General features: G+C 69.5%; 52 protein-coding genes (2 of these 52 running past the window's edge). 24 read left to right on the top strand and 28 right to left on the bottom strand.

Translation table 11 applies throughout. The annotated features are described in order from the left end of the window. The 3 genes in view from ABD893_RS11845 to ABD893_RS11835 are tightly spaced (at most 55 nt apart) and all read right to left on the bottom strand, a layout consistent with a single transcriptional unit that may run on beyond the window. Nucleotides 1-453, bottom strand: the 5' portion of a protein-coding gene (locus ABD893_RS11845; RefSeq protein WP_345080193.1) for a TIGR03085 family metal-binding protein. The gene continues 186 nt to the left of window position 1, outside the view; only the first 453 of its 639 coding nucleotides appear in the window; it begins with the start codon at nt 451-453; the stop codon falls past the left edge of the window. A 1-nt stretch (nt 454) separates the two neighbouring features. Continuing rightward, on the bottom strand, nt 455-1,456 hold the full coding sequence (locus ABD893_RS11840; protein WP_345080190.1) for a sugar phosphate isomerase/epimerase family protein: 1,002 nt from the start codon (nt 1,454-1,456) through the stop codon (nt 455-457). A gap of 55 nt (nt 1,457-1,511) precedes the next feature. Next, the gene (locus ABD893_RS11835) at nt 1,512-2,261 is read right to left on the bottom strand and encodes a sugar phosphate isomerase/epimerase family protein (RefSeq protein WP_345080187.1); all 750 of its coding nucleotides are present in this window, start codon (nt 2,259-2,261) and stop codon (nt 1,512-1,514) included. Nucleotides 2,262-2,383: 122 nt separating this feature from the next. Between ABD893_RS11835 and ABD893_RS11830 the strand changes: the two genes are divergently transcribed. Continuing rightward, nucleotides 2,384-3,199, top strand: a complete 816-nt coding sequence (locus ABD893_RS11830; protein ID WP_345080184.1) for a transglutaminase-like domain-containing protein — start codon at nt 2,384-2,386, stop codon at nt 3,197-3,199. 40 nt (nt 3,200-3,239) lie between these two features. On the opposite strand, the gene ABD893_RS11825 is transcribed toward ABD893_RS11830, so the two are convergent. Together ABD893_RS11825 and ABD893_RS11820 are read right to left on the bottom strand one after the other, a co-directional pair. Next, nucleotides 3,240-4,274, bottom strand: a complete 1,035-nt coding sequence (locus ABD893_RS11825) for a PAC2 family protein (protein ID WP_345080181.1) — start codon at nt 4,272-4,274, stop codon at nt 3,240-3,242. A 97-nt stretch (nt 4,275-4,371) separates the two neighbouring features. Next, on the bottom strand, nt 4,372-5,175 hold the full coding sequence (locus tag ABD893_RS11820; RefSeq protein WP_345080178.1) for a TSUP family transporter: 804 nt from the start codon (nt 5,173-5,175) through the stop codon (nt 4,372-4,374). A 65-nt stretch (nt 5,176-5,240) separates the two neighbouring features. On the opposite strand from ABD893_RS11820, the gene ABD893_RS11815 reads away from it, so the two are divergent. Next, nucleotides 5,241-5,858 (top strand): HAD-IA family hydrolase, encoded by a 618-nt coding sequence (locus tag ABD893_RS11815; protein WP_345080175.1) that lies wholly within the window; start codon nt 5,241-5,243, stop codon nt 5,856-5,858. Nucleotides 5,859-5,905: 47 nt separating this feature from the next. Here the strand turns inward: ABD893_RS11815 and ABD893_RS11810 are convergent, their stop codons facing one another. Beyond that, nucleotides 5,906-6,676: a hypothetical protein gene (locus ABD893_RS11810; protein WP_345080172.1), complete on the bottom strand. Its 771-nt coding sequence runs from the start codon at nt 6,674-6,676 to the stop codon at nt 5,906-5,908. 96 nt (nt 6,677-6,772) lie between these two features. On the opposite strand from ABD893_RS11810, the gene ABD893_RS11805 reads away from it, so the two are divergent. The 4 genes from ABD893_RS11805 (at nt 6,773) to ABD893_RS11790 (ending at nt 10,018) form a co-directional block, all read left to right on the top strand. Next, nucleotides 6,773-7,342, top strand: coding sequence for a maltokinase N-terminal cap-like domain-containing protein (locus ABD893_RS11805; RefSeq protein ID WP_345080169.1), 570 nt, complete (start codon nt 6,773-6,775; stop codon nt 7,340-7,342). Nucleotides 7,343-7,386: 44 nt separating this feature from the next. Further along, entirely contained in the window at nt 7,387-8,088 is a 702-nt protein-coding gene (locus ABD893_RS11800) for a 4a-hydroxytetrahydrobiopterin dehydratase (protein ID WP_345080164.1), read from the top strand. Then, on the top strand, nt 8,081-8,680 hold the full coding sequence (locus ABD893_RS11795) for a GNAT family N-acetyltransferase (RefSeq protein WP_345080162.1): 600 nt from the start codon (nt 8,081-8,083) through the stop codon (nt 8,678-8,680). Before ABD893_RS11800 ends, ABD893_RS11795 begins: the two co-directional genes overlap by 8 nt. Nucleotides 8,681-9,244: 564 nt before the next feature. Next, on the top strand, nt 9,245-10,018 hold the full coding sequence (locus tag ABD893_RS11790) for a DinB family protein (protein ID WP_345080160.1): 774 nt from the start codon (nt 9,245-9,247) through the stop codon (nt 10,016-10,018). Between the two features lie 16 nt (nt 10,019-10,034). Here ABD893_RS11790 and ABD893_RS11785 read toward each other — a convergent pair whose 3' ends face one another. The 5 genes from ABD893_RS11785 to ABD893_RS11765 all read right to left on the bottom strand — a co-directional run bounded on the left by ABD893_RS11785 (nt 10,035) and on the right by ABD893_RS11765 (nt 14,604). After that, on the bottom strand, nt 10,035-10,538 hold the full coding sequence (locus ABD893_RS11785) for a putative immunity protein (RefSeq protein WP_345080157.1): 504 nt from the start codon (nt 10,536-10,538) through the stop codon (nt 10,035-10,037). Nucleotides 10,539-10,565: 27 nt separating this feature from the next. Further along, on the bottom strand, nt 10,566-11,978 hold the full coding sequence (locus tag ABD893_RS11780) for a multidrug effflux MFS transporter (RefSeq protein ID WP_345080154.1): 1,413 nt from the start codon (nt 11,976-11,978) through the stop codon (nt 10,566-10,568). Nucleotides 11,979-12,086: 108 nt separating this feature from the next. Continuing rightward, nucleotides 12,087-12,854 carry a queuosine precursor transporter gene (locus ABD893_RS11775; RefSeq protein ID WP_345080151.1) on the bottom strand — a complete coding sequence of 256 codons (768 nt, stop codon included), beginning with the start codon at nt 12,852-12,854 and terminating at the stop codon, nt 12,087-12,089. A gap of 103 nt (nt 12,855-12,957) precedes the next feature. After that, nucleotides 12,958-13,758 (bottom strand): GH25 family lysozyme, encoded by an 801-nt coding sequence (locus ABD893_RS11770; protein ID WP_345080148.1) that lies wholly within the window; start codon nt 13,756-13,758, stop codon nt 12,958-12,960. 180 nt (nt 13,759-13,938) lie between these two features. Then, entirely contained in the window at nt 13,939-14,604 is a 666-nt protein-coding gene (locus ABD893_RS11765) for a TetR/AcrR family transcriptional regulator (RefSeq protein WP_345080145.1), read from the bottom strand. 187 nt (nt 14,605-14,791) lie between these two features. Here ABD893_RS11765 and ABD893_RS11760 point away from each other — a divergent pair, with 187 nt between their 5' ends. Further along, entirely contained in the window at nt 14,792-17,611 is a 2,820-nt protein-coding gene (locus ABD893_RS11760) for an MMPL family transporter (RefSeq protein WP_345080142.1), read from the top strand. Then, nucleotides 17,608-20,319 carry a YhgE/Pip family protein gene (locus ABD893_RS11755; RefSeq protein ID WP_345080139.1) on the top strand — a complete coding sequence of 904 codons (2,712 nt, stop codon included), beginning with the start codon at nt 17,608-17,610 and terminating at the stop codon, nt 20,317-20,319. Before ABD893_RS11760 ends, ABD893_RS11755 begins: the two co-directional genes overlap by 4 nt. A gap of 26 nt (nt 20,320-20,345) precedes the next feature. On the opposite strand, the gene ABD893_RS11750 is transcribed toward ABD893_RS11755, so the two are convergent. Genes ABD893_RS11750 through ABD893_RS11740 form a run of 3 tightly spaced genes read right to left on the bottom strand, consistent with a single transcriptional unit; the run spans nt 20,346 to nt 26,389 of the window. Continuing rightward, the gene (locus ABD893_RS11750) at nt 20,346-23,771 is read right to left on the bottom strand and encodes an error-prone DNA polymerase (RefSeq protein WP_345080136.1); all 3,426 of its coding nucleotides are present in this window, start codon (nt 23,769-23,771) and stop codon (nt 20,346-20,348) included. A gap of 12 nt (nt 23,772-23,783) precedes the next feature. Beyond that, on the bottom strand, nt 23,784-25,562 hold the full coding sequence (locus ABD893_RS11745; RefSeq protein WP_345080133.1) for a DNA polymerase Y family protein: 1,779 nt from the start codon (nt 25,560-25,562) through the stop codon (nt 23,784-23,786). Next, entirely contained in the window at nt 25,562-26,389 is an 828-nt protein-coding gene (locus tag ABD893_RS11740) for a serine/threonine-protein kinase (RefSeq protein ID WP_345080130.1), read from the bottom strand. The genes ABD893_RS11745 and ABD893_RS11740 overlap by 1 nt, the downstream gene beginning before the upstream one ends. Nucleotides 26,390-26,620: 231 nt before the next feature. Here ABD893_RS11740 and ABD893_RS11735 point away from each other — a divergent pair, with 231 nt between their 5' ends. The 3 genes from ABD893_RS11735 to ABD893_RS11725 all read left to right on the top strand — a co-directional run bounded on the left by ABD893_RS11735 (nt 26,621) and on the right by ABD893_RS11725 (nt 28,822). After that, nucleotides 26,621-27,580, top strand: coding sequence for a GNAT family N-acetyltransferase (locus ABD893_RS11735; protein ID WP_345080127.1), 960 nt, complete (start codon nt 26,621-26,623; stop codon nt 27,578-27,580). A gap of 45 nt (nt 27,581-27,625) precedes the next feature. Next, nucleotides 27,626-28,183: a GNAT family N-acetyltransferase gene (locus tag ABD893_RS11730; RefSeq protein WP_345080124.1), complete on the top strand. Its 558-nt coding sequence runs from the start codon at nt 27,626-27,628 to the stop codon at nt 28,181-28,183. 159 nt (nt 28,184-28,342) lie between these two features. Continuing rightward, nucleotides 28,343-28,822, top strand: a complete 480-nt coding sequence (locus ABD893_RS11725; protein ID WP_345080121.1) for a hypothetical protein — start codon at nt 28,343-28,345, stop codon at nt 28,820-28,822. A 7-nt stretch (nt 28,823-28,829) separates the two neighbouring features. On the opposite strand, the gene ABD893_RS11720 is transcribed toward ABD893_RS11725, so the two are convergent. Further along, the gene (locus ABD893_RS11720; RefSeq protein WP_345080119.1) at nt 28,830-30,278 is read right to left on the bottom strand and encodes an HNH endonuclease signature motif containing protein; all 1,449 of its coding nucleotides are present in this window, start codon (nt 30,276-30,278) and stop codon (nt 28,830-28,832) included. Nucleotides 30,279-30,801: 523 nt separating this feature from the next. Between ABD893_RS11720 and ABD893_RS11715 the strand changes: the two genes are divergently transcribed. Continuing rightward, nucleotides 30,802-32,034, top strand: a complete 1,233-nt coding sequence (locus ABD893_RS11715) for an MFS transporter (RefSeq protein ID WP_345080116.1) — start codon at nt 30,802-30,804, stop codon at nt 32,032-32,034. Between the two features lie 22 nt (nt 32,035-32,056). Here ABD893_RS11715 and ABD893_RS11710 read toward each other — a convergent pair whose 3' ends face one another. The 3 genes from ABD893_RS11710 to ABD893_RS11700 all read right to left on the bottom strand — a co-directional run bounded on the left by ABD893_RS11710 (nt 32,057) and on the right by ABD893_RS11700 (nt 34,062). After that, nucleotides 32,057-32,248 (bottom strand): hypothetical protein, encoded by a 192-nt coding sequence (locus ABD893_RS11710; protein WP_345080113.1) that lies wholly within the window; start codon nt 32,246-32,248, stop codon nt 32,057-32,059. A 39-nt stretch (nt 32,249-32,287) separates the two neighbouring features. Further along, on the bottom strand, nt 32,288-33,718 hold the full coding sequence (locus ABD893_RS11705) for an MBL fold metallo-hydrolase (protein WP_345080110.1): 1,431 nt from the start codon (nt 33,716-33,718) through the stop codon (nt 32,288-32,290). A gap of 86 nt (nt 33,719-33,804) precedes the next feature. Then, nucleotides 33,805-34,062, bottom strand: a complete 258-nt coding sequence (locus ABD893_RS11700; RefSeq protein WP_345080107.1) for a metal-sensitive transcriptional regulator — start codon at nt 34,060-34,062, stop codon at nt 33,805-33,807. A gap of 199 nt (nt 34,063-34,261) precedes the next feature. Between ABD893_RS11700 and ABD893_RS11695 the strand changes: the two genes are divergently transcribed. The 3 genes from ABD893_RS11695 to ABD893_RS11685 all read left to right on the top strand — a co-directional run bounded on the left by ABD893_RS11695 (nt 34,262) and on the right by ABD893_RS11685 (nt 36,586). Beyond that, nucleotides 34,262-35,293, top strand: coding sequence for an NAD(P)-dependent alcohol dehydrogenase (locus ABD893_RS11695; protein ID WP_345080104.1), 1,032 nt, complete (start codon nt 34,262-34,264; stop codon nt 35,291-35,293). Continuing rightward, complete coding sequence (locus ABD893_RS11690) at nt 35,293-35,418, top strand: hypothetical protein (RefSeq protein ID WP_345080101.1); 126 nt, start codon at nt 35,293-35,295, stop codon at nt 35,416-35,418. The genes ABD893_RS11695 and ABD893_RS11690 overlap by 1 nt, the downstream gene beginning before the upstream one ends. 139 nt (nt 35,419-35,557) lie before the next feature. Next, nucleotides 35,558-36,586 carry an ATP-grasp domain-containing protein gene (locus tag ABD893_RS11685; protein ID WP_345080098.1) on the top strand — a complete coding sequence of 343 codons (1,029 nt, stop codon included), beginning with the start codon at nt 35,558-35,560 and terminating at the stop codon, nt 36,584-36,586. Nucleotides 36,587-36,735: 149 nt separating this feature from the next. Here the strand turns inward: ABD893_RS11685 and ABD893_RS11680 are convergent, their stop codons facing one another. Together ABD893_RS11680 and ABD893_RS11675 are read right to left on the bottom strand one after the other, a co-directional pair. Next, a complete protein-coding gene (locus ABD893_RS11680; RefSeq protein ID WP_425548378.1) occupies nt 36,736-37,515 on the bottom strand; it encodes a TrmH family RNA methyltransferase in 780 nt (259 codons plus the stop codon). Nucleotides 37,516-37,588: 73 nt separating this feature from the next. Further along, a complete protein-coding gene (locus ABD893_RS11675; RefSeq protein WP_345080092.1) occupies nt 37,589-38,383 on the bottom strand; it encodes an ABC transporter ATP-binding protein in 795 nt (264 codons plus the stop codon). Between the two features lie 108 nt (nt 38,384-38,491). On the opposite strand from ABD893_RS11675, the gene ABD893_RS11670 reads away from it, so the two are divergent. Continuing rightward, nucleotides 38,492-40,093, top strand: coding sequence for an RNB domain-containing ribonuclease (locus tag ABD893_RS11670; protein WP_345080089.1), 1,602 nt, complete (start codon nt 38,492-38,494; stop codon nt 40,091-40,093). Beyond that, entirely contained in the window at nt 40,090-40,875 is a 786-nt protein-coding gene (locus ABD893_RS11665) for a hypothetical protein (RefSeq protein WP_345080087.1), read from the top strand. Before ABD893_RS11670 ends, ABD893_RS11665 begins: the two co-directional genes overlap by 4 nt. A 56-nt stretch (nt 40,876-40,931) precedes the next feature. Here the strand turns inward: ABD893_RS11665 and glgA are convergent, their stop codons facing one another. Continuing rightward, nucleotides 40,932-42,125 (bottom strand): glycogen synthase, encoded by a 1,194-nt coding sequence (gene glgA, locus ABD893_RS11660; protein WP_345080084.1) that lies wholly within the window; start codon nt 42,123-42,125, stop codon nt 40,932-40,934. A 133-nt stretch (nt 42,126-42,258) separates the two neighbouring features. Here glgA and glgC point away from each other — a divergent pair, with 133 nt between their 5' ends. Beyond that, nucleotides 42,259-43,500 (top strand): glucose-1-phosphate adenylyltransferase, encoded by a 1,242-nt coding sequence (glgC, locus tag ABD893_RS11655; protein WP_345080082.1) that lies wholly within the window; start codon nt 42,259-42,261, stop codon nt 43,498-43,500. Next, the gene (gene serB, locus ABD893_RS11650) at nt 43,497-44,189 is read left to right on the top strand and encodes a phosphoserine phosphatase SerB (RefSeq protein WP_345080079.1); all 693 of its coding nucleotides are present in this window, start codon (nt 43,497-43,499) and stop codon (nt 44,187-44,189) included. Before glgC ends, serB begins: the two co-directional genes overlap by 4 nt. Nucleotides 44,190-44,268: 79 nt before the next feature. On the opposite strand, the gene ABD893_RS11645 is transcribed toward serB, so the two are convergent. Both ABD893_RS11645 and ABD893_RS11640 read right to left on the bottom strand, forming a co-directional pair. After that, nucleotides 44,269-44,796, bottom strand: coding sequence for a SixA phosphatase family protein (locus ABD893_RS11645; protein WP_345080076.1), 528 nt, complete (start codon nt 44,794-44,796; stop codon nt 44,269-44,271). Nucleotides 44,797-44,841: 45 nt separating this feature from the next. Further along, nucleotides 44,842-45,567, bottom strand: a complete 726-nt coding sequence (locus tag ABD893_RS11640) for a beta-ketoacyl-ACP reductase (protein WP_345080073.1) — start codon at nt 45,565-45,567, stop codon at nt 44,842-44,844. A gap of 172 nt (nt 45,568-45,739) precedes the next feature. Between ABD893_RS11640 and ABD893_RS11635 the strand changes: the two genes are divergently transcribed. From ABD893_RS11635 to ABD893_RS11615, 5 genes are all read left to right on the top strand, one after another. Then, entirely contained in the window at nt 45,740-47,755 is a 2,016-nt protein-coding gene (locus ABD893_RS11635) for a hypothetical protein (protein WP_345080070.1), read from the top strand. Further along, on the top strand, nt 47,752-48,270 hold the full coding sequence (locus ABD893_RS11630; protein ID WP_345080067.1) for a hypothetical protein: 519 nt from the start codon (nt 47,752-47,754) through the stop codon (nt 48,268-48,270). The genes ABD893_RS11635 and ABD893_RS11630 overlap by 4 nt, the downstream gene beginning before the upstream one ends. Beyond that, nucleotides 48,267-49,259: an SURF1 family cytochrome oxidase biogenesis protein gene (locus tag ABD893_RS11625; RefSeq protein WP_345080064.1), complete on the top strand. Its 993-nt coding sequence runs from the start codon at nt 48,267-48,269 to the stop codon at nt 49,257-49,259. Before ABD893_RS11630 ends, ABD893_RS11625 begins: the two co-directional genes overlap by 4 nt. Next, a complete protein-coding gene (locus ABD893_RS11620) occupies nt 49,231-50,055 on the top strand; it encodes a glycerophosphodiester phosphodiesterase family protein (protein WP_345080061.1) in 825 nt (274 codons plus the stop codon). The genes ABD893_RS11625 and ABD893_RS11620 overlap by 29 nt, the downstream gene beginning before the upstream one ends. Before the next feature lie 133 nt (nt 50,056-50,188). Continuing rightward, nucleotides 50,189-50,539, top strand: a complete 351-nt coding sequence (locus ABD893_RS11615; protein WP_345080058.1) for an RNA polymerase-binding protein RbpA — start codon at nt 50,189-50,191, stop codon at nt 50,537-50,539. A 318-nt stretch (nt 50,540-50,857) separates the two neighbouring features. Here the strand turns inward: ABD893_RS11615 and ABD893_RS11610 are convergent, their stop codons facing one another. The 5 genes in view from ABD893_RS11610 to ABD893_RS11590 are tightly spaced (at most 45 nt apart) and all read right to left on the bottom strand, a layout consistent with a single transcriptional unit that may run on beyond the window. Beyond that, nucleotides 50,858-51,490 carry an FxsA family protein gene (locus tag ABD893_RS11610; RefSeq protein WP_345080055.1) on the bottom strand — a complete coding sequence of 211 codons (633 nt, stop codon included), beginning with the start codon at nt 51,488-51,490 and terminating at the stop codon, nt 50,858-50,860. A gap of 45 nt (nt 51,491-51,535) precedes the next feature. Next, nucleotides 51,536-52,291, bottom strand: coding sequence for a polyprenol monophosphomannose synthase (locus ABD893_RS11605; protein WP_345080052.1), 756 nt, complete (start codon nt 52,289-52,291; stop codon nt 51,536-51,538). Between the two features lie 2 nt (nt 52,292-52,293). Continuing rightward, a complete protein-coding gene (gene lnt / locus ABD893_RS11600; protein ID WP_345080049.1) occupies nt 52,294-53,982 on the bottom strand; it encodes an apolipoprotein N-acyltransferase in 1,689 nt (562 codons plus the stop codon). Beyond that, nucleotides 53,979-54,794, bottom strand: a complete 816-nt coding sequence (locus ABD893_RS11595) for a hypothetical protein (RefSeq protein ID WP_345080047.1) — start codon at nt 54,792-54,794, stop codon at nt 53,979-53,981. The genes lnt and ABD893_RS11595 overlap by 4 nt, the downstream gene beginning before the upstream one ends. Next, a protein-coding gene (locus tag ABD893_RS11590; RefSeq protein WP_345080045.1) for a DEAD/DEAH box helicase crosses the window boundary here: on the bottom strand, nt 54,791-56,122 show its final stretch. 1,770 nt of this gene lie beyond the right edge of the window; 1,332 of the gene's 3,102 nt are visible here — the last part of the coding sequence; its start codon lies beyond the right edge, outside the window; the stop codon is at nt 54,791-54,793. The genes ABD893_RS11595 and ABD893_RS11590 overlap by 4 nt, the downstream gene beginning before the upstream one ends.

Here is a 56,122-nt window from a genome sequence, read left to right as displayed (position 1 = left end):
GACATCGGCGCGCACCGACATCGCGAGCGGTGCCATCAGGCCGACAGCGCGCCACGCATCCTCGGCCTGCGCGGCAGGAATACGACGGGGCTCCCAGCCGTCCTGCGCGCGGCGCAGGTCCTCGTGATGGATCAGCAGCTCCGCCTGACCGCTCAGCGCATCGAGCCTGCCGATGAGGGAGAGGGGACCGGGTGCGGTACGGAAGTCCGCCACCCGCTGCTCCCAGGGAGTCATGCGGTAGCGCTCGAGCGCTGCCCGGGCGCGGTCGGCCAGCGGGCCCGGCAAGCGGTGCGCGAGCATCAGCTGGGGAGCCCGCTCCCGCAGGTGCAGGTGCTCCAGGAGCGCCGCGGCATCCCAGCCGGGGAGGATCGTCGGCGCCGTGGGACCGAGGGCGAGGAAGGTCCCAGCGAACCCCTCGCGCTCGGTCCCGTGGCTCCTTCCGCTGCTGGCCATCTCAGCTGTCCTGGGAGAAGGCGGCGTCGAAGGAGAACTCGGAGGTCGGGTAGTCCAGGTTGCGGAGCAGCTCGATGGCCTCCTTCGCGCCGTGGAGGCGGTCCATCCCGGCGTCCTCCCACTCGATCGAGAGCGGTCCGTCGTAACCGATCGAGCGGAGCGCACGGAATGCGGCATCCCAGGGTACATCTCCCCGGCCGAAGGAGACGAAGTCCCAGCCGCGGCGCGGATCGCCCCAGGGCAGATGCGAGCCCAGGCGCGTGTTCCGCCCGGTGGTGCGGACCCGGACGTCCTTGCAGTCGACGTGGTAGATCCGGTCGGCGAAGTCGGTGATGAAGGAGACCGGGTCGATCTCCTGCCACATGAAGTGCGAGGGATCCCAGTTCAGGCCGAAGGCCTCGCGATGGCCGATCGCCTCGAGGGTGCGCTGGGTGGTCCAGTAGTCGTAGGCGATCTCCGAGGGGTGGACCTCGTGGGCGAAACGCACCCCGCACTCGTCGAAGACATCCAGGATCGGGTTCCAGCGGTCGGCGAAATCCTGATAGCCCTCATCGATGACGTCCTGGGAGACGGGCGGGAACATCGCCACGTACTTCCAGATCTTCGAGCCGGTGAAGCCGATGACGGTCTTCACCCCGAGCTTCTGCGCGAGCCGGGCGGTGTTCTTCATGTCTTCGGCAGCGCGCTGGCGCACTCCCTCGGGGTCCCCGTCGCCCCAGACATCCGCGCCGACGATCCCCTGGTGGCGGAAGTCGATCGGGTCATCACAGATCGCCTGACCCTTGAAGTGGTTGGAGATCGCCCAGCACTTCAGACCGTGCTTCTCCAGGACCCCCAGTCGTTCGGCGACGTACTCCTCGTCATCCCAGCGCGAGGCGTCCAGATGCTCGCCGGAGACGGAGATCTCGAGACCGTCGTATCCCCAGCCGGCCGCGAGCTCGGCGACCTCGTCGAGGGTGAGGTCGGCCCACTGGCCGGTGAACAGGGTGTGCGGATGGGACATGTGGATGATGCTCCTTCTCAGGGGTGGTGAATCGGGGAGGGTGCGGGGGCGCGGCTCATGCCTGCACCTCGCGCAGATAGTGGGTCAGCACGGCGTACGAACGGGAGACGGCCTCGAAGATGTCCCCGTCGTGGCCGTCGAACTCGATCACCCCGAGCGTGAGCCACGGGGCGGCTGCGAGGATCGAGGGAACGTCCATCTCGCCCTCACCGAGGCTGAGCTGATCGCGCACCTCGCCGTGGAGCGGACCGTCCTTGAGATGGACGAGCTGGATGCGCTGGCCGAGCCGTTCCAACAGTGCGGCCGGGTCGGTCCCGCCGACGGCGGACCAGAAGGTATCCAGCTCGAGCACCACTCGCGGGTCGAGATGATCGGCCAGGACCTCCAGACCGCAGCGTCCCTCGAACGTCGGGCGGGCCTCGAAGTCATGATTGTGATAGCCGACGCGCACCCCGTTCTGGGAGGCGATCCCGGCGAGCTCTCCCAGACGCTCCGCGGTGGCTCTGATGTCGTCCTCGTGCGTCCAGTGCTCACGGTTCCAGTGCGGTTCGATCACCGTCCGCACGCCGAGCGCGGCGGCGGTCGCGAAGACCTCGGCGGGATCCTCGGCGCCGAGCAACGAGACGTGGGCAGAAGGAGCGGTCAGCCCATACTGCGGGAGCAGCTCCCGCAGTGCGTCCGCATGCTCCATCAGCCCATAGGGCTCGACCGTGGTGAATCCGATCTCGGCAAGTCTGCGGAGGGTGTCGGCAGGGTCGGCGGTGAATGCCTCACGCACGCTGTAGAGCTGGACGGAGATCTGCACTGCTGCTCCTAGAACCGGATCTGAACGACTGGGCAGATCGAGGGTGACGGCTGGGTCACAACTCTATGTCGGAGATCACGCGGCGGCAAAGTCGGGCGGCGGCGGATGCCCTCGGCTCTCAGATGCTGGACACTGGAGAGGTGAAAAGACATGTGCGCGCGTGGATGAGGGCCGAGGTGGCCGCCGGGACCGATATCGCGCTGCTGGTGGCGGTCTCCGACGCCCCCGTGGCGGAGGAGTCGCTGCAGGTTCTTGCCGACGGGGTCGAGCACGCCGTCACCGAGACCCGTGACCGCTTCGGCAGCCGATTGCATCTGCTGCACGGCCTTCCCGAGGGGGCAGTGGAGATCGTCTACGAGGCGACCGGGGTGGGTGCGGCTTCCGTGCCGCCCAGCGACGACGCGGATGCCGTGCTGCATCTGCGTCCCTCGCGCTACTGCGAAGTCGACGAGTTCGATCGCATCGCGGCGGAGATCGTCGGCGAGGCCACCGGAGCAGTCGCCGTGCAAGCGGTGGTCGACTGGGTCCACGACCATCTGGACTATGTGCCCGGCTCGAGCACCATCACCGATTCCGCCCGGTCGACGTATCTGGCACGTCAGGGAGTGTGCCGCGATTACGCCCATCTCACCGCGACGCTGCTGCGCGCGAGCGGGATCCCTGCCCGGTGCTCGTCCGTCTACGCGCCGGGGCTCAGCCCGATGGACTTCCACCTGGTGGTCGAGGCACTGGTCGAGGACGAATGGCTGGTGGTCGATGCGACGCATCTGGCACCCCGCGCCTCGATGGTGCGGATCGCGACCGGGCAGGACGCCGCCGACACCGCGTTCATGACCACCCTGGCCGGGAACGTGACCCTCACCGGCATCCAGATCACCGCGGTGGTCGATCCGGAGCTGCCGCGCGAGACGCCGGGGGAGCAGCTCCCCCTGCGCTGAGAGGGGCTGCGCTGGCGGGACCTGCTCCGAGTCCCGCCGCTCAGGCGTCCGGGGAGTGCGTGCTCGCAGGACCGTCCGATGAGTCCGGTCCGGTCGGCGTCTCCGGATCGCTCGGCGTCTCGGGATCACTGGACGGTCTGGACCCGCTGGGAGACTCCGGACCGTCGGGGTCCGAGGTGTTCTTGCCGTCCTCACCCTCCGCCTCGAAGCTCGCGAGGTACTCCTCCACCTCGGCGGCGATCGCCTCCGCGGTGGGGACCTCCGCGCTGGCACCGGAGGTGATCATGCGATCGAACCGCTTCTCGAGACCTTCGACCATCTCCTGCAGCTGGGGCTGGGCGTCGATCTGAGCCGCCACCGCCTCGCGCACCGGCACCGCCTGGGACTCGAGCGAGCCCAGGGGAAGCTCCGGTCCCTGCTCCTCAGTGATCGCGCCGAGCAGGGCGATCGCCGCATCCGGGTAGGTCATCTCGTGCAGGTACTGGGGCACGTGCACCGTCAGCCCGACCACCTCATGACCGCCTTCGGCAAGCCGCATCGTCAGCAACGCGGTGAAGGGGGCGCGCAACCGGAAGCTGCCCGGCATGGTGCGACGCACGGTGATGGAGTCCGGATCGCCGGCGAAACGGGTCACCGGCAGCTCACGGGTGTGGGGGACCGGCGCCGGGAACCCTTGCAGGAGCAGGGTCCGCTCGATGCCGAGCTGCTCGACCACGATCCGCAGCGCGCCAGCGACGCGCTCCCATTGGAAGGACGGCTCCGGTCCAGTGAGCAGGAAGAAGGTCTCGCCGTCGAGCGCGGTCACTTCATGCAGGAGGATCTCCGGCTTCTGATACTCGGTGAAGTGGTCCAGCTGGAGGGTCACCTCGGGGCGGCGGCCCGCGTAGTCGAACACCTGGTCCATATCGAGCCGGCCCACGACGCGGCTGGAGAGAGTGTTGAGCAGCTGATCGTCGACCAGCTGCTGGGCATCGCCCGCATCGCTGTAGGCGCCGAGGGTGACGAGCAGGGTCCGGCCGCGCAGGGCGCGCGAGTCGACGTGACGCTCGTAGGTGAACAGAGTCGTCGGATCCATCATGACCTCCAGGGCGACGGGCCGCGAAGTAGCGGCGCGGGGTGACATCTCCTGCAACGAGGTCCAGGGCGGAGCTATTCCATCCTGAGCGGACAGATCACGTGAGCAGCGCCACCGAGTCGATCGCCAGGCGTATCGCGAGTGCGCCGGTGACCACCAGGAATACCACCCGCACGAACTTCGATCCGAGCTTGAGGGCGAGTCGCGCCCCCAGGTAGCCGCCGGCCAGGTTCGCGAGCGCCATCACTGCGCCGAGGATCCACCACACCTCACCCTGCAGCCCGAAGACCAGCAGTGCGCCGAGGTTGGTGGTGAGGTTCGCGAGCTTCGCGTGGACACTCGCCTCGAGGAAGCCGTATCCCAGCAGCGCGACCATCGCGATGATGAAGAAGGTCCCGGTGCCGGGGCCCAGGACCCCGTCGTACACGCCCACGGCGCCGCCGATCCCACCTGAGCGCAGGATATGGGCACGGCCGCTGTGCCGGGGTTCGTGCACGAGCCCCATCGCGGGTCGCAGCAGTGTGTAGGTGCCCACGGCGAGCAGTGCGACCAGCACGATGGGGGAGAGCCAGGGTCGCGGCAGGTAGGAGGCGAGGCCCGCGCCGAGGGCGCTCCCGGCGAGTGCGCACAGCACCAGGGGCACTGCGGTCGCGGCAACAGGCATGATCCGTCGGACGTACGTCCAGGAGGAGATGGCCGTGCCCGCCGCGGAGGCGACCTTGTTCGTGCCCAGCACCGCTCCGGTGGAGGCGTCGGCCGGCAGAGCCGTCAGCAGTGCGGGCAGCTGGATCAGCCCGCCCCCGCCGACCACCGCATCCACCCAGCCCGCCACGAAGGCGGCGCCGATCAGCAGCACGAGCGTGAGGGCGGAGAGCTGGAGCAGCTGATCGAGCAGGGACACCCGTTCAGTGAACACCCAGCTCCGCGCTAGGGACGAATCGGTCCGCTTCCTGACAGACTGGTGGGATGCGAGCAGTGATCTGGGACCTCGGCGGCACTCTGGTGGATACCTATCCCGATGTGGACCGCGCCCTCGCCTCGGCGCTCGATCCGCAGCCGGGAGCGGAGCTGCTGGGTGAGGTCGCGCAGCTGACGCGGATCTCGAGCTCTCATGCGATCAGCACCCTCGCCGCCCGTCATCAGGTCGCCGAGCGCCGGCTGCGCACCGCCTATGAGGCGACGAAGCTGCACTGGCAGGAGCATCCCCCGCCGGTGAGGGAGGGAGCGTGGGAAGTGCTCGCGGCCGTGCACGAGACCGGCGGCCTGAACCTGGTCGCCACCCATCGCGAGCGGGGGAGCGCCGCTGCGCTCATCGAGGCGCTCGAGCTGCCGATCGACGACCTGGTCTGCGCCCCCGACGGCTTCGCGCGCAAGCCCGATCCGGCGATGGTGCTCGCTCTCCTCGAGCGGCACGCGCTCGCGCCCACGGACTGCCTCGCGGTGGGGGACCGGCCTGCCGACGTCGCCGCCGCCCGTACCGCCGGGGTGCGCGGGGTGCTGCTGGAGACCGTCGGCATCGAGCTGGACGCCGGGGACGCCGAACGGGTGTCGTCGCTGCACGCCCTCGGAGCGCTGCTCGAGTGACGAGACTGGTGATGCGGGGGAGCACCCGCGCTCTCCGGGGCGTCGGATCAGCGGGGAGCTGACGCTCGCTCCTGCAGCCTGAGCGGCGGCAGCACCGTCGGGTCCAGGCGCAGCGTTCCGTTGCGGGCGTCATGCTGGAAGAGGCTGAGCAGGGAGGCGAAGGCGACGGCGACACCGCTCATCTCCAGCAGCTCCTCGACCATCGTGCCGTAGATGAAGGCGTTGTCCACGATGTGATCGTTGCCCGCGAGGATCATCCCGTTCACGCTCTCGACCCCGATCGCGCCGAGCAGGAACAGCGCCCCGCCGAGGATCAGCCCGTTGCGGGCCCGCGCCGGCAGCGCGAGGACCAGTCGGAGCAGCAGCAGTCCGATCACCAGGGCGATCGGTGCTCCGAGCAGCACCCACGAGAAGCCGAGGTCGAAGGGCAGGCGCTCGAACAGGCGGTCCGCCGGGAGGTCCAGGCGCTCATGCACTTCGAGGTACTCATCCACCGAGGCGAACAGGGCGACCGCGGTGAGCAGCCACCAGGAGCGGCGATGCGTCGAGCGGGCGACCGCGATCGCTGCGGACAGCGCCCCCATCAGCAGCCACAGCCCGGAGTTGTACCAGGTGGCCATGTTGTATTCGCGGCCCACGTCGAAATACCAGAACACGGTGTGCAGGTTCTGCGAGAGCACTCCGGTGGTGCGCTGATGCGCGAGCAGGAACACCAGGGCGATCACGACGATCACGACGGCGACGGCGATCAGCCACAGCGCCACCTTATGGAGCGTCAAGGGGCGGAAGTGGTGCGTTTCAGGCGAACTGGTCGTCATACGGGGAGTCTATGAAGTGTCGATGAGGTCTCGATGATCCTCGGAGGAGGGAGCTCTCCTGCGTGTCGCGGGGGAGCGGGGCACTACCGTGGAGCCATGGCGATCATCTACCGGGCCGAGCTCAGCCCCAACAAGACCGAGATCCTCCACGATTTCCTGTCCCAGCGCTCCTGGGGCGAGGCTGGCGAGCTCGAGCTCCTCGGTGCCTACCGCTTCGATGACCCCGAGGGGGAGGTCGGCGTGGAGTGCCATCTGGTGCGCGTGGGGGAGACGACCTACCACCTGCCGCTCACCTACCGACCCACCCGGGTCGACGGCGCCGATGAGCATCTGCTGGCCACCATGCAGCACTCGGTGCTCGGTGAGCGCTTCGTGTACGACGGCTTGGCCGACGAGACCGCACTGGACTGCTTCCGCCGCGCGATCTGCGGTGAGCAGCAGCAGGCGGTGTTCGAGATCCATGACGAGGACGGCACGCTGAGCGAGACCCTGCCGCAGAGCGTGACGCTCAGCCTCGAGGTCGATGAGGGCGAACAGCCGCCGACAGGCGATGAGCTGCTGGACGGTGCTCCGTTCACCATCGCGCGCACCGTCGGCGATCTGGACGGCACCGTGCGCCTGCTCGCGACGTGGGCTGATGGCCAGGGAGTCGTTGCCGCCTTCTGAGAGGGGGCTGGTGACTGGTTGGTGGCGGGTCTACTCTCAAGCGCATGGACATGCTCGGAGGGACGCAGATCGCCGCAGCTCGACTCACGCAATGGTGCCAGCTCGCCCAGGGCCTGCACGCCCGGTACCTGATCGATGACTTCGCCGCAGGTGGGCGGTTCCTTGTCGACATCGGTGAGGCAGGTGCCGCGCTCGGTCACCAGCCGACCGTGTCGATGGGCGCGGGATTCGTCGATCTGAAGCTGGTCAGCGACGACGCGATCTATCGGGAGGGGGAGACCGAGCACGTCCTCCAGTGGGTCACGCAGAAGGACCTGGATCTGGCGGCTCGGATCACCGAGATCGCCGCTCGCCACGGACTGACCGGCGATCTCGACGCGGTCAGCCACGTCGAGCTGGGACTGGACACATCGCAGTCCGCGGACGTCGCCCCGGTATGGGCGGCGCTGCTGACGGGGGATCCAGACGCCCAGGGCCGCGGTACGCCGAGCGACGAGGTGCGGGACGCCACGGGACGAGTCCCGAATCTCTGGTTCGGCGACGCGCAGCAGCCCGGCGGACAGCGATTCCACCTCGAGGTGTACGTGACCCCGGAGGTGTCGAAACAGCGGATTGCCGCTGCTGTGGCCGCCGGTGGGACGGTTGTCGATGACAGTGAGGCACCTTCGCTGGTGGTGATCGCCGACCAGGACGGCAACAGGGGAGTCGTCTGCGCCCCGGCGTCGGCGACGAGCACCGATGACTGAGGCACCCGCAGTCTCGTCGTACCGCATCGAGCCGCTGAACGCCGCCACCTGGCCCGCGTTCGCAGCTCTGGTGGAGCGGCACAACGGGATCTTCGGCGGCTGCTGGTGCCTGTACTTCCATCCAGACTGCGAAGAGCGTGGCCAGAGCTTCGGGGGCAATCGCCTGCTGAAGAAGGCCCATGTCGAGCAGGGGACAGCGCACGCGGCGCTGGTCATGGACAGAGACGAGGCCATCGCCTGGGCCGAGTACGGCACCCCGGAGGAGCTGCCGACCATCCATCACCGCAAGCAGTACGACGCCACCAGCACGAGAACACCGGACTTTCGGATCACCTGTGTCTTCGTCGACAAGCGCCACCGACGCCAGGGAGTGACCGAACTGGCGATCAACGGCGCACTGAAGCACATCGCAGCGGCCGGCGGTGGGACAGTCGAGAGCTATCCGCACGACCTGACGCACCAGACCAAGAAGATGTCGTCGTCCTTCTTATACAACGGCACCCGCCGTCTCTATGAGCGGCTCGGCTTCACCTACGACCGCCCCAAGGGTCTGAAGAACTGCGTCATGAGCACGACCGTGGAGCCCGCGTGAGCCGAACGGGGCAGGGTCAGAGGGTGACGGAGAGATCCAGGGGACCGCTCTCCACGCGTACCCTCATTACCACTTTACATAACGTACATTATCGGCGTGGCGCCGAGAGGGCCAGTCGGGCGCGACTCGGCCTCGATTCGCGCCAGGCCCCGACATCCCGAAGCGGCTGTGCATCGACGACGGCATGCCGTTGAGCCATCGAGTAGTCGTCTCTCCGCAGACGAGTCGCCAATCGCCACGCAAAAAAGACCCCTGGAGCTGTTGGCACATGCCGTCGGACGCACCGACGCCCGAGCTGAGGTGGTCGCTGCACCCGACCGCATCGCAACGAGGCGAATGCCGGAAACAACCGCCAATCGCTGAGTCCAGCAATACGGATGATAAACATTGTGAATAACCAGTCGCGGTGAACCTCTACGTCACGCCCTAGATACCTCTCCACTACCACTCCCCTGCAATATGCGTCTGACCTGCAGGTTTGCGTCATCACTCCAGGTCACGGCGTACCACCCGGCCTTGTCGAGAGCCTTTCGTCCGTCGGTCGTATGCCGCAGACTGCTCCGCATGGACGACGGCGACTCCCCCGGCAAGCTTCTCGACGGCGCCGTGCTGCGCGGCGCCCGGATCACCGGCGGTGACCTGCGGGAGCTCGAGATCCGCGACAGCCAGGTCGACGGGCTGCGGATCCTGGACAGCATCGGCGCCACGGTGAGCGTCAGCGGTGCCCTGGAGAAGGTCCTGGTCGACGACGTCGACGTCACTGCGTATGTGCGGGATGTGCTCGATGCACGCCATCCCGGCCGCCGCGAAACGCGCGAGGCCGTCAGCCCGGAGGATTTCCGCGCGGCCTGGCAGATCGTGCAGGCCCGGTGGGACGAGCTGTTCTGCGCGCTGCGGGAGGCTCCGCCCACCCGCGCGCACGCCTCGGTGGACGGCGAATGGTCGCTCGTCCAGACGCTGCGGCACCTCCGCTTCGCAGCAGACGCCTGGATCGGGACCGCCATGTATGCCGAGCCCGTGCCGCATCATCCGTGGGGCCTTCCGGCAGCAGGCACCCCGCAGGAGATCGTCGACGAGCTCGGCCTGGACCTCGCGGCGGAACCGGACCTTCCACAGGTCCTCGAGGTGCGCACAGCGCGTCGGAACGACCTGGAGCATCTGCTCGAGCACCTCACGGAGGAGGAGCTGAACCGGGTATGCAGCAGCACTCCCGGGCCCGGCTATCCCGAGGGTGAGTATGTCGTGCGCCGCTGTCTGCGGGTGGTGCTCACCGAGGAGGTCGAGCACCTGCGCTACGCCCTGAGGGACCTCGCCAAGCTCGCGCATAGCGAGGCCTGAGAGCGGCAGATCCGGCTCACAGCGAGAAGACGGACCAGCAGATCGCGTCGCGACTCCCCTGGTCCTCGAGCACCAGCTCCCGGATCTCTGCAGGCAGCTGGTCTCGTTGCCAGTCCCGTTCGGCCCGCAGTGCGGCGTCCCCTCGTGCGGCGCGCACTGCCTTGAGCGCATATGCAGCCGCCCCGAGATCGTGTTCGGCGACATGGCCGACGCAGGCGGCCTGACCGGCGGCGTAGGCCGCGCACCGGGCTGCTCCCCGCAGCGGCCGGGCCGCACCCATCGCGTGACCGCCGAGGGCTCTGGCCCCCATCATCGGGAGCTCGCCCCTCGCCCAGGCCCGCGCCGCGCTGATCGCCTGCCGAGGGCGGGAGTTCTTGGCGCACTCGGCCTCGAACAGCTCCAGCACGTGCTCTGCGCAGTCAGCCGCCCAGAGCGCCAGCAGCTGATGGTCCTCGTCGCGCAGCGTGCCGCCGCGACGGATCGTCACCATCCGCGGGTCGCGCACCTCCGGCAGGATCATCGGGCCATCATTCCTCTGGAAGCAGTCTCAGACCGTTCCCGGAAGCTGGCCGGTGGCGCCGCTCCCCCGGCCTGCGAGCACGAAGAAGGTCCCCGAGATCATGCATCCCACGACCATGACGATCGCCATCGGGAGCGAGGAATGCGTTCCCGCGATGCCCACCAGCGGCGCAGCGATGGAGGCCGAGAACGAGAAGCCGAGGCCCAGCATCGCCGAGCCGGTGCCCGCGAACTCACGTGCCTGGTCCGAGGCGAGCGCACCGCCGTTGCCGAAGATCATGCCCTGGGGTGCGACGGTGAAGAAGAACGCCGGCAGCACGATCCATGCCGGGGTATCCAGGAACAGGCTTCCGATCAGCAGCGCGAAACTGGCCAGCGAGACGACGATCAGGCCCACCCTGATGAGCTTGCGCGGATGGATGGTGCGGGTGAGCCGAGCCGAGAGCAGCGAGAGCGCCATCATCCCCATCGAGTTGATCGCGAAGCTCACCGAATATTCGGTCGAGGTGAAGCCGAGCATCTCCTGCACCACGAAGGACGACGCCGATACGTAGGCCATCAGCGCGAAGGCCGAGAACGCGTTGACCAGCATGTAGGCGACGAAGATCCGCCGACGGAGCAGAGTCCGGACATTCCTCAGGAACGTGCGGAAACCACCCGAATGGCGGCGGGAGACCGGGAGCGACTCCGGGATCAGGAAGATCACCCCGATCAGCGAGATCAGCGACATGGCGGCGATGACCAGGAAGATCTCGCGCCACTGGCCGACGACGAGGATGAGGCCGCCCAGCAGCGGCGCGACGATCGGAGCGACGCCGCCCACGCCCTGCATGATGTTCATGATGCGGAACAGCTCGGGCCCGTCGGTCATGTCGATCAGCACGGCGCGGCCGAGCACCATGCCGAAGCCGCCACCGATCCCCTGCAGCACCCGCAGCACCAGCAGGAGCTCGACGGTGTCCGCATAGGCGCAGCCGATCGAGGCGACCAGGCACAGGATGATGCCGATCAGCAGCGGAATGCGTCGGCCCATCCGGTCCGAGAGCGGTCCGGCCACCACCTGACCGGTCGCGGTGCCGAGGAAGAAGGCGGTGATGGTCAGCTGCATCCGGGAGGCGGTGGTCGAGAGCTCGTCTGCGACGTCCGGGAAGGCGGGGATGTACATATCGGTCGCGAGGGGACCGATGGCGCTGAGCGTGGTGAGGACCACGATCACTATCGCGGTGACCTTGCTGCGGGTGCGGCTGAGCTCCTCCTCGCTGGGGAGCTGGGCGAGGTCGTGGTCGGCCGTGTCCTCGAGGACGGGGATCGCGCCGGTGATGGTGGGGATCGCCCCGGTGATCGTCGGAAGGGAACCGGTCTGGGTGGGGAGGGAGCCGGTGGAGGTGGTCGGCTCTTCGCGAGCGTCCTCGCGGGGGATGTCGTCAGCGGCGGAAGCCACGGGGTGTTCCTTTCAGGCGGGCAGACGTCGAGCCAGGAGGATCACAGGGATCCCGCCCGGCTCGATCCGCCCATCCTATGCAAGCGCTTGCTCTGCGTACAGCCCCGGTCAGGCGGCGGGCTCCCGCAGCTCGGCCAGCTGGCGCTGGTAGCTCCTGTCGGTGCGCTTCATCCAGCGGATCACGGCGGAGGTCACCGGGATCATCGCGTACTGGACCGCGACCTTGTAGACGAAGCCCAGAATCGTGTACTCGGCCCACTGCTCGACCGTGGTGATGCCGATGGCCACCGAGGCGATCGAGCAGAAGATTATCGTGTCCACCAGCTCGCCGAGGCCGCTGGAGGTGAACAGCCGGGCGATCAGGCCTCGCTCCCCCATCCGCTGCTTCATGCGGGTGACCACGAAGGAGTTCAGGCTCTGCCCGGCGAGGAAGCCTGCGAGTCCGGCGAGGACCACGATCCAGACCGGACCGAGGGCGAGCTCGAGGGCTGCCTGCTTGGCCAGACCGTATTCGTCGGGGAAGGGAGGTAGCGCGATGATCACCTGATAGCTGATCGAGGCCAGGATGCTCACGGCGAAGGACGTGATGATCGCGCGGCGGGCACTGCGGGCGCCGTACAGCTCGGTGATGATGTCGCCGAGCACATAGGCGAGCGGGAAGAGGAAGAAGCCACCATCGGTGATGATCTCGAAGCCGGTGCCGGGGAAGTGTCCGAAGCTGACGCCTTTGGCAGCACCGATCCCTGAGAGCACGACCACGGTGACCATGGCGGCGAGGAGTATGTCGAAGTGAGAGCTGCCCCGGTCGGCGTAGACGGCGCCGGCCGGGCTTCCAGGCTGGGGGGCGGTGGGTGTGGGGTGCTGTTCAGTGTTCACCGGGGCAGGTTACACAGCGGGCCGGGCCTGGACCATGAGGTCAGGGCCCGGCCCGGCCGGTGCGACGTATCGCTCAGTTGCCGTCGGCTCAGTTGCCGTCGGCTCAGATGCCGTCGGCGCCGTAGTCGTACTCGCCCACGAAGCGCCCGAACTGCTCCTCGCTGCCATGCCAGAGATTCGAGTCTCCGGCGAAGGGGCCGGAGTCCGAGTACTGCCACATCTCCCAACCCCACCAGCGGCCCGGGAGAGTGCTCGGGCGCGAGGAACTGTAGGAGGCGAGGAACAGCGGCGAGTTCTTCGGGGTCCAGTCCCCCACCACGTCGTTCCACCAGTGCAGGTTCGTGTACAGCGCCGGGCGGCGTCCCGTCTGCTCGCGGTAGTGGTTCGAGAAGCCCGCGATCCACTCGCGCATCTCCTGCGGGGAGAGCCCGTAGTCACGGGGCAGGCCGTGATAGGCCTCGAAGTCGACCATGCCCGGCAGGGTGATGCCGTCTCCGCTCCAGCCGCCGCCGTTGTTGAGGAAGAAGTCCGCCTGCTCCTCCGGGCCTCCAGAGTCGGGGCGTGCGAAGTGATAGCCGCCGCGCACGAGTCCTGCGTTTCCGGCGCCGGTGTACTGGTGGTTGAAGGCCGGACTGCGGTAGCTGCGTCCCTCGGTCGCTTTCACATAGGCGAAGCGGGAGCCGAGCTCGGCCTGCGCGGCCCAGTCGACCTCCCCCTGCCAGCCGGAGACGTCCTGGCCGTAGATGCCTGCCGCATTCGCTGCCGGGGCCGCCAGCGCGGCCGCTCCGGTGCTGAGGGCGGCGGCGCCGAGGACTCCCCCGCGCAGAACAGATCGGCGCGAGGTGCCGACGGGCTCGGTGGGCACGGGCGGAGAGGTGAGATGGCGGGGTCGATAGGACGACATGGCGTCTCCTGGGGAAGCGGGGAAGCTTGGGGAAGCAGGAAAGGTCGGTGCGACGACCGTCACACCGCTGTCACCGTACGCGGAACCGCTCGCTCACGGAACTCGCACCAGCTGAAACCGGCGTGTCACGGCGAATCGGGCAGATCCCTGTGAAAAGGGTGTCTCGCCCGCGCGCGGCGCTCAGTCCGCGCGCGGCGCTATGAAGGCCTGCAGCGTGCCCAGAATGGTGGTGGCGGCGAGCTCGGTGACGTCCCGCTGCTCCAGGTGCTCACGCAGCATGAGGTCGATGAAGATGCCGATCAGCAGCTGAGCAAGATCTTCCGGCGCCAGCAGGGCGCGGGCCTCGGAAGCTTCCAGCCGCACCGTGAGCATGGTCCCGATCTCATCCCGCAGCCGTTCGAGCTGCACAGCGAGGGCGACCCGCATCTGCTCGTCACGCAGAGAGCGCGCGATCGCATCGGAGTAGAGCAGATACCACTGGCGACCGAAGGGCCGGATCCCCTCGAACACTGCGAGCATCACGCCGGCGTCGTCGAGATCGGGGACCGTCCCAGCTCCGTGAGGCACGCCCTGCATGACCGCGGCCTCCACCGCGCTGTGCGCGATGCCGATGAGCTCTGCGGTCACCTCGTCGAACAGTCCGGTGAAGACCTCCTCCTTGGTGGAGAAGTTCGAGTAGAAGGCTCCCCGTGTGAACCCGGCTGCCTTGGCGAGATCATCGACTGTCGCGCCATCGACGCCCTTCTCGACGAAGACCTCGAGCGAAGCCCGCACGAGTTTGGCGCGGGTGTTCTCGCGGCGCCGAGTGCCGGCCGATTCGGGCAGCGGCTCGAACAGATCGCTCATGGCTCCTCAGGGGATGCGGTAGGTCAGGCGGGTGGGATGACTCTCACTCCATCGATGCTCAGGGGCGTTGATGTCGGTGAAGGCCAGCCGATAGTATCGCACCGATACGTTCGTGTATCGAATGCGTGGGCGTCTCCAGTGGAGCGATCCGACGTCTCCCTCTCCTCGTGCCCGTCCTGGAGGTCGCGTGTCCTCGTCCCTGTACCGCCTCGGTCGTCTGATGGCCTCCCTGCGCTGGAAGATCGTCGGTGCCTGGATCGCGCTGCTGCTCATCGTGGGTGGCCTCGCCGTGGGTCTCGGCGGCACCTTCGCCACCGACATCGAGATCCCCGGCACCGAGGGCCAGCGCGGCATCGATGCACTCGCTCAGCGGTTCCCGGAGCTGGGCGGCACCGCCGGCCAGGTGGTGCTCGTGACCCCGGACGGCGTCCCGGTCGATGAGCATCAGGACGAGATCGAAGCGCTGATGGGAGAGATCGCCGATGTCGATGGCGTCGCGGCCGCCCCCTCCCCCTTCGACGACCTCTCCCCCGGCACCCGCACCGACGACGATTCGGCGATCATCGCGCAGTTCCAGATGGCGCCGTACGACGGGGAGTACCCGGCAGATTCCATCGCCGAGATCACGCAGCTGGTGGATGAGGCGCAGACCCCCTCGCTCCAGACCCATATCGGCGGGCAGGTGCTCCAGAGCGCGGAGATCCCCTTCGGCGCCGGAGAGGTGATCGGCGTGCTCGTCGCACTGCTGATCCTCGCGATCGTCTTCCGCTCCCTGATCCCTGCAGTGATCCCGATCATCACCGCGATCGTCGGCGTCGGCGTCTCGATGCTCGCCCTGGTCGCGCTCTCGGCCGGGGTCGAGATCCCCTCGGTGACCACCGCGCTCGGCGCGATGCTCGGGCTCGCCGTCGGCATCGACTACGCCCTGTTCATCCTCTCGCGCCACCGTGACCAGCTCAGCCAGGGCGACGACGTCCACGAGTCGATCGGCAAGTCGCTGGCCACCTCGGGAAGTGCCGTGATCTTCGCCGGCATGACCGTGATCATCGCGCTGGTGGGTCTGTTCATCACCGGCATCCCCTTCCTCACGGTGATGGGTGTCGCCGCAGCGGCGACCGTCGCCCTGTCCGTGGTCGTCGCGCTGACCATGCTCCCGGCGATGATGGGGATCCTCGGCGAACGGCTGCGTCCTCGGAAGATCCGCCGGATGATGGCCGAGCATGGAGGCACGCTGCCGGCCCCGGACCCCGTAGCCCGCCCCCGCCGCAGCCTCAGCCGCACCTGGGTGCGCCTGGTGACCAAGGTGCCCGCGCTCACGATCCTGGTGGTGATCATCGGCGTCGGCGCCCTCGCGATCCCGATCAAGGACCTCGAGCTGGCGCTGCCGGATCTCGGCACCGAGCCGCAGGGCACCTCCGCCCGCGACACCTACGACCTGGTCGCCGAGGAGTTCGGCCCCGGCTACAACGGTCCCCTGCTGGTCACCGCCGACATCATCAACACCACCGATCCCCTCGGTGTGGTCGACGAGCTCGAGAGCGACATCGCCTCCCTCGACCACGTCAAGGAGATCCAGATGGCGACCCCCAACCAGGGCGCCGACATGGCCGTGGTGATCGTGGTCCCCGAAGGCGGGCCCACCGACCAGTCCACCAAGGACCTGGTCGCCGAGCTGCGCGGCAGCGCCGACGGCTGGGAGGACGAGCTGTCGATCTCCGACGTCACCGTCACCGGCGCGACCGCCGTGGGCATCGACGTCACCGACAAGCTCTCCGACGCTCTGCTGCCCTTCGCCCTGTTCGTCGTCGGCCTCTCCCTGATCCTGCTGGGCATGGTGTTCCGCTCGATCTGGGTGCCCCTCAAAGCCTCCGTCGGCTACCTGTTCTCGGTCGCCGCGGCCTTCGGCGTGACCTCGATGGTGTTCGAGTACGGCTGGTTCAACGAACCGCTCTTCGTGCACGTCAACGGCCCTGTCGTCTCCTTCATGCCGATCATGGTGATGGGGGTGCTGTTCGGCCTGGCCATGGACTACGAGGTGTTCCTGGTCTCCCGCATGCGCGAGGAGTTCGTGCACACCGGCGACGCCCGCGGCGCGATCGAACGCGGCTTCACCGCCAACGCCCCGGTGGTCACCGCCGCGGCGCTGATCATGGTCGCCGTGTTCGCCGGCTTCGTGACCTCCGGCTGGTTCATGCTGCAGCCGATCGCCGTCGCGCTCGCCGTGGGTGTGCTGGTCGACGCCTTCGTGGTGCGGATGACCTTCGTGCCCGCGGTGCTCGCGCTGCTGGGCAAGCACGCCTGGTGGCTGCCCGGCTGGCTGTCCCGGGCGCTGCCCACCGTCGATGTGGAGGGTGAGGGGCTCGCTGCGGTGCTCGAGCATCGCCGCTGGACCGAGGAGCACGGCGAGCACGCGCTGCGTCTGGATCAGGTCGTCGCCCCGCTGCTCGGTGCCTCCGGCACCGTGGGGCCGCTCACCGGCTCCACCGCCCCGGGCACCCTGCTGGTGGTGCGTGCTCCCGACGATGCCGCCCGCGCGACCTTCCTCGCGCTCGCCGCAGGTCGCCACACCCCCACCTCCGGCATCCTCGCCGTCCACGACCGCCTGGCCCCCGATGACCTCGCGGCGATCCAGGGCCGTACCCACTGGATCGGCGCCGGCGCACCGGTCGCGTCCCGGCTGGCCGAGATCGACAGCCACGGCATCGCCCGAGCGGTGATCGTCATCGAGCAGATCGAGGACCTCGCCCATGCCGCGAGCGTCAGCGACGACACCCTCATCGAGCGCCTCGATGCGCTGCTGGAGAAGGGCGCCACGGTGATCGTCGGCTCTCGCACCGATCACCCCGTCGACGCCGAACGCCATCTGCTGGGGAGTCTGCGTGACCCCCGCCGGCTGCTCGCCCTGTCCGTCCAACGCTCCACCGCATCGTCCCTGGACACCGCATCGTCCCCGGACACCGCATCGTCCCCGGACACCGCTTCCTCTCCCGAAGGAGCCCTCGCATGAACCGCCTGACGCATCCCCGCACCCTGATCGTCGTCCTGGTGCTGCCGCTGCTGGTGGCGGCGCTGGGCATGTGGGCGCTCAGCGGGCGGGTGGACCGCCTGGACACGGTGCCGGCCGCGGTCGTGAACCTCGATGCGGGCGCCGAGATCCAGGACGCCGACGGCGAGGTCCAGACCGTCCCCTTCGGCCGGCTGCTGACCGGCGCGCTGACCCAGCCCGGCACCGTCGAGGGGCAGGACACCCCGGACACCACCGGCTTCGACTGGCAGCTCACCACGCAGGAAGACGCTGAGCAGGGCCTGCAGGACGGCACCTACTCGGCCGTGGTCGTGATCCCGAAGAACTTCTCCCAGGATCTGGCGACGATCGGCACCCCCGAGGCCACCCAGGCGATCCTCGAGGTCACGACCAACGATGCCAGCGGCCAGATCAATGCCCTGGTGGGCACGGCGGTCGCCGAGGCCTCCGCCTCCACCATGGGCGGGCAGATGGCGCGGCAGTATCTCGACGGCCTCTACCTCGGCTTCAACGACCTCGGCAGGGGCTTCGGCGACGCGGCCGACGGTGCGGAAGAGCTCTCCGAGGGCACGAACGGTCTGGACGACGGCACCCAGGAGCTCGCCGAGGGCACCCGCACCCTCGCCGACGGCAGCGAGAAGGCGGCCGAGGGCGCACACGAGTTCTCCGGCGGAGTATGGACCTTCGCCGACGGCACCTGGCAGGCGGCCGACGGGACACGCACGCTCGCCGATGGACTCGATGAGCTGGCCACCGGCAGCGAGGAGCTCTCCAACGGTGTCCTCGGACTGCAGAACGGCATGAACGGCACCGACGGCCAGCCGGGCCTGCTCGATGGTGCCTCCCTGCTCGCCGCTGGCGTGGAGGGCGATGGCACCGCCGAGAACCCGGGACTCGAGGCGGGCGCGGACCAGCTCGCCACCGGCCTCGAGCAGTTCGCAGGCGGAGTCTCCCAGACCGGCACCGCGATCTCGGGCGACGGCACCGCCGAGAACCCCGGCCTGGTCCCCACCGCGCAGGGTGTCGCGGAGGGCACCGCGCAGCTCGGCGAGGGCGCCCAGCAGGCGGCCGACGGACTCGCCGGCACCCCCGAGCAGCCCGGCCTCGCCCAGGGAGCCCAGGGCGTGGTCGCCTACGCCGACTCCGCAGGAGAGGTCGCCGGTGGACTCACCGGGCTCGTGGACGGTGACGGCACCGCCGAGAATCCGGGCATGACTGCGCTGTCCGGCTCCCTGCAGGAGTCCGCGTGCACCCTCGCCGAGCGCTATCCCGATGACCCTGAGGCCCAGGGCCTGTGCCAGCAGGCGGGCGGCATGACCGGCTATGTCACCGGAGTGGGCGAGGCCGCCGGCGGCCTCGACACCATCGTCAGCGGCGACGGCACCGCCGAGAACCCCGGCCTGACCGCCACCGCGCAGGGCGTGGGCGATGGCGCGACGGCCGCTGTGGACCCCGTCCAGCAGATCGCCGACGGCATCAACGGCACGGAGGAGCAGCCGGGCCTGGTCCAGGGCACCGAGGGTGTGCTGACCTACGCCCAGGGCATCGGGAGTGCGTTCGACGGGGACGGCACCGCCCAGAACCCCGGCCTCACCGCCTCCGCCCAGCAGCTCGCCACCGGCGCGCGTACCAGTGCCGACGGCTCGGGCGAACTGGTCAGCGGAGTCAGCGGCCTGCATGACGGACTGGTCCAGTACGCCGACGGCGTCGACCAGCTCGCCGAGGGCGCCTCACAGCTCGCCACCGGCGCTCGCGCCAGCGCCGACGGCGCCGGGACCCTCGCCGAGGGCACCGATCAGCTGGCCGAGGGTGCGACCGCCCTCGGCACCGGAGCGCAGCAGCTGGCGCAGGGCAATCAGGAACTGGCGGACGGCACCGGGGAGCTCGCCGAGGGCACCGAGGAGCTGGCCGAGGGCACCACCGGTCTCGCCGAAGGCACCGAGGAGCTGGCCGGCGGTCTGCGAGAGGGCGCCGACGCGGTGCCGTCCTACTCCGAGACCGAGCGCACCCGGATGGGTGAGATGGCCGCCGCTCCCGTCGGCACCGAGGTGGAGCGGCAGAACGAGGCGAACGGGGCGGATACCGCCACCTTCCCCTTCGTCACTGCGCTCGCCCTGTGGCTGGGCGCCTTCGGCACCTTCCTGCTGCTGCCCGCTCTGCGGCGCAGCCTGCTGGACCGGGCGCTGCCGATGCGGCGGGTGGTGCTGCGTTCGCTGGCACCGGCACTGCTGATCGCGGTGGTGCAGACCATCGCGGTGCTCGCGGTCCTCACCGCCATCGGCATCTCCCCGGTGTCCCCGCTGTCGGTGGGCCTGGTGGCCTTCGCCGGGGCGGTCATGTTCGCGGCGCTGCACCAGATGCTGCTGACGCTGCTGGGCGACCGCATCGGCCGGATCTCCTCGATCGTGCTGATGGTGCTGCAGGTGGTGACGCTGGTGGGGATCGTGCCGGTGCAGACCGCGCCGGAGCTGCTGCAGTCGATCGGCTCGCTGATGCCGCTGTCGATCGTCACCCAGGGCCTGGTCCATGCGGCGCTCGGCGGGTCGCTGGTGAGCACCTCGAGCACGCTGCTCGCGATCCTCGCCTGGGCGGCGGTCTCATTGCTGCTGACCCTGGTGGCCTCGCGCCGGGCCCGCTTCGCCCGCCGCTCCGTGCGGGTGGGCGGCAGGGCGGTCCCGGCGGCGGCCTGACGAGGGCTGTCACTGGAAGTCCCTGCTCACTGGAAGTCCCTGGACCTGCCCGCCGCGGCCAGGTCCAGGGGCGCCACGTCGTCGGCGACGAGGTTCACCGCGCCGGTGCGGTTCTCCACGATGCCGCGCAGCGTGATCGCGCGGGCGGTGCGCAGCACGGCCCGGTGCCGCACCCAGAACCCCTGGGAGCAGACCACGTTGAGGATCCCGGTCTCGTCCTCGAGGCTGAGGAAGGTGACGTTCCCGGCGGTGGCGGGGCGCTGGCGGTGGGTGATCACCCCGGCGACCCGGATCCGGGTGGAGTCCTCCACCTCGCCCAGGCCGGCGATCGACAGCACCCCGTCGGCCGTCAGCTCCTCCCGCAGCAGCGCCATCGGGTGATCATCCAGGGTGATGCCGGTGGCCCAGGCGTCGGCGGTGGCGAGCTCGGCATCGCTCATCCCCGGCAGCATCGGTGCCTGCGCACCGATGGCGAGATGCGGCAGGGTGCCCGGGGACTCCTGGGCGGCGGCGCCCGCGGCCCACAGCGCCTGCCGGCGCGAGCTCGCCAGCGCGTCCAGCGCCCCGGCGGTGGCCAGCGCTTCGAGCTGCCGGGCGGTCAGCCGCACCCGGCGGGCCAGATCCGGGACCGAGACGAAGGCCCCGCCGCGTTCCCGCTCCCCCGTGATCGCCTCCGCAGTCTCGGTGCTGATCCCGCGCACCTGATCCAGGCCCAGCCGGATCGCCGGACCGGCCGCTGCGCTCTCTCCCTGGACCTGCTCCCGCGGCGGATCCACCCGGTAGCTGTGGTGCTCCTCGTCGGTCTCCAGATCCGTGCGGGCGCGGCTTCGCAGCACATCGGGCCCTCGGGTGAGCACGCCGTGGCGGCGGGCGTCCGCGACCAGCGACTGCGGGGAGTAGAAGCCCATCGGCTGGGAGCGCAGCAGCGCCGCGGTGAACGCGGCCGGGTAGTGGCACTTCAGGTACGAGCTCGCGTAGACGAGATAGGCGAAGGAGTAGGCGTGGGACTCGGGGAAGCCGTAGTTCGCGAAGGCGAGCAGCTTGCGGTGGACTCCGTCGGCCTCCTCCCCCACGATGCCGTGCTTCGCCATCCCCTCGAACAGTGCGTCGGAGAGCTCGAGCATCTTCTGGGTGGAGCGTTTGGAGCCCATCGCCCGGCGCAGCTGATCGGCCTGGGCGGGGCTGAAGTCCGCGACGTCGACCACCATCTGCATCAGCTGCTCCTGGAACAGCGGGATTCCGAGCGTGCGGCCCAGGGACTTCTCCAGCCGCGGGTGGAGGAAGGTGACCTCCTCCTCCTTGTTCCGGCGCCGGATATAGGGGTGCACGGAGCCGCCCTGGATGGGGCCGGGCCGGATCAGCGCGACCTCCACCACCAGGTCATAGAACACCCGCGGCTTCAGCCGCGGCAGGGTGGAGATCTGGGCGCGGGACTCCACCTGGAACACTCCCACGCTGTCCCCCTCGCACAGCATGTCGTAGACCGCCTCGTCCTCCTGGGGCAGGGTGCGCAGCTCGAAATGCTGGCCGTGGTGCTCGGCGACGATCTGCAGCGCATGATCCAGCGCGGTGAGCATCCCCAGGCCCAGCAGGTCGAACTTGACCAGGCCCGCGTCGGCGCAGTCCTCCTTGTCCCACTGCAGCACGGAGCGGTTCTCCATCGCGGCCCACTGCACCGGGCACACCTCGATCACCGGCCGGTCCGCGAGCACCATCCCGCCGGAGTGGATGCCCAGGTGCCGCGGGGCGTCGCGCAGCTGGTGGGCGAGCTCGATGACGTCGGCGGGGATGTCGGCATCGGCCAGCGAGGAGAAGGAGCGCTCGATCCGCTTGGCGAAGGCGTCCTGCGCGCCGGGGTCGTAGCCGAGCGCCCGGGCGGCGTCCCGCACCGCGAGCCGGGCCCGGTAGGTGATGACGTTGGCGACCTGCGCGGCGTTCTCCCGGCCGTAGCGGTCGTAGACGTGCTGGATCACCTCCTCCCGGCGATCGGAGGCGATGTCGATGTCGATGTCCGGCGGGCCGTCCCGCTCCGGCGCCAGGAAGCGTTCGAACAGCAGGTGGTGGCCGACGGGTTCGACCGCGGTGATCCCCAGCGCGTAGCAGACCGCGCTGTTGGCGGCAGAGCCGCGCCCCTGGGCGAGGATCCCCTCCCCGGCGCAGAAGTCCACGATCTCGTGGACGATCAGGAAGTAGCCGGGGAAGTGCAGGTCGATGATGACCTTCAGCTCATGGTCGATCTGCGCCCACGCCCCCGGGATCTGCTCGGGACGCTCCGCCGTCGGCCGGGGGCCGTAGCGCTCCTGCCCCTCGATCTCCACCAGCTCCACCAGCCAGCTGGCCTCGTCATGCCCCGACGGCACCGGGAAGGGCGGCAGGTCCGGGGCCAGCAGCCGCAGGTCCAGGGCGCAGTCCCGGCCCAGCCGCGCGGCCTGCGCGATCGCCCCGGGATAGCGGGGCAGCAGCTGGGCCATCTCCTCACCGCTGCGCAGGTGCGCCGGGCGGGAGGAGAGGTAGGGATCGGCCTGGGCGAGCGGCACCCCGGCGCGGAGGGCGGCGTGGGTGTCCGCCAGGCGTTTGTCCGCCGGGCGGGCGTAGTGGGCGTTGGTGGTCGCGACCAGCGGCAGGGAGACCTCATCCAGCCCGTGGCTCTCACGCACCAGGCGTGCACCCTGGGCGAGGGCATCGTGCAGCTCGTCGGCCTCTCCCCCGCCGCCGGCGATCAGCTCGACGGCGACGTTGCCGGGGCCGAACAGCTCCACCAGGCGCGTGATCGCGTCGGCCGCGGCGTGGGCTGCCGCCTCGAGGTCGCCGCTCTCCAGATGCGGGGCCGCGGCGCGGGTCACGGAGCCTTTGCGGCAGCCGGTGAGGATCTGCCAGTGCCCCTCGTGGGCGAGCCGGGACAGCTCCGCGAGCCGGTAGCGGGGGGCGGCCTTCTGCCCGCTGTCGAGGTGGGCGTGGGCGATCGCGGCGGAGAGCTGCCGGTAGCCGTCCGTGTCGCGCACCAGCACCAGCAGGTGCTCGCCCTCCGGGTCCGGGACACCGGTGCGGGGCGCGGAGATGACCGGGGTGGCGCTCGCGGCCTCCGCCCCGGGTTCGAGGCCCAGGGTCAGCTCGGCCCCGAAGACGGTGGCGATCCCCGCCTCCGCGGCGGCTTTGGCGAAGCGCACCGCACCGGGCAGCCCGTCATGGTCGACCAGGGTGAGCGCGCCGAGCCCGAGCCGGGCGGCCTGCGCGGCCATGTCTGCGGGGCTCGATGCGCCGTCGAGGAAGCTGAAGTGGGAGTGGGCATGCAGCTCCGCGTAGTCGACGGTGCGCGCGGGCCGATACGCGTCATCGGAGACCTTCCCGGTGTGCTCGATGACGACCGGCGGGGAGACCAGCTCCGCCGGACGGTCCGAGAGGACCGCCTCGAGGTCCTTCCACGCGGGCGGGCCCAGGAACCAGCGGGCCATCAGCGATTCTCCCTAGTCATACAACCCCTCCAGCATCCACTCCCCCGTGCGGGACAGCGCCAGCACGGCGGTCTCCTCGGCGCTTGCGCCGCGAACCACCAGCTGCAGGCGGGCGGCGCGATGGCCGTCCTGCGCCCACCAGCGCTCGTCGATCACGGTGGGGGCACCGTGGCCGAGCACCGGATAGCCGGAGCCGGCGCGCAGCCCCGCCCGCTGCAGGGCCGGGGCACCGGGCGCGGTGACCAGCAGCTGGGCAGGTGGGGCGCTCAGCAGTCCGCGGGCGGTGACCACGACGGGTCGACCCGAGGCGTCCTCGAGGCGCACCGAGGGCGGTTGGCGGAACACGGTGGCGGGCACCGGGCGTGGCAAGGAGCCCGGCCAGGGGCCGTCGCGGCGGGTGGGCTTCTCGCTGCGCCAGGGCACCAGCGTCACCTCCTCGGCGAGCAGCCGCCCGCCGGCGAGGGCGGGGACCTGCACCGCGTCCTCCCCCGCCAGGCCCTGGGCGCGGGCGAGGGCGCGGGAGGCTCGCTGGGCCGCTTCCCCGGCGCTGCCCCACAGGGCGGGAGCGTTCTCCCCGGCCGGGGCGAGCTGCAGCGGATGCAGGCCGATCCGGGTGATCGCGCCGGTCGCGGGGCCGCCCAGCCGGGCGCGGGTGATCCAGCCGTCGCACTGCCATCGGATGCGGTCCACGACATCGGCGACGGTCAGCGCCCCGTCGTGCCGCCAGGTGCGCTCCATCTCCTCTCCGCCCTCGGTGCGGGCCACGATCCGCAGCCGGGTGCACACCAGGCCGTTCGCGACCAGCATCGCGTGCAGCTGCTCGGCCAGCGGGCGGGCGATGAAGGCCGCCTGGTCGGTGCGCACCAGCGGGGTCTCCAGCGTGGTCTCGGCGAGGATCGGCTGGGTGGGATGATGCGCCGCGGGCGGGGTGGGCTCCTCGCCGCGGGCCAGCAGGTGCAGGGTCGCGACGTCGGGCCCGAAGCGGTCGGCGACGGCGGCCGACGGGAGCGCGGCGAGATCCCCAAGAGTGGTGATGCCGAGCCGCTGCAGCAGGTCGACGGTCTCGGCGAGGTCCAGCCTGCGTTCCGGGCGGGTGGCCGAGGGCTGACCGCGATGTCCCCAGCCGGGGCCGACGGGCGCGCTGCCGAGGGCCTGGATCGGATGCGGGGCGAGATAGTCGGCACTGCGACCCTCGCGCACGATCCGCCCCCGCGGGGAGGCGAGCAGCGCAGCGAACGGGCCGTCGGCGATCCCGACGGTGCAGTCCCATCCGGTGAGCTCGGCGACCGCGTCGAGGATCTGCTCCGCGAGGGGCCCTTCGCCGCCCCGGTGGCGGGCGGGGCCGCGGGCGGACATCAGCAGCACCCCGGGACGCAGCACGTCGACCCCGGCGGCGATCGTGTCCACCGCGGCGGCGACCAGCTCGAACAGGGCGGATTCGTGCTCCCTGTCGGCCTCCAGCACGAGCGCCTCGGGGCAGGCGGCGCGGGCGGCGCGACGCTTCATGCCGGGCATGACTCCGGCCGCCTGGGCTGCGGCCCCGGCGTGGGTGACGCGGTGCTGGTCCAGCAGGATCACCGGGGCGGTGGCGAGGTCGAGCGACGGCGGGGTCTGCCCCGCCACTGTCTCTTTCCCTGCCGCTTCCGCAGCCTCTACCTCGTTCTCGCTGCGGCGCTGGTGGCGGTCCAGCGCCGCCAGCAGCGGCCAGTCCGGGACGGTGACAGCGACGGTGCGGGTCGCGGCGGGCGATCCCGAGGTGGGGAGCTTGGCAGGCGTATCCGTCGCGCTCATCAGCTGGCCCTCCGCACCGGTCGCAGCAGGCGCATCGGCTCTCGGACCTCTCGAACCTGCGGGGCGTCGGCGATCATGCCTCGCACCTGGGGCAGCAGCACCTCGGTGGTGCGGTGCCCGGCGATCCCGCGCCCATCGGCGGTGATCTCGAGGCGGCGCCTGCGCAGCCGGCCCGAGCCGGTCCCGAGCCCTGCCCAGCCCTGGGTGACGGCGCGGAGGGTGAGGTCGGCGCGGCCGGGCGGGGTGGCGGCGAGGACCAGGGTGTCGGCGGTGCGGGCCCGGTTCAGCAGGCTGCGCCAGAGCCCGGGGGCGAGGTCCAGGTCAGGCCCCAGCACCAGCACGCCCACGCCGTCGGCCAGGGCGGAGAGCACCTGGGGGCGCTGGTCCCCGTCGGCCGGGGCGAGCGCGAGGCGGCAAGGATCCAGGCCGGCGTCCAGAGCGGAGCGCAGGCCCAGGTCGGACATGCCGGCGATCGCGCACCAGGAGTCCTCCCCCGCCGCAGCGACCGCGAGGGACAGCAGCAGCGAGGTGGTCGCGGCGCCCTGGATCGCCACGGAGCTGCCGGCGCGCAGACTGCCGCGCGGGAACAGCGTGGCGAGCGGTCCGGGGACCGGCAGGCGGGCGCCGAGGCCGTCATCGGCGGACTCTGCGCCTGGTCCTGCGACAGGTCCCGCGCCGGGGTCTGACACGGAGGGCGCCGACGACTGCAGAGCGGTCCGATCGATCCTCCCGCCCCAGCGCGCGGCAGAGCGCTCAGCCGCACCCAACGCGGCCCGAGCCCGAGACAGGCGCTGCTCGCGATCTTCTACCTGGAGGGCTGTGCCCATCGTGATTCCTCCTTCCGCCTCTCGCCATTCCGCTCACACACATGTTCGAACAGGGGTTCGAACTGTACGCCCAGAAGGGGTAGTGCTCAAGGCGTCCAGGTCGTGACTTCGAACGTACATGCGAAGCCTCTGGGAGGGGTGTGACAGACGGCGGCGGGGCGGCTCCGAGCCACAGGAGGCAGGAGGTGGGGACTGGGTCGATCAGCACCAGGGCTGGTATACATGCCGGTCATGAGCATCACAATCCGTCGGGCCGTCGTTGAGGATCTCGACGCCGTGCGCTTCATCGGCTTCTCGACATGGCCTCCTACCTACGGGCCGCTCAAGGGTGCCCGCTATGTCCTCGACGCGTTGGATAGCTATTGGAGCGCCGATGCCCTCCGTACCGCCATCGAGGCCGGAGGCATCGACGTTGCCGAGACCGCGCAGGGGGTCGTGGGCATGGCTGAGGTCGCGGAGCTCGGTGACGACCTGGTCCTGTGGAAGCTCTACGTCCTGCCCTCGCAGCAGCGCTCAGGAATCGGGCACGAGCTGATCTCCGCCGCGAAGGATCGTGCCCGGGCACGGCGCCGCGGTCTGCTCACCGAGTACGTCTCGGAGAACTCGGATGCCGGCCGCTTCTACGAGCGGGAAGGGTTCGTGCCGACCGCCGCCCCGTGGCCCGGAACGGCTGCTGCGTGGGTGCGCTGGCAGGACGATCCAGGCCGGATCTTCACTCTCCGTCCCGCCACGACAGAGGATGCCCATGGCTGCGCGGCAGTGCATCACGCCTCGTGGGTTGAGACCTACTCCGAGCTGCTTCCGGCGTCGCACTGGGAGACCGACACTCTTGAGCAGCGCGCTGCGACCTGGCAGCGATGGCTCGACGGCGGAGTTGCCGTGACCGTCGCGGAATCCGCTGGTCAGATCATCGGCCTCGCCATCGCGCATACGGGACGACAGATCGGCCCTCATGCGCCGGTGCGCGACCGGGAGCTGTATTCGCTCTATGTGCTCTCCGCGCATCACGGCAGCGGGGCCGGCCAGGCCCTGCTCGAGGCGGTGCTCCCTGCGGACGTCCCCGCCCAGCTCTGGGTCGCCGCGGAGAACCCCCGCGCGCGCCGGTTCTATGAGCGCAACGGCTTCACTCCTGATGGTGCCCGTCACGTCGACGAGACGCTCGACCTCGCCGAGGTCCGGCTCGTCCGCTGACGCTCCGCCACGCTTCCCGACCGACCTTCAGAAGGACTTCCCCGCATGGATCTGAGCCTCCGACGCGCGGAGCGGCACGACGTCCCTGCCGCGCAGGCGGCCTATCGGGCGATCATCGATCACCTCGCGGCGACCGTCGACTTCCCGCACTGGCACACCGAGAACCATCCGACCCCGGACGAGGTCGCGGCCTGGATCGAGGCAGGAGAGCTCTACCTCGCCATCACCCGCGCTGGCGCCGACAGGACGGACACGCAGCCGGAGACGATCGCCGGGGTCGCCGTGCTGAACTACGACGCGGCGGAGCAGTACGCCGACGCGACCTGGGCCATCGATGCGACGCCGGACGAGGTGCTGGTGGTGCATGCTCTGGGCGTCGTTCCCGCTTTTCTCGGCCGAGGGGTCGCCCGCCATCTGGTCGAGTCCTCGCTCCAGCTCGCCCGGGACTGGAAGCTCCGCACGGTCAGGCTGGACACCTACGTCGAGAACATTCCGGCGCGGCGGCTCTACGCTCGCTGCGGATTCCACGACCTGGGATGCCACACGGTGCGCTACGAGGGCACCGATCTCAGCCAGTTCCACCTCTTCGAGTACGTCCTGTGAGGCGATGGCCGCTCGATCTTTGCGGTCAGCGGGTTGTCCACACCCGGAATTGCCCCCTTCCCCCGCCTCTTCACAGAACCCCCGTCATCACTCCCTCCCATTCACGCCTCGCTGCAGTAGCGTTCGCCAGATCGGAAAATCCTGGCACAAGGGGGAACCGTGGAGAAGACGGTCGACAGATTCCAGGTACTGCTTGCCATTTTTGCCGTCGCGTTGATCATTGGACTGCCGATAGGTCTTTACTTCCTTGCGGTCCATACATTCACTGTTGCGACCGACACCTTCGATGCGGAGTGGGCTCTCGAAGAGAACTGGAATGTACTCCCAGCTGGGGGCGCCGAGCTCATTGACGCGATCGAAGACAAGGATGGATTCCATGGAGATGGATCTGCGGTGTACGTCTATGGCACCGCCGACTCTCCACCCTGGATCCTTCCTGATCAGGCGAGCGGCACCGACCACATTGCTCTACTCACGGCCCACGGCATCACGGAACAGCTGGCAGAAGTGCACGACGTCTCCGCGGTCCCCGAGTTGACGGCCTGTCGGTCGATATCCGTGCAAGCTGACGGCAGCGAATTGATCGAATGTCGCACCGCAGACCCAAATATCTTCGTTCTTGCCGAAAGTATGATGTAGAGCCCGGTCAGTACGGCGGGAGCGGCGGGTTCTTCAGCCGCTCGAGCGCTCGGCGCTTCGCATCGAGCCCTGCCTGGTGACGTGTCCAGGAGTCCATGAGCTCACGCGTCATATAGGGGCTCGCGAGATCCTCGTTGTCGCGGACGATCACGTGCACTCGATCCTGGATCGACCAGGCGGTCCGTCCCGGCAGGCCGGGGGTGCACGGTAATCGGGTCGGGTCGATCAGCCCCGCGGTCTTCGCGCGGTGATGCTGCCAGCACAGGAGATGCAGGTTCTCGATCTCGGTGAGGCCGCCGCGCTCCGGATCTCCGTGGTTGTACTCCTCGATGTGGTCCGCCTCGGAGGCCCAGGAGGTAGGGCGCGTGCATCCGGGAACAGCACAGGTGGTGTTGCGCAGCCGCAGATGTTCGAGCATGGCACGGGTCGGCGTGTAGACCTCCGCAGGCAGCGGTAGGAATGCTCCGCTGCACGGATCGGTGAGCACCCGGTACCAGGTGTCGCTCTGACCGGCCAGCTCGCGAGCCATCGCCGCGGGGATCGGGATCGTCCCCTCCAGCAGGCCGGGCTCCTGAGAGCCGCCGAGCATGGTCATGACGGGCACGGTGACGTTGAGGCGGAAACGGGGCTTCGACACCTGGACCCCGTCGGTATCGAAGGCGGCGCCGCCCAGCAGGTCGTACTGGATCAGGGCGAGGGAAGCGGTCATCGCCGTCTCGGCGACCGTCCCGCGCGGGTCCACCGGCGGGGCCTCCCCCGCTTCCAGGGCGTGGCGCTGAGCGGCTTGGACGGCGCGAGCGGCGGCATCGAGCCGCTGAGCGAGGGCAAGGATCTCCGGGGCGGGGCCGATCACTCTCAGGCATCCGATCCCGTCGTCCCGGGTGGGCAGCAGTTCCACCCGGCGCCGACCCTCGGGAGTGAGGTGCGCCGGGGTCTCCTGCTGGGATTCCAGCCGGCTGAGCAACCGGGAGAGCCGCTGATGGAACTGCTCGGTGGTGAGGGTGGCGGACCAGAGCGAAGTGGCGCTGTCCACCTGCCCCATCTGGCGTGGGGTGAGATGGCGGGTGCGGCGCAGGATGCGATCGAACCAGGCCGCGGGATACTCCCCACTTCCCAGACGGATCAGCGTGCGCGGGAGCTGGGTGACTGCGATGTGGGAGTCGTGAACGATGCGGCCCGCGACGGTCCGGGTGCAGCGCAGAGCCAGAGCGACGGAGAGGAGCTCGGCTTCTGCGACGTCTTCGTCGTAGCCCTCGCACTCGGTGTCGTGGAACGACGGCGCGAGTGCGGTGAACCGTGCGGCCAGCCGGTGGCTCTCCTCGATCGAGGCCGCGTGGACGGGCCGCAGATGCTCCGGGAGGACGGGGGCGGCCGGAGTGGGGGCCGGCCGTGCGGGAGTCCCGTCAGCCCCGCTCTCATCGAACGGCACATTCGCGCTCTCATAGAGATCACCCATCGCACACACCTCCCCCTCGGGATCCACTGCGGAATGCTCACCAGGGGAAGACCCGTGAACGGCCGACAAATCAACACATCGTCATCTCATTATTTTATCAACATCCGATGTCAGCACAAGCCCCCGGGTCGAATCTGTGGATATTGTGGATAAGTAGGTGGTGGGGAGGAAAGGTGCCGCTGGGTTCTGTGGATAAGCCACCACTGTGGAGGAATCGTCACGCCATGCACGGTGGTCACAGGTCACTGTCGACGAATGGCTCGAGGCGAGGGTGGGCTCTGCGGCGGTCCTGCAGGATTTCAGGAATGACCAATCTACGCACCAAATAGGCGCCGTCTAGGAATCTCGACAGAATCCCTCTTGCGCCGCAAGGAGTGATTCCACCCTGGACGGAAACGTCCGGACGGTAACACAGGTCAGCGCGCAATCTCGTCAGAAAAGAAATTCGCATATTCGATGCGTGCAGCACTATTCTCGGCGCATGAGAAATGTCCACGATCGAAGCCTCCCTTCTCTCAGGGCAATGCTCATCGCCCCTTACGTCACCGCGGCCGCGACGCTGAGGGCCTCGCGCGCGATGCGCACGCTCGCACTGCTGACTGGAGTCAATGCGCTGGGCAATGGGCTCTTCGCGACGATCAGCATCCTCTTCTACACCCAGCACCTCGGCTTCTCGGTCGGCGTCGTCTCCGTCGCCCTGGTGCTCGCCACCGTGCTCGCGATCGGGGGTGATCTGGTCAGCGGGAGGTTCTCCGATGCCTCGAGCCCGAAGCCGGTGCTTCTGGCCGGGCTCGCGCTCTCCGCTCTTTCCACCGCCCTCTTGCTGGCGGTCTGGGATGAGGCGAGCTTCGTAGTCGCGCTGTGCCTGATCAGCCTCGGGCAGGGGCTGTGCATGTCCTCGAACACCACTCTGATCCGGCGCCTCGCACACGAGAATCCGGCGCTCGCCCGAGCCTCGCTCAGGTCCCTGCTCACCCTCGGCGTCTCTGCCGGTGCCCTGCTGGCCGGGCTGGTCCTGGCCAGCGGCGAGCTGGCGGCGTTCCGGATCGCGATCCTCGGCAATGCTCTCACCTTCGTCATCGCCGCCATGCTGCTGCTGGGCATCACGGTTCCGCCTGCCCCGCCCGGGGCTCCAGGGCGACCGCGCCCGGTGCTCCCCGATCGGCGATTCGCCGTGTTCTCGCTCGCCAACGGTGCGATCGGGATCTACTTGCACGTACTGTCCTTCGCACTCCCCCTGTGGGCGGTGATCCATCATCCGGAGCTGATCTGGGTCGTCGGCCTTCTGGTCGCGCTGAACGCCCTGTTCACCGCCACCTTCCAGGTGCCAGCGAGCGCGGGAATCGAGAGTGTCGCAGCGGCGAGCAGGCGGCTGGTCGTCGGCGCCCTCCGCCTCGCGCTCTCCTACCTGTTCTTCCTCTCCGGCTGGTCGTCCTCACCGGGCGTGCTGGTGCTCGTGCTGATCGTCTTCCTCGCAGCACACACGGCGGGAGAGGTGCTGTACAGCGCCGGGACGATGGAGCTGCTGTTCCGGCTGGCGCCTGCGCAGCAGCAGGGTCAGTACGGCGCCTTCTATGGGATCAGCAACGGGCTGATGTCCTCCGTGGCGCCCGCACTTCTCGGCGCCGCGATCGCCCTGAACGGTGGATGGGGATGGTGGCTGCTCGCCGGGGCGACGATCCTGCTGGCGCTTCTCATCTGCGCTGTGAGCAGAGGCGCCGGACCACAGGACGCCCTCGACACGATCACTGCGTGACCCGCCCCGCGTCTCCCGAGGCTCAGCGACCGAACAGTCGAGCGAAGAATCCGCTGGACTGACCGGCGCGCCCGGACCCCGCGGCGGCGGGGGCATCCTCATGCCCGCGGCAGCGGTCGGCGGCGGCCACCCCGGCCATGACTTGATCGATGTGCTGGCCGCATCCGGCCCAGGTGGTCTTGCCGCAGGTGCGGCAGGTGACGGCTCGACACATGGCGAGTCCTTTCCAAGAATCTGGTGAGGGATCTACTCTTCAGGAGACGAGCTGATCAGGGGCGTTCTGAGCCGCCCAGGAGGCCCAACCCGCGTAGCTGCCCTCGAGCTCGACCACCTCGAAGCCGGCCCGGCGCAGCGCGGCCGCCGCCACGGCGTTACGCACGCCCGACTGGCAGTAGGTCACCAGCGGGCCGGCCTCTGGGGCGGGCAGAGCGTCCTGGTGGAAGAGGACCTTGCCTGCGTTGAGCTGCTGTGATCCGGGGAGGTGGCCGTCGGCGTGCTCGGTGCGGTTGCGCACATCAAGCAGATGGGCGCCCTCGTGCTGGGACAGGAAGCCTTCCAAGTCCGCCGGCGCGATCGTTTCCGGGACGGTGTGCGGCAGGCCCTCGAGCGTCGAGGTGTACCCGGCGACGCGGTCGATGCCCACGCGCACCAGGTGGTCGCGGATCTCTTCAGCTGCCTCGGCGTCGGGTGCGAGCAGCACCAGCGGCGTGTCCTCGGCGTCAGGGTCATAGGCCCAGGCCCCGAAGCTCGCTGCCTTGGCGGCGCTGGGGACGGTCAGTGCACGGTCGACCGTGCCGCGGTGGAATTCACCCTGCGGGCGGACGTCGACGAAGACCATGGTGCCGTCGTCCAGGCTGTGCGCGACCTGTGCGGTCGAGAGCTCCGTGAGCGGCGGCCGCTCGCCGAGCAGGGCCGGGCCCTGGACGTTCTGGCGCTTCATGCGGGCGAAATACGCGTGCGCGTCGGGCTGGCCGTCGAGCAGCTCGTCGACGAAGCCCTGCTCGTCGTCGCTGGCGAGATAGGGCGCCCACCAGGCGAACCTGCGCTCGTAGCCGACGGTGGTCGAGGGCAGCGCGCCGAGGGCCTTGCCGCAGGCGGAACCGGCGCCGTGGCCGGGGAAGACCTGCACGTGGTCGGGGATGGTGAGGAAGGAGTCCTTCAGCGAGGCGAACAGCTGCTTCGCGCCGGCGAAGCGGGTGTCCTGGAATCCGGCGGCCTCGTCCAGCAGGTCCGGCCGGCCCACGTCGCCGGAGAAGACGAAGTCCCCGGTGAGGTAGTAGCCGGGCTCGTCCGTGACGGCACCGTCGGTGACCAGGAAGGACAGATGCTCCGGGGTGTGGCCGGGCGTGTGCCGGGCGGTGATGGTGACGTTGCCGAGCGTGAGGGTGTCCAGATCATGCAGGACCTCCGCATCGAAGCGGTAGGTCCAGTCCTCGTCACCCTCGCCGGAGACGTAGCCGGTCGCGCCGGTCGCCGCGACCAGCTCGCGGGTGCCGGAGAGGAAGTCGGCGTGCACATGCGTCTCGGTGACGGCGACGATCCGCAGGCCATGGCGGGCGGCGAGGTCCAGGTACTGCTGGACATCGCGCCGAGGATCGACGACGAGCGCCTCCCCGCTGGCCTGACAGCCGATCAGGTAGCTGGCCTGGGCGAGATCCTCATCGTAGATGCGCTCGAGAAGCATGATTCCTCCTGCGGTTCTGGAATGGACGGTGGTGCATAGGTGGGTGAATGTGGTGGCCGGGCGGCATTGACCGCGTCGGCCGGAGGTCAGGCGAGGGACAGGAACATCTTCTCCATGTCCTTCTTGTCCAAGCTCTCCTCGGGGTTCTTCAAGCACTGCTCGAGACCGCTGGCGATGATCGCGAATCCGGCCCGGTCCAGCGCCTTGGACACGGCCGCGAGTTGCGTGACGACGTCCTTGCAATCCCGCCCCTCCTCGAGCATCCGCACGACAGCAGCGAGCTGCCCCTCGGCGCGCTTGAGGCGATGGACGGTGGGGGTGAGCTCATCAAGGTTCAGCTGCACAGAAAGCTCCTGGGGTCGGGTGCGACGATTTTATACCCCAGGGGGTATGAAGCTCAAGCCTACGAGGGGACGGTGAACGACCACGGAACGGCACACCACGGCGCTGCCGCGAACAGGCAAAGTCCTGCAGGCGGGGGTATGGCAGAGTTTCCTCCAGGGCAATGAACAGCCCGTCCCGCCTGAGCGAAGGAGCCTCCGCATGCGCGCACTGATGCTGCACGAGAAGAACCGGATGTCGATCGAGGAGGTCGAGCCCGTCGGTGCTCCCGGTCCGGGGCAGGTCCGGATCAAGATGCACACCGTCGGTATCTGCGCCTCTGACGTGCACTACTGGACTGACGGCAAGATCGGCCCCTTCGTGGTCGAAGCCCCGATGATCCTGGGACACGAGGGCGCCGGCACCGTCGTCGAGGTCGGCGAGGGCGTCACCCACCTCTCCCCCGGTGACCGGGTCGCGATGGAGCCCGGCGTGCCCGACCCCAGCTCCCGTGCAGTGCGCGAAGGCAACTACAACGTGGATCCCGGCGTGCAGTTCTGGGCCACCCCGCCCGTGCACGGCTGCCTCGTCGACGAGGTGATCCACTCCGCAGCGTTCACGTTCCAGCTTCCCGACAGCCTCAGCTTCGCCGAGGGTGCGCTCATCGAACCGTTCTCCGTGGGCATGTACGCCGCGACGAAGGCCGGGATCAAGCCCGGCGACGTCGCCGCTGTCGTCGGCGCCGGCACCATCGGGATCATGACCGCGATCGCCGCCCGCGCCGGCGGAGCCAGCCAGGTCTTCATCTCCGACGTGCTGCCCGAGAAGCTCGCCCTGCTCGACGGACTCGAGGGCATCGTCACGGTCGACGCCACCAAGGAGGACCTGGGCGAGCGGGTGCGCGCCGAGACCGGCGGCTGGGGCCCGCAGGTGGTCTTCGAGGCCACCGGCGCCGCCCCCGCCTACAAGAAGCTCTGGGAGCTGCCCGCCCCGGGCGGCCGCATCGTGCTGGTGGGCATGCCGGTGGATCCGGTGCCCTTCGACATCGCCACCGTGCAGAGCCGCGGCATCTCCCTGGAGACGGTCTTCCGGTACGCGAACGTCTACCAGAAGGCGATCGACCTCGCCGCCACCGACGCCGTGGACCTCTCCCGTTTCGTCTCGGAGACCTTCGCCTTCGAGGACTCCGTGCAGGCCTTCGAGCGCTTCCTCGAAGGACGCCCGACGGATGTGAAGCTGCAGATCACGCTCTGATGCCCCGCCTGCGGGTGCTGCTGGACCTCGACGGCACGCTGGTGGATCGACAGGGTGCCTTCGAGGCCTGGGCGCGCCGGGTCGTCGAGGAGAGGGGTGCGGGGCGGAGGATCTCGACTGGCTGATCGCGACGCCGTCGTCCGTGTGGGGAGGGTGCTCCGCCAGGACGCCGGCCCGCTGCAGTTGATCCGCGTACGCCACTATCCCGGAGGTACCAGGAGGGGTGGTCTAAAGAGCTGGTTTATACCCCCATAGGAGCTGATGATGTCCGCCTCTCCCATCGCCGTCGTGCCCGCCGTGCATCTGGCATCGGACACCCCCGCCGCCACCACGCCGGACCAGTCTCCGGTTCAGTACGCCGTGCACGTGCTGCACGACAATCCCGAGTGGCTGCCACCGTTCCGCCGGGCCTTCGAGGCCGAGGGGGTGCCGCTGGTCGAATGGCCCCTCGGGGAGGGGCACCTCGACCTGGACTCCGAACCGCCCCGCGGAGTGATCTGGTCGCGCCTCAGCGCCTCCTCGCACACCCGCAACGCCCCGCTCGCCAAGGATGCCGCCCGCTCGATCACCGCCTGGGCCGCCTCCTGGGGCCGCCGGGTGGTCAACGGCCAGCATGTCGCGGACCTCGAGGTCTCCAAGGTCATTCAGCACGCCCAGCTGCGTCGCGCCGGTTTCGACGTGCCACGCACCCTCGCAGTCTTCGGGCGCGACAGGTTGATCGACGCGGCCGAAGGCTTCCGGGCTCCGTTCCTGACCAAGCACAATCAGGGCGGCAAGGGTCTCGGGGTGCGTCGCTTCGACGACCATTCCGCTTTCGCCGACTACGTGCACAGCAACGAATTCGAGGACGCCGCGGACGGGATCACCTTGCTGCAGGAGCTGCTGATCGCCGACGAGCCCGCCATCACCCGTGCGGAGTTCGTCGGTGGGGAGTTCGTCTATGCCGTGCGGGTGGACACCTCCGGTGGGGGCTTCGAGCTGTGCCCCGCTGAGGCCTGCGCCGTTCCCGGCCAGGACGAGGCGGCGGAGCCGATGTTCCGGATCCGCCCCGAGGTGACAGCAAGCACGCCACTGATCCGCCGGTACCAAGCGCTGCTGACCGAGCTGGGCATCGAGATCGCCGGGATCGAGTACATGACGACGGTCGACGGCCGTACCGTCACCTACGACATCAATACCAACACCAATTACAACCCTGAGGTCGAGGCATCTCTGGAATTCCCCGCCGCCCGGCACATCGCCCGCTACCTGGGTTCCCTGCTGCACGAGGAACGCGAGACGGACGAGGGCTGATGCCGGGACGTGCACCCTTGCGCAGCTCGTGATGACGGTGCTCGGGGCGGGGTTCGAGCTGCTGCATCTGGCGGAGCATCCTGACCCGTTCTGGATGCCGGAGGACGGCGCTCGGGCAGCGGCCTGGGACGGCCGCCTGCCCAATGCGATCAGCCTGCTGGCGCGCCGGACGCGATGAGCGCGGCGCGGCGCTGCCAGAACACGACGGCGCTGGCCGCGGCGACGTTCAGGGAGTCCACTCCCCCGGCCATCGGGATCACCACATGTGCATCGACCGCGGCCAGTGTGGCGGGCTTCAGCCCGTGACCCTCTGCGCCGAGCACGAAGGCGACCTTGCGCTCCGGCCCCAGGTCCACGTGCTCGAGTGCGACGGCCCCGTCGGTGAGGGCCAGTGCAAGAACGTCGAAGCCAGCTTCGTGCAGCAGGTCCACGCCCTCGCGCGGCCAGGCCTCCAGGCGCGTCCACGGCACCTGGAACACCGTGCCCATCGAGACTCGGATCGAGCGGCGGTACAGCGGGTCCGCGCACTGCGGGGTCACCAGCACCGCGTCGACCCCGAGCGCGGCGGCGGAGCGGAACATGGCGCCGACGTTCGTGTGGTCCACGATGTCCTCGATCACCGCGACGGTGCGGGCGGTGCGCAGCAGCTCCTCGACGGAGGGGAGCTCGGGCCGCTGCATCGACGCGAGCGCCCCGCGGTGCAGGTTGAAGCCGGTGAGCTGCTCGACCAGCGATTCCTCCCCGGCGTAGACGGGCACGTCAGGGAACTGCTCATAGAGCGGAGCGAACTTCGCGAGCCACTTCTCGTTCATGAGGAAGGAGCGCGGCGCCATCCCGGCCTCGATCGCCCGGGAGATCACCTCGTAGCTCTCGGCCATGAACAGGCCACGCTCCACCTCGACGCGGGAGCGCAGGCGGACGTCGGTCATGCGCAGGTAGTCGTCCAGCGCCGGATCGGCGAGGTCGGTGACCTGCTGCAGCTGAGGGTGCTCCACCAGCCGGTCAGTTCAGGGAGAGCGAGCGGGCGGTGTACCGCTCGCCGCGCTGCTCGACGATCAGCGGCAGGCCGAACGTGCGGGTGAGGTTCTGGGAGGTGAGGGTCTCGCCGATGGGCCCTGCGGCGACCACGGCGCCCTCACGCAGCAGTGCGACATGGGTATAGCCGGGCGGGATCTCTTCGACGTGGTGGGTCACCAGCACGGTCACCGGAGTCGCGGGGTCCTTCGCGAGCCGGCCCAGGGTGCGCACGAGGGACTCGCGGCCGCCGAGGTCCAGGCCCGCTGCGGGCTCATCCAGCAGCAGCAGCTCGGGATCGGTCATCAGCGCCCGGGCGGCGAGGACGCGCTTGCGCTCGCCGGTGGAGAGGGTGCCGAACATCCGGGTGCTGTGATCGCCCACGCCGAAGGCGGCCAGCAGGGTGCGGGCCCGGTCGAGGTCCAGCTGCTCGTATTCCTCGCGCCAGCGGCCCACCACTCCGTATCCGGCGGTGACCACGACGTTCTCCGCGGTCTCGTCGGCCGGGATGGTGTCGGCCAGCTCCTGGCTGGCCAGACCGATCAGTGGTCGCAGCTCGAAGACGTCGACCCTGCCGAGCCGCTCGCCGAAGATCTCGACGCTTCCGCTGGTGGGATGCATGCGGGCGGAGAGCAGACGCACGAGCGTCGACTTCCCGGCGCCGTTGGGGCCGAGGACCGCCCAGCGCTCCCCCTCCTTCACCTCGAGGGAGACCCCATCGAGTATCGGCGCCCCGCTGCGGCGGACGGTGACATCGTTCAAGGAAGCTGCTGCGACGGACATGGCTCCCAGCCTATCGGTTGAAAGGCCCTGAACCGGTCGACCCGGCCGTGAAGCCGAGGTCCCACCCCTAGACTGACCGAGCCCGAATCGCCGCTCCAGGAGGTGCTCGTGTCGCATCGGCCCGTCTCCCTGCACGCCCCCCGAGGGTCCATCGCCGCTGACGTGATCCGCGAGGGCATCGATGCCCTGCTCGCGGACCAGGAGGGCGACTTCCCGCTCCAGTTCTCCCCCGAGGTGCTCGCCGAGGCGGAACGCGCCGCTGCGCAGGATCTTTCTGCCACGGACCGCGTGGACCGCACCGAGGTCCCGTTCGTGACCCTTGATCCCGCCAGCTCCACCGACCTCGACCAGGCGATGCACCTCGAGCGCACAGAGAACGGGTACCGGGTGCTGTACGCGATCGCGGATGTGCCCTGGTTCGTCGAGCTCGACGGCCTGCTGGATCATGCGGCGCGCGAGCGCGGCGAGACGCTCTACCTGCCGGACCGGCGGATCCCCCTGCACCCCGAGCTGCTCTCCGAGGGCGCCGCCTCCCTGCTGCCCGATCAGGACACCCCGGCATTCGTCTGGGTGCTCGACCTCGACGGCGCGGGCGAGGTGCACAGCATCGGCCTCGAGCGCGCGCTGATCCGCTCCGTGCAGAAGCTCGCCTACGACCAGGTGCAGGAGGAGCTCGATCGCGGCGAGGGGCGGCCGATGATGCTCCTGCTCCAGGAGATCGGTGCGCTGCGCACCCAGCTGGAGGCCCAGCGCGGCGGTGCGAGCCTGAACGTGCCCGAGCAGGAGATCGTCGCCGAGGGTGAGGTGGTGCAGCTCAGCTGGCGCCGCCCCAATCCGATCGAGGATGACAACGCGCAGATCTCCCTGATGACGGGGATGGCGGCGGCCTCGCTGATGCTCGAACACGGCGCCGGCATCCTGCGCACCATGCCGCCGGCAGAGCAGCAGGCGGTGGACCGCTTCCGCCGTCAGAGCGACGTGCTCGGGATCCCCTGGAGCACCGAGCAGAGCTATGGGGAGTTCCTGCGCTCGTTGGACTGGCATGAGCCGACGCATCTGGCGCTGCTGAATCTGGCCACCTCCCTGTTCCGGGGCGCTGGCTATGCAGCGTTCGCGAGCGCTGCCGAGGTCCCCGCAGACCCGGAGCAGTCTGCGATCGCCGCCCCCTACGCGCACACCACCGCGCCGCTGCGTCGCCTGGTGGATCGGTTCGTGCTGCTGGTCTGCGACGACCACGTCTCCGGCCGCACCCCTTCACCGGAGCTGCTGGCGGCGATGGCCCAGATCCCCGACGCGATGCGCGCGGCCGGTGCGCGCGCCGGCAACCTGGAGCGCACAGCGATCGACCTGGTGGAGACCGCCGCGCTCGCCGCCTGGGAGGGCGAGGAGTTCGACGCGACCGTCCTGGAGCGTCGGGAGGCGACCGAGTCCAGCAACGGGAACGGCGACGGTGGCGGCAACGGCAGCAGTGGTAGCAACGGGAACGGGAACGGTGGCGCGCCCACCCGCGTCGAGGTGCAGCTGACGGACCCGCCGATCACGGCCTGGGTGCCGATGGATGCCGAAGCCGGCGAGGTGGTGCGGGTCCGGCTCGAGTCGGTCGACCCGGCGAAGCGCCGCGCCGTCTTCGTCGCCGCCGATCCTGCCCGGGCGACCGACGCTGCCCTCGGGGCCGAAGGGTCGAAGAGCTCCGACGGGACTCCGGCATGAGCGAGGCCGCTGCGGGCAAGGACCTGGTCGCGCTGCCCCGCGCAGCGGTGCTGATGCTGTGGGTCTCCGCCTATCTGCGGGGCGACATGGGGCCCGACGACGCGGCGCAGATGAGCTACGGAGTGGGGCGCAGCGGGCCCAGCGGGGAGGGAGAGGATCTCTTCAGCTGGATGACCGGGCTGCGACGACTGCCGCTCGCGCAGCTGCGGCTGGTGCTGCCCGTCCCCGGCCGGCTGGCAGGTCTCGTCGGCCCGCCCTCCGTGATCTCGCTCGCGCTCGAGGTGGAACAGGCGATCGTGGTCACCGCCGCGGGCATCGCCGATCACACGCTGGTCCCCGTCCTCTCCTCCGTCGAGCATGAGGGACGCCCGGCCAGTGCCGTCTCCTGGGCGCGCGCAGCCGCACCGGTCGGTGCTCAGGTGCCGCCTGCCGCCACCTCCGGCAGCGCGCGGCAGGAGCTGCTGGAAGCCCTGCGCCGGGCCGCGACCGGGAGCGTCGAACTGGATCTGGTGCCGGACGAGCCGGTGGAACCCGCCCGGATCCCGCCCGGCTGGATCTCCACCGCGCTGCCCCGCCACCTCGACAGCTCCGCGGCGCATCTGCTGGTGCTCGCCGCCCGCACCCTGCTGCTCACCCGCGCCGAGATCGACGAGGGGCACGGTCACACCGTGCACCTCGCCGAGGCGCTGGCCCGGCGCGGACTGCTCGACGAGCTGCATGAGGTGGCTCGCGGCGCCCTCATCGAGGCGGTCGAGCGGATCCTCGCCGAGCAGACCGGCTGAACCCGCTCGCCGCCCCGATGCTCACCCGATGCGCGGGAGCTCTGGAGCCCAGTAGCTCAGGAGCTCTGCGCGATCACCGTCCGGTAGACCTCCAGAGTGCGCTCGGCGATCGAGGTCCAGGAGAAGTGCTCGGCGGCCCGGCGCCGTGAGGCCTCGCCCATCTGCTTCGCCCGCACGGGGTCCGAGACCATCTTCACCAGCGCATCACGGGTGTCCGCGATGAACTTCTCGGGATCCACCGGAGTGCCGGTGCCGTCGGTCACCTGGTCGAGCTGGACCAGATACCCGGTCTCTCCGTCGACGACGACCTCAGGGATGCCGCCGGTGGCGGAAGCCACCACCGGGATCCCGCAGGCCATCGCCTCGAGGTTCACGATTCCGAGCGGCTCGTAGATGCTCGGGCACGCGAAGGTGGTGGCGTGGGTGAGGATCTGGGTGAGCTCGTGCCGGGGCAGCATCTCGGTGATCAGGTGCACGTTGCCGCGCTCCTTGGAGAGCTCGGCGACGAGACCGCTGACCTCCTCGGCAATCTCCGGGGTGTCCGGGGCGCCGGCGCAGAGCACCACCTGGTAGTCAGCGGGCAGATCGCGTACGGCCCGCAGGAAGTACGGCAGGCCCTTCTGACGGGTGATGCGGCCGACGAACACGATCGTCGGCGCCTCCGGGTCGATGCCCCGGCTGGTCAGCGCGGAGGTCTCCGGATTCGGGGCCCAGGACTCGATGTCGATGCCGTTGTGGACCACGTGGACCTTGGCGGGGTCGACCGTCGGGTAGGACCGCAAGATGTCCTCGCGCATCCCCGCCGAGACCGCGATGACGCCAGCGGCACCCTCATATGCTGTGCGCTCCGCGAAGGAGCTCACCGCGTAGCCTCCGCCGAGCTGCTCGGCCTTCCACGGCCGCAGGGGCTCGAGGGAATGGGCGGAGAGCACATGCGGGATGCCATGCAGCAAAGAGCCCATGTGGCCGGCGAAGTTCGCGTACCAGGTGTGGGAGTGCAGGAGGTCCGCGCCCGCGCAGTCCGCGGCGATCAGCAGGTCGGTGCCCAGTGTCGAGAGCGCAGCGTTGGCCCCTTCGAGCTCCGCAGGGGTGGAGTAGGAGGTGGTCCCCTCCTCGTCTCTCTGCGCGCCGAAGGCCCGCACCCGGACATCGATGTGGGGGCGGAGCACTTTGGTCAGCTCAGCGACGTGGACGCCGGCGCCGCCGTAGACCTCAGGCGGGTACTCCTTGGTAAGCAGATCGACACGCATGTCAGGCTCCTTCTCATGGGCTGGATCGGATTCTCATGGGCAGGGTCTGACGTCGGACTGCGCCTCAGATGCTCTTTGGTCCGAGGGACGAAGACCGGCGTGATGGGTGCCACTTCTGGACTATCCTCGCACCATGTCGTCCAAAAAGGTTCTCGCCATCGTCCTCGCCGGCGGCGAGGGGAAGCGGCTGATGCCGCTGACCCTTGATCGGGCTAAGCCCGCGGTGCCGTTCGGCGGCATCTACCGCCTCATCGATTTCGCCCTCTCGAACATCGCCAACTCCGGCTATCTGCGCGTCGTGGTGCTCACGCAGTACAAGTCCCACTCCCTCGACAAGCACATCGCCCAGACCTGGCGGATGAGCTCCCTGCTGGGGAACTACGTCGCACCGGTCCCCGCGCAGCAGCGCATGGGCAAGCACTGGTTCCGCGGCAGCGCCGACGCGATCGCCCAGTCCCTGAACCTCATCCACGATGAGAAGCCCGACTACGTGGTGGTGGTCGGCGCCGACAACATCTACCGCATGGACTTCTCGCAGATGCTGGATGCCCACATCGAGTCCGGGAAGTCCTGCACCGTCGCAGCGATCCGGCAGCCGATCGAGATGTCCGATCAGTTCGGTGTGATCGAGACCGATTCTTCGGATCCCACCACCATCAGAGCTTTCGTCGAGAAGCCGAGCGAGACCGAGGGGCTGGCCGATGATCCCGGCTCGATCCTCGCCTCGATGGGCAACTACATCTTCAACGCCGACGCGCTGGTCGAGTCGGTCACCCGGGATGCCGAGGACGAGAACTCGAAGCACGACATGGGCGGGGATATCGTCCCCTCCTTCGTCGCGAAGAACGATGCGGCGGTGTACGACTTCATCCGCAATGACGTGCCCGGCTCCACCGACCGGGACCGCGACTACTGGCGGGACGTCGGCACGCTGGATGCGTTCTACGACGCGCACATGGATCTGATCTCGATCCATCCCGTCTTCAACCTCTACAACGACAAGTGGCCCACCTACACCGGCCACCGCAATGCGCCGCCCGCGAAGTTCGTCCATGCCGGGCCGGGTCGCGTCGGCTCCGCCGTGGATTCGGTGATCTCCCCCGGAGTCGTCGTCTCCGGTGCACAGGTCTCCAGCTCGGTCCTTTCGCCGGGCGTGCGCGTGAACTCGTGGTCGAACGTCTCGGACTCGGTGCTGATGGATGACGTGATCGTGGGTCGCCATTGCCAGATCCACCGCGCCATCATCGACAAGGGGGTCGTGGTGCCCCCACGCACACAGATCGGACTGGATGCCGCGAAGGATCGTGCGCGCGGCTGGGTGGTCACGGAGTCGGGCATCACGGTGCTCGGCAAGGGCACGGTCATCACCCCGTGACGGCAGCGGAGGCGACCGCCCCCTCCGCCCGCACGGCGACCGGACTGCTGATCTCCGACGTCGACTCGACCTTCCTCACCCAGGAAGTGATCGAGCTCGTCGCGGAGCACGCCGGAGTACGGGACCAGGTCGAGGAGATCACCACCGCCGCGATGCGCGGTGAGCTCGACTTCGCACAGTCCCTGCGCGCCCGGGTCGCGCTGCTCGAAGGACTGGACGAGGCCGTGCTCGGCGAGGTCCGGGCAGTGCTGGTACCCACCCCGGGCGCCCTCGAGCTGGTGCGTCGTGCGAAGTCTGCCGGCTGGGTGACCGCGCTGGTCTCCGGTGGTTTCCACGAGGTGATCGACGAGCTGGCCTCGGAGATCGGCATCGATCACGTGCGCGCCAACCGCTTCGAGATCGCAGGTGGCCGCTTCACCGGGCGTGTCTCAGGACCGATCATCGATGGCCCCGCCAAGCGCCGCGCCCTCGAGGAGTTCGCGGCGCAGCATCAGGTGCCCACCGCCCGGATCATCGCTATGGGCGATGGGGCGAACGACCGGGAGATGCTGATCGCGGCCGGTACCGGAATCGCGTTCCGAGCCAAGCCGGCGCTCCGGGAGATCGCCGACGTGGAGATCGACGGAGAGTCGCTGCTCGACGCCTGGCCGCATCTCGAGAGCGCTGCGGGGGCGAGCACCGACCGCTGACCCTCTGCGGATGACAGACCCCCGTCGCCCGGCCTCACGGCCCGGGCGGCGGGGGTCCACCTTCTCTAGATCGGTCAGCTCAGGGGCGGACGATGGTGTGCAGAGTCGCCGACTCCTCCTGCAGCTCGTCCCAGCCATCCACCCCGCTCGAGAGCACCGCCAGGCCACCTGTCGGCATGCCGATCCGGGCCTGGGCGACCGCTCCGGCGTCGGAGTCATCGTCGGCCAGCACCGCACTGAGGGTCGAGATGGTCGGTTCATGGCCGATGACCAGCACCACCGAGTGTCGGGACTCGACGCCGTGCACCAGGGCGAGGAGCTCGGCGGCTCCGCCCGTGTAGATGTCCTCATGGAACGAGACCTCGCCGTCGAAGCCGGGCATCATCGAGGCCGTCGCCTCCCAGGTCTGGGTCGTGCGCAGCGCGTCGGAGACCAGCACTCGGGAGACCCGCACGCTCTGCGCGGCGAGGTACTCCCCCACGAGGCGCGCCTGGGCCTCACCCTTCTCGGCGAGGGCACGGGCGTGGTCCGGCTGGCCGGACCCGCTCTCCGCCTTGCCATGACGCATCAGGAGCAGCAGACGACTGTCGGGGTCGGAAGATGACATGGAGGTGCGTTCACGCCTTAGGGGTTCGGTGGTGCAGGTTCTGGGTCAGTGTCCCATGCCGAGGCCGCCATCGACGGGGATCACTGCCCCCGAGATGTATGCCGCGTCATCACTCGCCAGGAAGGTGACAGCTTTCGCCACTTCCGAGGGATCCGCGAAGCGGCCGGCCGGGATCGCCTTGCGATAGGCGGCCTGGAGGTCCTCGGTGAGCGCCTGCGTCATCTCGGTGTCGATGTACCCGGGCGCCACCACGTTCGCGGTGATCCCACGAGAGCCGAGCTCACGAGTGAGCGCGCGGGCGATGCCGATCAGGCCCGACTTCGAGGCGGCGTAGTTGACCTGCCCGGGCGAGCCGTACAGGCCCACCACCGAGCTGATCAGCACGATGCGGCCCTTCTTCTTGCGCATCATCGATTTGATGACTCGCTTGACGGTGCGGAATGCACCGGAGAGGTTGGTGTCGATCACGGATTCGAAGGAATCATCACTCATCCGCAGCAGCAGCTGGTCATCGGTGATCCCGGCATTCGCGACCAGCACCTCGATCGGGCCATGGGCCTCCTCGACCGTCTTGATCGCAGCATCCAGGCTCTCCCCGTCGGTGACGTCGGCGGCGACGGTCAGCGCGCCGTCCGGGCCACCCTGTCCGGACCTGCTGGTCACAGCGACCTTGTCCCCCCGACGAAGGAACTCCTCGGCGATCGCGCGTCCGATCCCCCGGTTCCCTCCGGTGATGAGGACACTGCGCGGCTCGATGGTGGCGTCGGACATTCAGACTCCTGGGAGAGAGGTGGACGGGGCGGAATGCCCTCATGAAGGACGATGTCATGCGGTGAGGCAGAACGCCTCGGCATGGGCTAGTGCTCTACGATACGGGGCGAGAGAGTGTCGGGATCCATGGGGGGTACCCGTCCACGAACATCGCCCCGGAAGGTGCTGCCCGATGGCATATCGCTTCAATCCTCCGCCGAACTGGCCGATCGACGATGCCAACTGGAGCCCGCCACCCGGCTGGCAGCCGGACCCCGCGTGGGGCCCCGCTCCCGACGGCTGGAACTTCTGGACCGCGTCCGAGCAGGCACCGGCACCGCAGCCGGAGCAGGCACCTGAACAGCCGGAAGCTCCTGTCAGCGCCCATGCCGCTCATGCTGCATCGATCGATGAGCAGGCACCTTCGGCTCCTGCAGAGGACGCTGACGACGCCACCCGCCTGGTCTCCACCGGCGAACAGGCTGCTTCGAGCACGCAGGCTCCCGCCGCAGCGCAGGCCCCCGCCGCAGCGCAGGCCCCCGCCGCGGAACAGGTTTCGGCTGCGGAGCCGGCGGCTTCCGCGGAGCAGGCAGCGAGCGATCAGCAGGCGCCCACCGGGCAGTACGGTGCAGTGAACCCCTACGGGCAAGCGCCCGCCGCGCATAACACTGGCCCGTCCGCTGAGGGTGCGTCCGCACCTCTGAGCGACGGGCAGGATGCCTCTGTTCCGGCGGAGTCGACCGGTCGCCATGCGGCAGAGCCCGCCGTCACGGCAACGCCCGCCATGAGCACGGAGCCCGACGCGGGCGTCCACGACGACGCCACGCACGTCGCAGACTCCGGACGGCGCGAGGACATCACGCCCGAGGACAGCAGCTCCCAGGCTGCGCAGGCGGAAGGATCGTCCGAGACCGCCGAATACGCGGGCCCGGACTTCGAAGCCGACCTCGCCCAGCAGGCGCCGTACGAATCAGCAGCACCAGTCGCCACCGATGACGGCGGCCAGAACGCTGACGGCACCCAGGGGGCCGGCTACGGCATGGCAGCCGGCGCCGCTGCTGCCGGCGGGGTTGCCGGCGCAGCAGCTGCCTCCGGCCAGCAGGATCCTTCCGGTCAGGCTCACGGTCAGGCCTCCCCCAGTCAGGGCTACGGCCAGCAGCCCGCCGGCCAGGGCTACGGCCAGGACGCGGCTGCTCCCAGCTATGGTCAGGCATCGCCTTCCCAGGGCTACGGGCAGGCATCACCCTCCCAGGGTTATGGCGACGGCTCCTCCGCCCCCGCCTACGGCCAGGGCTCGCCTGCACAGGGCTACGGCCAGGCCGCCCCCGCGCAGGGCTACGGCCAGGGCGCCCCCGCGCAGGGCTACGGCCAGGCCTCCCCCGCACAGGGCTACGGCCAGGGCTCCGCGCCCGACTACCCGGGGCAGGGCTCTGCCTCGGACTATCCCGCACCGGGCTACAGCCAGAACTCCCCGGGCATCGACACCGGGTCGGGCTGGACCGCGTCGACAGGCGCCGGGGAGCCCCCGAAGAAGGGCATCATCCAGCGCTTCTGGTGGGTCGGCTGCCTGGTCGTGATCGTGCTGGTGCTCGCGCTGATCGCTGTCGGCGGGATCTTCCTGTTCACCCGCTCGGGCGGCAACGAGACCGGTGGCGGCGATCCCACCACCGCGCAGGGAGGGGATCCGACGACGGACGAGACCACCGAGGAGGAGCCCACGGAGGAGGCGACCACCGAGGAAGAGGCCACGGAAGAGGAGACCACCGAGGAAGAGATCCCGATTCCGACCGATCTCGCCACGATCGATCCGTCGGCCGAGCCGATCGACGTCGTCGGGCCTGATGGCACAGGCACCTTGGCCGTCCACATGGTCTACGTGCCCGGCAGCGAACTCGAGAAGAGCTACGGAGGTGCCGTCGAGGACGCGCAGCAGGGCGAGTACCTCGTGCTCACCGCCAAGCTGACCGTGACGGAGGGCGAACTGTCCATGAACCCGTTCCGGTTCGAGGTCCAGACCCCCTACGGCGGCGCCGTGGAGCCTGCCACCGCGAGCTTCGGCCTCAAGAGCTCCGGAACTGACGGGCCGACCGACCATCAGGCAGGAGAGGAGTACACGCTCAAGCTCCTCTTCGATGTGAAGCGTGCCGGCGGTAACAAGATGGTCTTCGACTCTCGCTCCGATCAGTACTCCTGGGACGTTCCTGCGTGACCCAGCGCCAGCGCTTCAACCCGCCGCCCCACTGGCCGGAGCCTCCGCATGACGGATGGATCCCGCCGGCGGACTTCCGACCCCAGCACTCCTGGGGACCGGTACCGGCGGGTTGGAGGCTCTGGCTGAAGGACCAGCCCGCAGGCAACGGCGGAGCACCGTTGCAGGACTCGGAGGATGTTCCTGCCAGTGGTGCCCGCCCGCGGTCGCGGGTGGAGCAGTACCCCGTCGCTGTGCTGAATCCCGGAATGTGGGCGGAGAACCATCTGCAGTCCGAGGACTACGGCTTTCCTCCGCCGAAGCCCCGCAAGGAGCGACCGCGACTGCGGCTCGGCATGACGATCACGATCACCGCGCTGGGCATCGTCCTCGCCGCGCTCACCGCAGTGATGTTCGTGCTGCTGGTCGACTTCGCGATCGAGGATCTGCCCGGGTTGATGGCGGAGGCCGCAGGGCATCTGCAGGGTGCCGTCCCGGTGACTGGGACGGGTGCTGTGGCACCGGTCGCCGTATGACCGGGAGCAGTGCCCGTCGACGCATCCTCTTCAGCCGCGAGACGTTGCTGGGGCTGGTGGCAGTGCTGCTCCTTGCGGCGATCTGCGTGATGCTGGGCTTCTGGCAGTTCGGACGCTACGAGAACCGCCGTGATGAGGCGGCCGTGGTGCACGCCAACTATGAGGCCGCCCCGGTAGCGCTCGACCAGGTGATCCAGGACCCGAAGGCACCGTTGAGCGCCACGGACGTCTGGACCCCGGTCACCCTGCACGGCAGCTACTGCACGGACAGCGAGTGCGTGCTGTACGTGCGCAACCGCCAGCTCTCCGGTGTGGTGGGGTACTGGCAGCTGGTGCCGTTCCAGGCAGATGACGGCACGACCCTGCTGGTGGTACGCGGCTGGGTGCCGCAGGAGCCCGACTCCTCCGCCCCCGCTCAGATCGCACCGGTCCCCGACGGCGAGCTCACGATCACCGCGCGCCTGCGGACCGCCGAGCCGGTCCTGGACCGTGAGCCGCCCCCGGGGCAGACCCACTCGGTCAATCCCCCGCAGTCGGCCGGGCTGATGGGACTGCCGGATCAGGGCCTGGTCACCGGAGCCTTCGGCGAGCTGGCTGCCGAGGACCCGGCCGCAGAACGGCCCGCGTCGCTCCCTTCCCCCGACACGTCCCTCGGTCCGCACCTGTCCTATGCCTTCCAGTGGTGGATCTTCGCACTGTTCTTCCCTGCCGCCCTGATCTACCGCACTCGTCAGCTCTTCCGCGAGCTGGCGGAGGACGAGGAGCGGGAGCTGGCCTCCGGGGCTGAGCAGCCCGAGGACGCGTCGGCAGCACCACGACCCCCACATGACCACGATGAGGAGGCGGAACAGGGAAGCAGCACCACCGCTGCCCTGCCACGCCCTTCCCGTCGATCCACCGAACACCGCCCCCGACGTGCGATCCACGCCCGACGCCGAGGCCAGGACGAAGAGGAAGAAGATGCCCTCATCGATCAGCAGGCGCCCTGAGCGCCGCAGCAACCCGAGGTCCAGGTTCCTGCCGGGACCCCGGCCACGGAAGATCGCCCATCGAGGCTTCGCCCTCGACGGGGCAGAGAACACCATGCGCGCCTTCGAGGACGCTCTCGCGGCCGGCGCCGACATGCTCGAGACGGACACCCGCGCCACCCGTGACGGGCTGGCGCTGGCCGTCCACGACGAGGATCTGATCAGGGTCGCCGGGGACGAGCGGCGGATCGATCAGCTCAGCGCGCCGGAGGCCGGTGCAGTGCGGCTCGCCGGTGATGAGCCGCTGGCGATGCTCGAGGACGTGCTCGGCACTTTCGGTGACGTCCCGATCAATGTGGACATCAAGGATGCTGCGGCGATCGGTCCCGCGGTCGCTGCGATCGCCCGTACCCGCAGCGCTGACCGGGTCTGTGTGGCCGGCTTCGACGGCGAGGTGGTCCGCAAGACCGTCGCCACGATCCAGGCGGCCACCGGCACACTGCCGGTGCGCAGCCCTTCGCGCGGCGTGATCGCCAGCTTCCTCGCCGCCCGTGCCGTGGAGGCGCCCGCGCCGGTCATCCGTCGGCTCCTCGCTCCTTACGGTGCGTTGCAGGTCCCTCCCGTCTACCAGGGGATCCCAGTGGTCACCCCGGCGAATGTTGCGGCAGCGCACAGAGCCGGGTGCGAGGTGCACGTCTGGACCATCGATGGTGCCCCGGCCATGCAGGAGCTCCTGAACATGGGGGTGGATGGTATAATCACCAATCGGGTCGATCTGCTCTCCGAGCTGCTCACGAGTTCTTCTCGCAGCACCTGAGAAGCAAGGCCCCTCCGGGTCTGGGAACAGAACCGGCACCGTGCGCGTTGACACCTTCGAGTGCCACCACCCCACATACCTCACCGGACGGCACACCGTCCGGACGCCATCCCCTGCAGGAAGCGAGAACCGCATGAGCAGCCGCAGCCTTCGAGGCACCCGATTGGGCTCCCTCTCCATGGAAACCGACGAGGGCGTCCTCGCAGCACCGCGCCAGGAGTCCGTCTACGACTGCCCCAACGGCCACACCATCGTCCTCCCCTTCTCGGTCGAGGCCGACGTCCCCGCCGTGTGGGAGTGCCGTTGCGGAGCCTCCGCACTGCTGCGTGACCATGAGCGACCCGAGGTGAAGCCCGGCAAGCCCGTGCGCACCCACTGGGACATGCTGCTCGAGCGTCGCAGCGAAGAGGACCTCCAGGTTCTCCTCGACCAGCGCCTCGCGCTGCTGCGCGCCGGCAAGCTCCACCAGCGTCGCAACCTCTGAGAATTCTCCGAGCAGCACGCGCTCCTGTCAGGGAGCACGCATGAAGCGGGGGCACCCACCGACTGGTGGGTGCCCCCGTTTTCTTGCGTCATCCAGGGCGCGATGCTGGTAAGCAGCAATCCTGGTGTGCGGGTTGCTCGAGGGGACATTCCTCGAGGGAACCAGTGCTGGTGGGTGGGGAGGACTTTGTGGCCCCATCCCCTGTGAACTGTCGTCACGCATGACTCGACACGACAGGTGAGAGGGGATCGACGCCTCTGACAGGTCCGGTCCCCGGGGTCGCGTGGGTGGTTCAGTCCCTGGGGCCGCGAAGGTGAGTCAGTTCCGGGGGTGTGTGGGGTCGGGGTCCTGGGTGAGGGTGGGCGGCGTGCCGCCGTCGTTCCGGGTGCTGCCCGTCGAGCGGCTGTCGAGGATGATCTCGCCATCGATGACGCCGGTGCCGGAGCGACGGTAGAGCACCTTGCGCGCCCCCTCGGAGCCGCTGCTCAGGCCCATGGCCTTGACGGAGCGGCGCTGCACCGGGGTGAGCAGCAGGACGACGCCGATGAGATCGGTGAGGATCCCCGGGAAGAAGAAGAACAAGGCGGAGAGCAGCGTGAAGGCCGGGCGTGACAGATGCTCCTGCACGTCTCCGCGGCCCCGCACGGCCCGCATCAGGGAGCGCAGCCGCACGAAGGACTGCTGGCCGGCGGCGACCAGCAGCGCGATGCCGATGACCCAGCCCACAGCGATGGCGAGCACAGCCCACCAGAGGCTGGTGTTGATGCCGATCAGCACCAGGATCGCGAGCTCCACGAGCCCCAGCACCACAATCCCCAGCGGAACCAGTGTCCCCCAGCGTGAGGTCGAGTCGGTGCGTGCTGTGGAGCCGGAGCGGGAGGACGTCCGTGCTCCGTCTGTGGTGGACGGGCGTGCGGAAGCCCCCGAGCTGCTGCGCTGCTGTGCGGCCATGACGGCTTCCCTCCTGCGGTTCCTGCGCTGACGAACCCGTTCAGACTAGCCCAGGGCCTTGCGAAGCGCCTGGGCACGACGTGACAGTCCCCAGAGAGTCACCTTCACCAGCGCCTCCCGGACGATTCCTGAGGACATCTTGCTGGCCCCCTCTGTGCGTTCGTCGAAGTCGATCGGCACCTCGACGATCACCGCGCCCAGGTCACGGACGCGGCGGGTCATGTCCACCTGGAAGCAGTAGCCCTGGGAGGCGACGTCCTCCGCGATCACCCGCGCGAGCAGCTCCGCACGGAACACCCGGAAGCCCGCAGTCGCATCGGAGACTCCGAGTCCCATCAGCACCCGGACGTAGATGTTCGCGCCCTGGGAGAGCACCTGTCGGCGCAGGGGCCAGTCGTGCACCGCCCCGCCCGGGATCCACCGCGAACCGATCGCGAGGTCCGCGCCGCGGCGCACCGCCTCCAGCAGCCCGGGCAGCTGCTCTGGGCGGTGCGAGGCGTCAGCATCCATCTCTCCCAGCTGCTGGTAGCCACGTTCGAGGCCCCAGGCGAATCCGGCGAGATAGGCGGGCCCCAGCCCTTGCTTACCAGCGCGGTGCAGCACATGCACCGCAGGGTCCTGCGCCGCCATCTGCTCGGCCCATGCGCCAGTGCCGTCCGGAGAGGAGTCGTCGACGACCAGCACATCCGCCGCAGGGACGGCGGCGCGCAACCGTGCCAGGGTGCCCGGCAGCGCCTCCCGCTCGTTGAAGGTGGGGATGACGATGAGGGTCGGCGGCAGCGGGGCGTTGGAGGGATGCATGGTCACTGTCCTCGACGGGTACGGGCGGTGGTGCGGGAAGGTGCGGTGCGGGTCGGGGCGCCACGGGTGGAGGCGGTGCGGGCGAGGGCCCGACGGTCGGTCGTCAGTGCGGACAGCAGTCCCAGCAGTCCGAGTGCCGAGATCGTGATGGAGATCCAGGGACCTGCCGCGACCGCGGGGGTGATGCCGGTACGGAGGGGGACATCGGCCAGCAGCGCGCCCTCTTCCCAGTGGCCGACGTAGTCGATCTGGCGTCCTTCCGGGCTGAAGATCGCTGATTGGCCGACGGTGGAGATGTGGACGACGCTGCGGCCGGACATCACGGCCATCACCTTCGCCTGGGCGAGCTGCTGGATGGCTTCGTGGGAGTCGCCGAACAGTGCGTTGTTGGACTGCACCACGATCACCTCGGCGCCCTCATCGACGACATCGTGGACGAGGGACTCATAGGCGATCTCGAAGCAGATCAGGATCCCCACCTTCCCCTCGCCCTGATCGATGGCGGCCAGATCCATCACCCCGACCTCCTCCCCCGGGATCATGTCCAAGGACACCAGATCGACCTTGTCGGTGAGCTTGCTGAACAGCCCGCGCATCGGGATGTACTCCCCGAAAGGCACCGGATGCCGCTTGGAGTACTGGTACGGCGTGGTCTCCTCGGGGGTGAACAGCACCGACTGGTTCAGCCGCTCGGTCTCCCCCACCCGGGCCTGGGTGCCGATCAGGATCGGCGCACCGGCATCCTCAGCCGCAGAGGTCAGCTGGGCGGCCAGCACCGGGTCCTGGCGCGGATCCCAGCCGGTGGAGTCCTCGGGCCAGACGATCAGATCCAGCTGGGTGCCGTCCTCTGCGGTCCGCTCGATCGTCTCGCGGGTCACGGCCAGATGGTTCTCGAAGACGTCGTCCGGCATGGTGAAGGAGATCGGGTCGATCTCGTCCATCGAGCCCTGGACGGCGGCGATCGTCATGGCGGGTCGATCCACGGGTGCGCGATTGTGCGGATACGGGACCACCACGGTGACCAGCACGAGGGTCACCGCGATCGCCCACGGCCACACACCGGAGAAGCCGATCAGGCCGCGGCGGCGCCTTCCCAGCAGGGCAAGGGCACCGAACAGCAGCAGCTGGCCGAGCAGTGCGGTCACCAGCGAGAGCCCGGCCATCCCGATCCAGGGCCCGAGGTTCAGCAGCGGCGAGTCGGCCAGCGCGAAGGCGCTGGCTCCCCAGGACAGACCTCCCCATGGCGCGGTGCTGCGCAGGGTCTCCACCCCCACCCAGAGCGCTGCGACGATCAGCGAGCTGGAGACGCACAGTCCCCGGCGCACCATCACGGTGCGTGCAAGCAGCCCGAACAGCACGATGTAGAGCGCTTCGAAGACACCCAGCGCGATCCAGGGCATCTCGCCGGCGTAGGTGCTCGCCCAATGCGTCAGCGGGACGAAGAACGCCAGCCCCCAGGCCAGCGAGACGAGCACGGCGAGTCCGGCGGAGCGCACCAGCAGTCCCGCCCCGAGCAGTGCGATTCCCACCGGCAGCAGCATCCACATGCCATAGGGCGGGAAGGCCAGCAATGCGCAGAGGCCACCGAGACCACCGCACAGCAGCGCAACCGGCCAGGGTGTGGGGGTGAACTCGTCGTGGGACCGACGGCTGCGCTCGCGTGACGTTCTTGCTCGGGTGGTCGCCGTCATCCGCCGTCCTGCTCGAGCTGGTCGTGGAGGATCCTGCCGTCCACCACGGTGCGCAGGGCACGCGGGGTCCCCTGGTCCAGGTCGGGCAGCAGCGGGGTGCGGGAACGCGGGTCGGTGGACCAGCTGTCCACCCGCTCGGCATGCGAGCGGACCGTGAGATCCCACGGCTCCCACACCACGAACGTCGCCGGGATGCCCGTCTGCAGGGATCCGGGATGACGGTTCCCCGCCACTCGCTGCCCGCCGCGCGTGGCGGCAAGGAAAGCGGCCCGGTCGCTGATGCGCTGATCGGCGGGGCTGGTGCGGGCGGCGCCGCGCACCCAGTCCCAGGGATTGGCCGCGGCGGCCTCCCCCGCGGAGGCGAAGGCGAGCGGGGTGCCATCAGCCAGCAGGTCCAGATAGTCGGCGCTCTCGCTCACCGGGGCGACGACGCGCACGCCCTCCCGGGAGCCGGTGGGACCGGGCAGTCGCAGCACGATGCCGAGCGCGATGGCGGCGGCATCGCCCGAGGGGTCGGGGGCGGAGCCGTCGGCTGTCGCGGCGGCGTCCACGAAGCCCGGGGTGATCAGGCAGCCGGTCGCGTCGACCTGCTGAACATCGCCGTGGAGCACCTGCGCGGTGTTCTCCGGTCCGGTCCAGGCGATGAGACCGTCAGCGACCAGCATCGCGGAGGCCTCCGGGTCGCTGGCGCTGTACAGCACGATCCCGGTGTAGAGCATCGGGGCGGCGGGCTGCCCGGCCGCGGGGGTCTGAAGAAGGTCGCTCTGACTCACAGGGTCAAGCTTCTCGCGTCCGCCTGGGAATACGCTCATCGGTCGATCTCCTGCGCCACCAGACCACGCCGCACAGCCCTGATCGCCTCCCGCGCGAGCTGTCCGAGCTCGGGATCTGCGGTGAGCTGATCGAGCATATCGATCACCTGACGGCAGTGCCGCACGAAGTCCCCGGGCGGCAGATCGTTCCCCTCCAGTGCCGCGGCCAGGTGCAGGCCCTCTGCCCAGCGGTACACGATGGCGGAGATCGCCGGGTCAGGGGCGCTGGTGGGCGTGATGCCGAAACGGCTCTCCGCCGCTTGCAGACGTGCAGCGACGCGGGCGGAAGCCTCCAGCGCGTCACCCACCGCAGGCTCGGGGATCAGTTCCGGGGCGCGATCGTCCCGGCGAGACTCATGCACCGCAGCGGAGACCACGGCGGCCAGCCCAGCGGCGGAGAGCCCCGACCAGGCCCCGTGCTCAAGGCACTCGGCGATCAGGAGGTCCCGGTCGCTGAACAGCCGGCGCAAGCGCAGGCCGCTCGCTGTCGGTCGCAGCTCCGCTGGTGCTTCGTCTGCTGACGCAGCACCCTCGGAGGCATCCAGGACGAAGTCCGTGGAGGAGCTGCTGACCCGTTCGAGATAGCCGAGCTCGATGAGCAGGCCGCTGAGGAGGTCGAACTGACGGGCCAGAGAGCTGGTGCGTCCGCGGATCTTGCGCTGCACTCCCTCGAGCTCCGCACGGCTCTTGCGCCACCGTCCCACCCAGCGCAGATGCGACTCCAGGTCCGAGCATTCCGCGCAGGGATGGGCGCTCAGCTGTTCGCGCAGGGCGAGCAGCTGCTCATCGGTGGCGGCGGCCGACGGTGTGCGCGCCACGCGCCGTCGACGTTCACCGCCGGCGCCTTCGTCCTGTCCGGCCAGTCGCTGCCGCAGCGCGGCCGCGGTGTCCTTGCGCACCTTGCCGCTGCCCAGGGCGTCCTGGGGCGGGAGGCGCAGGGTGTCGATCACGGCCGGCGGCGTGGGGACGTCTCCGGGGCGCAGGCTGCGACGTCGACCCTCGGTATCCAGCAGGTCCACCTGAGGACCGCCGAGCACGGCCCGGTCCACGCCCAGCACCACCGCGTACCCGCGGCGCTTACCGCCGGGCATCGTGATCACGTCACCGCGGCGGAGATCCCCGAGGACCGAGCGGGCACGGTCCCGGTCCGCGGCGGCGCGGGCCTGGGCGAGGGCCTTCTCGCGCTGGGAGACGGCTTCCTGGAGCTCGGCGTACTCGAGCAGATCTCCGCGGTCGCAGGTCACCGCCTCCTGATAGGACGCGATGGTGTCCTCGAGTTCACGGGCACGCCGGGCGAGCCCGACCACGGAGCGATCGGCTTGGAACTG

The organism is Brachybacterium paraconglomeratum (assembly GCF_039541415.1).
Taxonomy (GTDB): Bacteria; Actinomycetota; Actinomycetes; order Actinomycetales; family Dermabacteraceae; genus Brachybacterium; species Brachybacterium paraconglomeratum_A.
This window is presented reverse-complemented; position numbering and strand designations above follow the sequence as displayed.

Bases quoted from the DNA above. Each gene is read 5' to 3' on its own strand.
- ABD893_RS11805 (WP_345080169.1), top strand. From the start codon at position 6,773: ATGGCGATCATCTACCGGGCCGAGCTCAGCCCCAACAAGACCGAGATC.
- ABD893_RS11795 (WP_345080162.1), top strand. From the start codon at position 8,081: ATGACTGAGGCACCCGCAGTCTCGTCGTACCGCATCGAGCCGCTGAAC.
- ABD893_RS11750 (WP_345080136.1), bottom strand. From the start codon at position 23,771: ATGGCCCGCTGGTTCCTGGGCCCGCCCGCGTGGAAGGACCTCGAGGCG.
- ABD893_RS11830 (WP_345080184.1), top strand. From the start codon at position 2,384: ATGCTGGACACTGGAGAGGTGAAAAGACATGTGCGCGCGTGGATGAGG.
- ABD893_RS11730 (WP_345080124.1), top strand. From the start codon at position 27,626: ATGGATCTGAGCCTCCGACGCGCGGAGCGGCACGACGTCCCTGCCGCG.
- ABD893_RS11745 (WP_345080133.1), bottom strand. From the start codon at position 25,562: ATGAGCGCGACGGATACGCCTGCCAAGCTCCCCACCTCGGGATCGCCC.
- ABD893_RS11595 (WP_345080047.1), bottom strand. From the start codon at position 54,794: ATGAGCGTATTCCCAGGCGGACGCGAGAAGCTTGACCCTGTGAGTCAG.
- ABD893_RS11810 (WP_345080172.1), bottom strand. From the start codon at position 6,676: ATGACGACCAGTTCGCCTGAAACGCACCACTTCCGCCCCTTGACGCTC.
- glgC (WP_345080082.1), top strand. From the start codon at position 42,259: ATGTCGTCCAAAAAGGTTCTCGCCATCGTCCTCGCCGGCGGCGAGGGG.
- ABD893_RS11710 (WP_345080113.1), bottom strand. From the start codon at position 32,248: ATGTGTCGAGCCGTCACCTGCCGCACCTGCGGCAAGACCACCTGGGCC.
- ABD893_RS11715 (WP_345080116.1), top strand. From the start codon at position 30,802: ATGCTCATCGCCCCTTACGTCACCGCGGCCGCGACGCTGAGGGCCTCG.
- ABD893_RS11770 (WP_345080148.1), bottom strand. From the start codon at position 13,758: ATGTCGTCCTATCGACCCCGCCATCTCACCTCTCCGCCCGTGCCCACC.
- ABD893_RS11610 (WP_345080055.1), bottom strand. From the start codon at position 51,490: ATGGCCGCACAGCAGCGCAGCAGCTCGGGGGCTTCCGCACGCCCGTCC.
- ABD893_RS11615 (WP_345080058.1), top strand. From the start codon at position 50,189: ATGAGCAGCCGCAGCCTTCGAGGCACCCGATTGGGCTCCCTCTCCATG.
- ABD893_RS11635 (WP_345080070.1), top strand. From the start codon at position 45,740: ATGGCATATCGCTTCAATCCTCCGCCGAACTGGCCGATCGACGATGCC.
- glgA (WP_345080084.1), bottom strand. From the start codon at position 42,125: ATGCGTGTCGATCTGCTTACCAAGGAGTACCCGCCTGAGGTCTACGGC.
- ABD893_RS11840 (WP_345080190.1), bottom strand. From the start codon at position 1,456: ATGTCCCATCCGCACACCCTGTTCACCGGCCAGTGGGCCGACCTCACC.
- ABD893_RS11695 (WP_345080104.1), top strand. From the start codon at position 34,262: ATGCGCGCACTGATGCTGCACGAGAAGAACCGGATGTCGATCGAGGAG.
- ABD893_RS11720 (WP_345080119.1), bottom strand. From the start codon at position 30,278: ATGGGTGATCTCTATGAGAGCGCGAATGTGCCGTTCGATGAGAGCGGG.
- ABD893_RS11625 (WP_345080064.1), top strand. From the start codon at position 48,267: ATGACCGGGAGCAGTGCCCGTCGACGCATCCTCTTCAGCCGCGAGACG.
- ABD893_RS11665 (WP_345080087.1), top strand. From the start codon at position 40,090: ATGAGCGAGGCCGCTGCGGGCAAGGACCTGGTCGCGCTGCCCCGCGCA.
- ABD893_RS11790 (WP_345080160.1), top strand. From the start codon at position 9,245: ATGGACGACGGCGACTCCCCCGGCAAGCTTCTCGACGGCGCCGTGCTG.
- ABD893_RS11645 (WP_345080076.1), bottom strand. From the start codon at position 44,796: ATGTCATCTTCCGACCCCGACAGTCGTCTGCTGCTCCTGATGCGTCAT.
- ABD893_RS11765 (WP_345080145.1), bottom strand. From the start codon at position 14,604: ATGAGCGATCTGTTCGAGCCGCTGCCCGAATCGGCCGGCACTCGGCGC.
- ABD893_RS11685 (WP_345080098.1), top strand. From the start codon at position 35,558: ATGTCCGCCTCTCCCATCGCCGTCGTGCCCGCCGTGCATCTGGCATCG.
- ABD893_RS11800 (WP_345080164.1), top strand. From the start codon at position 7,387: ATGGACATGCTCGGAGGGACGCAGATCGCCGCAGCTCGACTCACGCAA.
- ABD893_RS11705 (WP_345080110.1), bottom strand. From the start codon at position 33,718: ATGCTTCTCGAGCGCATCTACGATGAGGATCTCGCCCAGGCCAGCTAC.
- ABD893_RS11740 (WP_345080130.1), bottom strand. From the start codon at position 26,389: ATGGGCACAGCCCTCCAGGTAGAAGATCGCGAGCAGCGCCTGTCTCGG.
- ABD893_RS11785 (WP_345080157.1), bottom strand. From the start codon at position 10,538: ATGATCCTGCCGGAGGTGCGCGACCCGCGGATGGTGACGATCCGTCGC.
- ABD893_RS11680 (WP_425548378.1), bottom strand. From the start codon at position 37,515: ATGACCGACGTCCGCCTGCGCTCCCGCGTCGAGGTGGAGCGTGGCCTG.
- ABD893_RS11640 (WP_345080073.1), bottom strand. From the start codon at position 45,567: ATGTCCGACGCCACCATCGAGCCGCGCAGTGTCCTCATCACCGGAGGG.
- ABD893_RS11690 (WP_345080101.1), top strand. From the start codon at position 35,293: ATGCCCCGCCTGCGGGTGCTGCTGGACCTCGACGGCACGCTGGTGGAT.
- ABD893_RS11605 (WP_345080052.1), bottom strand. From the start codon at position 52,291: ATGCATCCCTCCAACGCCCCGCTGCCGCCGACCCTCATCGTCATCCCC.
- ABD893_RS11815 (WP_345080175.1), top strand. From the start codon at position 5,241: ATGCGAGCAGTGATCTGGGACCTCGGCGGCACTCTGGTGGATACCTAT.
- ABD893_RS11675 (WP_345080092.1), bottom strand. From the start codon at position 38,383: ATGTCCGTCGCAGCAGCTTCCTTGAACGATGTCACCGTCCGCCGCAGC.
- lnt (WP_345080049.1), bottom strand. From the start codon at position 53,982: ATGACGGCGACCACCCGAGCAAGAACGTCACGCGAGCGCAGCCGTCGG.
- ABD893_RS11755 (WP_345080139.1), top strand. From the start codon at position 17,608: ATGAACCGCCTGACGCATCCCCGCACCCTGATCGTCGTCCTGGTGCTG.
- ABD893_RS11620 (WP_345080061.1), top strand. From the start codon at position 49,231: ATGCCCTCATCGATCAGCAGGCGCCCTGAGCGCCGCAGCAACCCGAGG.
- ABD893_RS11735 (WP_345080127.1), top strand. From the start codon at position 26,621: ATGAGCATCACAATCCGTCGGGCCGTCGTTGAGGATCTCGACGCCGTG.
- ABD893_RS11825 (WP_345080181.1), bottom strand. From the start codon at position 4,274: ATGGATCCGACGACTCTGTTCACCTACGAGCGTCACGTCGACTCGCGC.